The 48950-nt window shown below is 73.6% G+C and carries 44 protein-coding genes, 1 pseudogene and 1 riboswitch (1 of these 46 only partly in view); of the genes and pseudogenes, 22 read left to right on the forward strand and 23 right to left on the reverse strand.

Annotated features, from left to right (window positions below; translation table 11 throughout):
• A protein-coding gene (locus tag LMU33_RS06885; protein ID WP_228618266.1) for a response regulator transcription factor crosses the window boundary here: on the forward strand, nt 1–129 show its end. Its footprint begins 537 nt before the window's first position; the window shows 129 of its 666 coding nt (coding positions 538–666); the start codon falls outside the window, past its left edge; it ends in the stop codon at nt 127–129.
• Nucleotides 130–216: 87 nt separating this feature from the next.
• Here LMU33_RS06885 and prcB read toward each other — a convergent pair whose 3' ends face one another.
• The 3 genes from prcB to LMU33_RS06900 all read right to left on the reverse strand — a co-directional run bounded on the left by prcB (nt 217) and on the right by LMU33_RS06900 (nt 3596).
• Nucleotides 217–1071, reverse strand: coding sequence for a proteasome subunit beta (gene prcB, locus LMU33_RS06890; protein WP_228618268.1), 855 nt, complete (start codon nt 1069–1071; stop codon nt 217–219).
• A gap of 69 nt (nt 1072–1140) precedes the next feature.
• Entirely contained in the window at nt 1141–2121 is a 981-nt protein-coding gene (locus LMU33_RS06895) for a lysylphosphatidylglycerol synthase transmembrane domain-containing protein (protein ID WP_228618270.1), read from the reverse strand.
• Nucleotides 2118–3596, reverse strand: coding sequence for a hypothetical protein (locus tag LMU33_RS06900; protein WP_228618377.1), 1479 nt, complete (start codon nt 3594–3596; stop codon nt 2118–2120). Before LMU33_RS06900 ends, LMU33_RS06895 begins: the two co-directional genes overlap by 4 nt.
• Nucleotides 3597–3763: 167 nt before the next feature.
• Here LMU33_RS06900 and LMU33_RS06905 point away from each other — a divergent pair, with 167 nt between their 5' ends.
• Nucleotides 3764–4147 (forward strand): BlaI/MecI/CopY family transcriptional regulator, encoded by a 384-nt coding sequence (locus LMU33_RS06905; protein WP_228618272.1) that lies wholly within the window; start codon nt 3764–3766, stop codon nt 4145–4147.
• Nucleotides 4144–5037: a M48 family metalloprotease gene (locus tag LMU33_RS06910; protein ID WP_228618274.1), complete on the forward strand. Its 894-nt coding sequence runs from the start codon at nt 4144–4146 to the stop codon at nt 5035–5037. Before LMU33_RS06905 ends, LMU33_RS06910 begins: the two co-directional genes overlap by 4 nt.
• Before the next feature lie 122 nt (nt 5038–5159).
• Here LMU33_RS06910 and LMU33_RS06915 read toward each other — a convergent pair whose 3' ends face one another.
• Together LMU33_RS06915 and LMU33_RS06920 are read right to left on the reverse strand one after the other, a co-directional pair.
• Nucleotides 5160–7532: a glycoside hydrolase family 65 protein gene (locus LMU33_RS06915; RefSeq protein ID WP_228618276.1), complete on the reverse strand. Its 2373-nt coding sequence runs from the start codon at nt 7530–7532 to the stop codon at nt 5160–5162.
• A complete protein-coding gene (locus LMU33_RS06920; protein ID WP_228618277.1) occupies nt 7529–8269 on the reverse strand; it encodes an HAD family hydrolase in 741 nt (246 codons plus the stop codon). The genes LMU33_RS06915 and LMU33_RS06920 overlap by 4 nt, the downstream gene beginning before the upstream one ends.
• Before the next feature lie 85 nt (nt 8270–8354).
• Here LMU33_RS06920 and LMU33_RS06925 point away from each other — a divergent pair, with 85 nt between their 5' ends.
• Nucleotides 8355–9017: a nucleoside/nucleotide kinase family protein gene (locus LMU33_RS06925; RefSeq protein WP_228618279.1), complete on the forward strand. Its 663-nt coding sequence runs from the start codon at nt 8355–8357 to the stop codon at nt 9015–9017.
• A gap of 6 nt (nt 9018–9023) precedes the next feature.
• Here LMU33_RS06925 and LMU33_RS06930 read toward each other — a convergent pair whose 3' ends face one another.
• Both LMU33_RS06930 and LMU33_RS06935 read right to left on the reverse strand, forming a co-directional pair.
• The gene (locus LMU33_RS06930; protein WP_228618280.1) at nt 9024–10865 is read right to left on the reverse strand and encodes a hypothetical protein; all 1842 of its coding nucleotides are present in this window, start codon (nt 10863–10865) and stop codon (nt 9024–9026) included.
• A 5-nt stretch (nt 10866–10870) separates the two neighbouring features.
• The gene (locus LMU33_RS06935) at nt 10871–11056 is read right to left on the reverse strand and encodes a hypothetical protein (RefSeq protein WP_228618282.1); all 186 of its coding nucleotides are present in this window, start codon (nt 11054–11056) and stop codon (nt 10871–10873) included.
• A gap of 192 nt (nt 11057–11248) precedes the next feature.
• Here LMU33_RS06935 and LMU33_RS06940 point away from each other — a divergent pair, with 192 nt between their 5' ends.
• From LMU33_RS06940 to LMU33_RS06960, 5 genes are all read left to right on the forward strand, one after another.
• Complete coding sequence (locus tag LMU33_RS06940; RefSeq protein ID WP_228618284.1) at nt 11249–13156, forward strand: phosphatase PAP2 family protein; 1908 nt, start codon at nt 11249–11251, stop codon at nt 13154–13156.
• Nucleotides 13157–13248: 92 nt separating this feature from the next.
• The gene (locus LMU33_RS06945; protein ID WP_228618286.1) at nt 13249–15312 is read left to right on the forward strand and encodes a phospholipid carrier-dependent glycosyltransferase; all 2064 of its coding nucleotides are present in this window, start codon (nt 13249–13251) and stop codon (nt 15310–15312) included.
• A 78-nt stretch (nt 15313–15390) separates the two neighbouring features.
• Nucleotides 15391–16308 (forward strand): MurR/RpiR family transcriptional regulator, encoded by a 918-nt coding sequence (locus LMU33_RS06950; protein WP_228618379.1) that lies wholly within the window; start codon nt 15391–15393, stop codon nt 16306–16308.
• 445 nt (nt 16309–16753) lie between these two features.
• Nucleotides 16754–17134, forward strand: coding sequence for a hypothetical protein (locus LMU33_RS06955; RefSeq protein ID WP_228618288.1), 381 nt, complete (start codon nt 16754–16756; stop codon nt 17132–17134).
• Between the two features lie 232 nt (nt 17135–17366).
• Nucleotides 17367–19796 carry a SpoIIE family protein phosphatase gene (locus tag LMU33_RS06960; RefSeq protein ID WP_228618289.1) on the forward strand — a complete coding sequence of 810 codons (2430 nt, stop codon included), beginning with the start codon at nt 17367–17369 and terminating at the stop codon, nt 19794–19796.
• A gap of 278 nt (nt 19797–20074) precedes the next feature.
• On the opposite strand, the gene LMU33_RS06965 is transcribed toward LMU33_RS06960, so the two are convergent.
• On the reverse strand, nt 20075–20548 hold the full coding sequence (locus LMU33_RS06965; RefSeq protein ID WP_228618380.1) for a flavin reductase family protein: 474 nt from the start codon (nt 20546–20548) through the stop codon (nt 20075–20077).
• A 6-nt stretch (nt 20549–20554) separates the two neighbouring features.
• Between LMU33_RS06965 and LMU33_RS06970 the strand changes: the two genes are divergently transcribed.
• Nucleotides 20555–21487 carry a hypothetical protein gene (locus tag LMU33_RS06970; RefSeq protein WP_228618292.1) on the forward strand — a complete coding sequence of 311 codons (933 nt, stop codon included), beginning with the start codon at nt 20555–20557 and terminating at the stop codon, nt 21485–21487.
• Here the strand turns inward: LMU33_RS06970 and LMU33_RS06975 are convergent.
• The gene (locus tag LMU33_RS06975) at nt 21482–22123 is read right to left on the reverse strand and encodes a peptidoglycan-binding domain-containing protein (RefSeq protein WP_228618294.1); all 642 of its coding nucleotides are present in this window, start codon (nt 22121–22123) and stop codon (nt 21482–21484) included. The genes LMU33_RS06970 and LMU33_RS06975 overlap by 6 nt on opposite strands.
• A 149-nt stretch (nt 22124–22272) precedes the next feature.
• Here LMU33_RS06975 and LMU33_RS06980 point away from each other — a divergent pair, with 149 nt between their 5' ends.
• Nucleotides 22273–24690, forward strand: coding sequence for a polysaccharide lyase 8 family protein (locus LMU33_RS06980; RefSeq protein WP_228618295.1), 2418 nt, complete (start codon nt 22273–22275; stop codon nt 24688–24690).
• Here the strand turns inward: LMU33_RS06980 and LMU33_RS06985 are convergent.
• Nucleotides 24677–25519, reverse strand: a complete 843-nt coding sequence (locus LMU33_RS06985) for an ATP-grasp domain-containing protein (protein WP_228618297.1) — start codon at nt 25517–25519, stop codon at nt 24677–24679. The two genes, LMU33_RS06980 and LMU33_RS06985, sit on opposite strands and share 14 nt — an antisense overlap.
• Before the next feature lie 256 nt (nt 25520–25775).
• Here LMU33_RS06985 and LMU33_RS06990 point away from each other — a divergent pair, with 256 nt between their 5' ends.
• Together LMU33_RS06990 and LMU33_RS06995 are read left to right on the forward strand one after the other, a co-directional pair.
• Nucleotides 25776–26522, forward strand: a complete 747-nt coding sequence (locus LMU33_RS06990; protein WP_228618299.1) for a TetR family transcriptional regulator — start codon at nt 25776–25778, stop codon at nt 26520–26522.
• 159 nt (nt 26523–26681) lie between these two features.
• Nucleotides 26682–27104 (forward strand): Zn-ribbon domain-containing OB-fold protein, encoded by a 423-nt coding sequence (locus LMU33_RS06995; RefSeq protein WP_228618301.1) that lies wholly within the window; start codon nt 26682–26684, stop codon nt 27102–27104.
• A 59-nt stretch (nt 27105–27163) separates the two neighbouring features.
• Here LMU33_RS06995 and LMU33_RS07000 read toward each other — a convergent pair whose 3' ends face one another.
• Complete coding sequence (locus LMU33_RS07000; RefSeq protein WP_228618302.1) at nt 27164–27550, reverse strand: PPOX class F420-dependent oxidoreductase; 387 nt, start codon at nt 27548–27550, stop codon at nt 27164–27166.
• Between the two features lie 43 nt (nt 27551–27593).
• Nucleotides 27594–28772, reverse strand: coding sequence for a MalY/PatB family protein (locus LMU33_RS07005; RefSeq protein ID WP_228618304.1), 1179 nt, complete (start codon nt 28770–28772; stop codon nt 27594–27596).
• Between the two features lie 145 nt (nt 28773–28917).
• On the opposite strand from LMU33_RS07005, the gene LMU33_RS07010 reads away from it, so the two are divergent.
• Both LMU33_RS07010 and LMU33_RS07015 read left to right on the forward strand, forming a co-directional pair.
• On the forward strand, nt 28918–29748 hold the full coding sequence (locus LMU33_RS07010) for an SAM-dependent methyltransferase (protein ID WP_228618382.1): 831 nt from the start codon (nt 28918–28920) through the stop codon (nt 29746–29748).
• A 901-nt stretch (nt 29749–30649) separates the two neighbouring features.
• Nucleotides 30650–32044, forward strand: a complete 1395-nt coding sequence (locus LMU33_RS07015) for a S1 family peptidase (protein ID WP_228618305.1) — start codon at nt 30650–30652, stop codon at nt 32042–32044.
• A 126-nt stretch (nt 32045–32170) separates the two neighbouring features.
• Here the strand turns inward: LMU33_RS07015 and LMU33_RS07020 are convergent, their stop codons facing one another.
• Both LMU33_RS07020 and LMU33_RS07025 read right to left on the reverse strand, forming a co-directional pair.
• Nucleotides 32171–32356, reverse strand: coding sequence for a hypothetical protein (locus LMU33_RS07020; RefSeq protein ID WP_228618307.1), 186 nt, complete (start codon nt 32354–32356; stop codon nt 32171–32173).
• 99 nt (nt 32357–32455) lie between these two features.
• The gene (locus LMU33_RS07025; protein ID WP_228618308.1) at nt 32456–33604 is read right to left on the reverse strand and encodes an ROK family transcriptional regulator; all 1149 of its coding nucleotides are present in this window, start codon (nt 33602–33604) and stop codon (nt 32456–32458) included.
• A gap of 127 nt (nt 33605–33731) precedes the next feature.
• Here LMU33_RS07025 and LMU33_RS07030 point away from each other — a divergent pair, with 127 nt between their 5' ends.
• Nucleotides 33732–34934 carry a Gfo/Idh/MocA family protein gene (locus LMU33_RS07030; RefSeq protein WP_228618310.1) on the forward strand — a complete coding sequence of 401 codons (1203 nt, stop codon included), beginning with the start codon at nt 33732–33734 and terminating at the stop codon, nt 34932–34934.
• Between the two features lie 40 nt (nt 34935–34974).
• Here the strand turns inward: LMU33_RS07030 and LMU33_RS07035 are convergent, their stop codons facing one another.
• Together LMU33_RS07035 and LMU33_RS07040 are read right to left on the reverse strand one after the other, a co-directional pair.
• On the reverse strand, nt 34975–35670 hold the full coding sequence (locus LMU33_RS07035) for a L,D-transpeptidase family protein (RefSeq protein ID WP_228618312.1): 696 nt from the start codon (nt 35668–35670) through the stop codon (nt 34975–34977).
• Between the two features lie 114 nt (nt 35671–35784).
• Nucleotides 35785–36435, reverse strand: a complete 651-nt coding sequence (locus LMU33_RS07040; protein WP_228618314.1) for a maleylpyruvate isomerase family mycothiol-dependent enzyme — start codon at nt 36433–36435, stop codon at nt 35785–35787.
• A gap of 71 nt (nt 36436–36506) precedes the next feature.
• On the opposite strand from LMU33_RS07040, the gene LMU33_RS07045 reads away from it, so the two are divergent.
• The gene (locus LMU33_RS07045) at nt 36507–37409 is read left to right on the forward strand and encodes a LysR family transcriptional regulator (RefSeq protein ID WP_228618316.1); all 903 of its coding nucleotides are present in this window, start codon (nt 36507–36509) and stop codon (nt 37407–37409) included.
• Between the two features lie 174 nt (nt 37410–37583).
• Complete coding sequence (locus LMU33_RS07050) at nt 37584–38972, forward strand: pyridoxal phosphate-dependent decarboxylase family protein (RefSeq protein ID WP_228618317.1); 1389 nt, start codon at nt 37584–37586, stop codon at nt 38970–38972.
• Nucleotides 38973–38976: 4 nt separating this feature from the next.
• On the opposite strand, the gene LMU33_RS07055 is transcribed toward LMU33_RS07050, so the two are convergent.
• From LMU33_RS07055 to LMU33_RS07070, 4 genes are all read right to left on the reverse strand, one after another.
• Nucleotides 38977–39804, reverse strand: a complete 828-nt coding sequence (locus tag LMU33_RS07055; RefSeq protein ID WP_228618319.1) for an SDR family NAD(P)-dependent oxidoreductase — start codon at nt 39802–39804, stop codon at nt 38977–38979.
• 31 nt (nt 39805–39835) lie between these two features.
• On the reverse strand, nt 39836–40750 hold the full coding sequence (locus LMU33_RS07060; protein WP_228618321.1) for an SDR family oxidoreductase: 915 nt from the start codon (nt 40748–40750) through the stop codon (nt 39836–39838).
• A gap of 100 nt (nt 40751–40850) precedes the next feature.
• A complete protein-coding gene (locus LMU33_RS07065) occupies nt 40851–41480 on the reverse strand; it encodes an MBL fold metallo-hydrolase (protein ID WP_228618322.1) in 630 nt (209 codons plus the stop codon).
• Complete coding sequence (locus LMU33_RS07070) at nt 41477–42565, reverse strand: S-(hydroxymethyl)mycothiol dehydrogenase (RefSeq protein ID WP_228618324.1); 1089 nt, start codon at nt 42563–42565, stop codon at nt 41477–41479. The genes LMU33_RS07065 and LMU33_RS07070 overlap by 4 nt, the downstream gene beginning before the upstream one ends.
• Nucleotides 42566–42864: 299 nt before the next feature.
• On the opposite strand from LMU33_RS07070, the gene LMU33_RS07075 reads away from it, so the two are divergent.
• Both LMU33_RS07075 and LMU33_RS07080 read left to right on the forward strand, forming a co-directional pair.
• Entirely contained in the window at nt 42865–43656 is a 792-nt protein-coding gene (locus LMU33_RS07075) for an acyltransferase domain-containing protein (protein ID WP_228618326.1), read from the forward strand.
• Between the two features lie 152 nt (nt 43657–43808).
• Nucleotides 43809–44174, forward strand: a complete 366-nt coding sequence (locus LMU33_RS07080; protein WP_228618327.1) for a nuclear transport factor 2 family protein — start codon at nt 43809–43811, stop codon at nt 44172–44174.
• Between the two features lie 49 nt (nt 44175–44223).
• On the opposite strand, the gene LMU33_RS07085 is transcribed toward LMU33_RS07080, so the two are convergent.
• The gene (locus LMU33_RS07085) at nt 44224–44772 is read right to left on the reverse strand and encodes a MarR family winged helix-turn-helix transcriptional regulator (RefSeq protein WP_228618329.1); all 549 of its coding nucleotides are present in this window, start codon (nt 44770–44772) and stop codon (nt 44224–44226) included.
• A 60-nt stretch (nt 44773–44832) separates the two neighbouring features.
• Here LMU33_RS07085 and LMU33_RS07090 point away from each other — a divergent pair, with 60 nt between their 5' ends.
• Together LMU33_RS07090 and LMU33_RS07095 are read left to right on the forward strand one after the other, a co-directional pair.
• A complete protein-coding gene (locus tag LMU33_RS07090; protein ID WP_228618331.1) occupies nt 44833–45672 on the forward strand; it encodes a hypothetical protein in 840 nt (279 codons plus the stop codon).
• 27 nt (nt 45673–45699) lie between these two features.
• Nucleotides 45700–45780: riboswitch (ZMP/ZTP riboswitch) on the forward strand.
• 25 nt (nt 45781–45805) lie between these two features.
• The gene (locus LMU33_RS07095; RefSeq protein WP_228618332.1) at nt 45806–46654 is read left to right on the forward strand and encodes a bifunctional 5,10-methylenetetrahydrofolate dehydrogenase/5,10-methenyltetrahydrofolate cyclohydrolase; all 849 of its coding nucleotides are present in this window, start codon (nt 45806–45808) and stop codon (nt 46652–46654) included.
• A gap of 25 nt (nt 46655–46679) precedes the next feature.
• Here the strand turns inward: LMU33_RS07095 and LMU33_RS07100 are convergent, their stop codons facing one another.
• A complete protein-coding gene (locus LMU33_RS07100) occupies nt 46680–47669 on the reverse strand; it encodes a CU044_5270 family protein (RefSeq protein WP_228618334.1) in 990 nt (329 codons plus the stop codon).
• A gap of 580 nt (nt 47670–48249) precedes the next feature.
• Nucleotides 48250–48750, reverse strand: a pseudogene (locus LMU33_RS07105) (RNA polymerase sigma factor); the annotation flags it as partial.
• Between the last annotated feature and the right edge of the window lie 200 nt (nt 48751–48950).

Consider the following 48950-nt stretch of genomic DNA (forward strand, 5'->3'; position numbering starts at 1 on the left):
CCGGAGGGGGCGCAGGTCAGCGACAACACGCTGGACCAGTACCTGACCCGGCTGCGCCGCAAGCTGCGCGCGGCGGGCAGCGAGAGGACCATCGCCACCGCGCGCGGTATCGGCCACCGCCTGACCTGAGGCCGCACCACCACACGGCCTCGTGCCGGCATTGCCCGCCCCGGCGCCCGTCGGCCCCGGTCCGGCTCGCGCCCCGCTCCACAGCCGTCAGGGCGCGGCGTGTGGGCCGTCCGGGCGGGCCGTGCGCTGGCGTACCGTCTCGCGGCTGAGCTCCTCGGTCTCCGGCTCCGGCAGCCGCTCGAAGCCGTCCGCCGTGATCACGCAGCCGACGGGGAAGATACGGCGGTGCACATCGGGACCTCCGGTCGCCGAGTCCTCGTCCGCCGCGTCGTACAGCGCCTGGAGCGCGACGAGGACGGCCTCGCGCCGGCCGAGGCCGGGCCGGTACAGCTTCTTCAGGGCGCCCCGGGCGTAGGGGGAGCCTGAACCCTCGGCGTAGAAGTCGCACTTCTCGTAGAGGCCGCCGGCCGCGTCGAAGCCGAAGATGCGGCCGCACCCGCCGTCGGGCGCGCTGAGGTCGTACCCCGCGAGCAGTGGGACGACGGCGAGGCCCTGCATGGCCTGGGCGAGGTTGTCCCGGATCCTGGCCGCGAGCCGGGTCGCCCTGCCGGCCAGGGTCATGGGGATGCCCTCGATCTTCTCGAAGTGCGTGAGCTCGACCTGGTAGAGCCGCACCATGTCGACGGCGAGGCCGACGGTGCCGGCGAAGGCGACGGCCGTGTAGTCGTCGGCGGGGTGCACCTTCTCCAGGTCGCGCTGGGCGATCAGGTTGCCCATGGTGGCCCGGCGGTCTCCGGCGATCAGAACCCCGTCGCGGTAGGTGAGGGCGAGCACGGTGGTGCCGTGCGGGAACCGGTCGGCGGGAGTCCGCGCCCCGGCGGGCAGCACAGGCGCCGTGGGCAGCAGCCCGGGACGGTGCACGGCCAGGAACTCGGTGAAGGACGAGGTCCCCGGCGTGAAGAACGCCTCGCTCGGCAGCCCCGCTGTGTCGCTCCCCGCCATGACGCTCCCCCTCGTGTGACGGCACCCCGACTCCTACCTGCGGCGGGCGCTCGGGAAACGCCCGGTCCGTCACAGGGCATTGCGCCGCACCAGCACCCCGAGCACCAGCAGCCCCGGAAGCAGGGGCAGCCACACGGTCAGCAGCCGGTACCCGAGCACGGCCGAGGCGGCGGCCGCGCCGGGGGCACCGGAGACGGTGAGGGCGAGGACGAGCGCCGCGTCCAGGGAGCCGAGCCCGCCCGGGGTGGGCAGCAGGGCGGCGGCGCTGCTGGCAGCGAGGTAGAGGAGGGCCACCTGGAGCGGTGGCAGCGGCAGTTCCACCGCCTGGGTGACGGCGATGAGGACGAGCGAGTGCAGCGCGGCGAAGGCGAGGGAGCCGCCCCACAGGGCCACCGCTCGCGCGGGACAGGCGTGCAGGGCACGGATGTCGGCCAGGACGGCCGACAGACCCCGGCGGCAGCGCGCCCACCAGGGGGTGACCGGCAGGGCCGCGAGCAGCACGAGTACGCCGAGGGCGACGGCGAGGGCCGTCGGGGTGGGGTGCGGCGGGCGCAGCAGTCCCGGGCAGGCCGGGGCGAGCAGCGCGATCAGTGTCAGGCGGACCGTCGCACCGGCGGTGGCCTTGACGGCGAGGGCGCTGGCCGAGCGGCCGGCGGGCAGTCCGCAGCGCATCAGGAACCTGAGGTTCACCGCGCCCGCGCCGAGCCCGGCGGGCAGCAGGTGGTTGGCTGCGGAGGCGGCGAACTGGGCGGCGACGAGCCGGGATCCGGGCAGCCGCCGTAGCACCGCACCCTGCTGGGCGAGCGCCGAGGCCGCCCAGGTGCCGAGAGCCGCCGTCGCGCCGACCAGCAGCCAGCCCTGGTCGGCTCCGATCAGCCGCCCGGCGCCGCTCTCGAGGGCGGGCCAGTGCCGGCGGGCCAGGTAGAGCCCACCGAGCAGGACGGCGAGCAGGACGCCGGCGTGCCAGCAGGCCTGCCGGCGGCCCAGGGACGGGGCGGGTTCCGGCGGGGACTGAAGTGGCCGTTCCCGGGTACGGGGCGGGGACGTCATCGGCCGCCCCCGGGCACGGAGTAGTACAGCCGTTGTCCGTCGAGCGGTTCGGACGGCCAGTCGCGGGCGTAGCCGGGCGGCCGGGTGCCGTCGGGAACCAGCGCGGCGACCGGGATCCGCCGGGCGGTCCCGACGATGGCCTCCCCGGTGCTGTTGGCGTTGTGCCCGGTCGTCTCGGCCGAGGAGCATCCGGTGTAGAAGGCGACGGGGATGGCACCGTCCCCGGTGAGCAGGCAGGGCGGGCGGACGCCGAGCCGGTGCAGGGAGGCGGCGGTGCGGGACCAGCCGCGACGGTCCTCGGTGGTGTTGTGGACCGTGTTCTCCAGGACGGCCAGCTGCACCGCGAGATGGGCGGCGAGTCCGAGGCAGACCAGGGTGGCGACGACCGGGCGCCAGGGCCGGCGCCGCGCCGTGACCAGGTACGTCAGTGCGTCGGCGACCGGGAGGGCGAGCAGGGCGTAGGCCGGCAGCAGGAAGCGCGGGGCGGCGTAGCCGATCATGAACAGGTACGGGAAGGCGGCGGTGGCCGCGCACGCCAACGGCAGCAGCGTGACCGTCGTACGCCGGGCGCGGACGGCGACGACGAGCCCGAGCACGGCGAGCAGCGGCAGGACGAACCACCAGACGGTGACCAGCGGGTTGGGGAGGGCGCCGGTGCACGGCCGGCACAGCGCCCGGCCGCTGAGGCTGCGCAGCTGGTCGACGACGGCGAGGTGCCAGCCGAGGCCGCCCTGGATCGCCGAGCCCTCGGACAGCCGGCGCACCGGGCCGCCGTAGTCGGCGTACGCCTCGACCACCCAGTCGGCGGCACCGGCCGCGAGCCCGGCGAGCAGCACCACGAGCGCCCGCCGGTGGCGGCGTGCGAGGCCGAGGGCGAGAAGCGGCAGCACCGCCCAGACGGCGTCCATGGGCCGCATCAGGGCCATGAGCGCGGCACTCGCCGCCAGGCCCCACAGGGCGCTGCGGTCGGCGCGGGCGCGCAGGAAACATCCGACGGCGGCCAGGGCACCGACGGCGACCCAGTAGTTGGGCATGGCCTGCGGGCCGTAGAACAGGGTGACCCACAGGGAGGCGAGGAGGGCGCCGGAGAGGGCGAGGACGCGTACCGGGAACAGGCAGCGCCAGGCGCGCAGAGCCAGGTACAGGGCGAGGCCGGACAGGACGGCGAGGTAGGTCCGCAGCAGGGCCGTGGAGGTGGACCAGGAGGCGACGGGCGCGACGAGCAGGGAGACGCCCCGGGCCCGGGGTGCGCTGAAGAAGGCGGCGGGGGCCTGGGGACTGACCTGGCTGACGTACACCGCCTCGTCCCAGCCGAGGCCCATGCCGGGCCGGACCAGGAGCAGTTGGGCCAGGGTGAAGGCAGCGGCGACGGCCGCGAGCGGGGCGGTGGCGGGGACCGGCCGGGTGCCGTCGGACGTGCGCGGTGAGCGTGAGCGCCGGAGTCCGGCGAGTGTGGCGTGCGCGCTGCCGGCCATCATCACCCCTCTGCCCCCACGGCGTGTGGAGACCCTTGTCACCCTACAACCCGTAGGGTCCAGGACGGGAGTCGGGGAAAACACCGTCAAACTACCGCGAATACCTGCCTGATGCCGGGCGGACGGGGCCATCCGGCCGACGGCACTACGCGCTGTAAGGTTGGGGTATGGCTGGCACAGGGTCCCGCGGCAGGGCGGAGCGGCGCAGCGCCGGTGAGCTGGAGAGCGAGGTGCTGGCCACCCTCTGGGCCACCGAACGGCCACTGACCCCGGCCGAGATCCAGGCCGAGATCGACGGGGCGCTCGCCTACAACACGGTGCACACCATCCTCAAACGCCTGTACGACAAGGGGCTGGTGCTGCGGGACGCCGCCGGGCGGCGCGGCGCGTACCGGCCGGCGAAGAACGCGGCCGAGCTGACCGCCGAGGCGATGCACGAGGCCCTGGACCGCGGCCCGGACCCGATCGCCGCGCTCCAGCAGTTCGTGACCGGGCTGAGCCCCGAGGAGGAGCGGGCGCTGCGCGAGCTGCTCGCCGGAGGCGGCGCATGAGGTTCGACGTGTACACCCCGCTGGTGCTGTCCCTGCTGCTGTCGGTGGTCGCCCCGCCGCTCGCCCGCCGGGGCGCTCCGGCACTCGCCGCGCGCGTGCTCACCTCGGCGGCCGTACTGACGGCCGCGGCCACCACCTGGTCACTGGTCCTGCTGGCCGCCGCGCTCCTCGGCCACGCGCCGCCGCTGATCCGCGAGGCCCGCGAGGACGGGCATCCGGTGACGAATCCGGTGCCCGAGGCGATCGGCATCGCCGCCGGCCTGGCCCTGGTGGCGGTCGCCGTTCGGGTGTACCGGGCCGTACGCGCCGAACGCCGCACCCGCCGCACCCTGCGCCGGCTGTGCGCGGGGCACCCGGCGGACACCGAGCTGATCGTCGCGGCCTCCGAGGTGCCGCAGGCGTTCGCGATCCCGGGACGACCGGGCCGGATCCTGGTCACCTCGGCGATGCTGCGCGCGCTGGAGCCGGCCGAGCGGCGGGTGCTCCTCGCCCACGAGCGCGCCCATCTCGCCCACCGGCACGGGCCGCTGGTCACGGCGGCGACACTCGCGGCGGCGGCCGACCCGCTGCTCGGGCCGGTACGCAGGGCCGTCGGCTTCCTCGTGGAACGGTGGGCCGACGAGCAGGCCGCGGCCACGGTCGGCGACCGGCGGATCGCCGCCCGGACGCTGGCCCGGGCGGCGCTCACCGCCGGCCGGGCCCGCACCGCCTGCGCCCTGCACTTCACCGACCGGGCCGTCACCCGCCGGATCGCGGCCCTGCAGACCAGCCCGCCCCCACGGCTGTGGTCCGCGGCGGCGGCCGTCCTCCTCCTGGGCACCGTGTCCGCGCTGCTCGCGGCCGACGCGACGGGCGATCTGCTGCGGCAACTGTCCGGCGTCCTGAACTGAAAGCGCCCTCAAGGGGCTCGGGGCTGTATCGACATGCGGCTGCGCCGTGTGGGCGCGACCGGCCACGGCGGTGCGGCAGACGCCCCACGACAGATCCCGGCGCGCGCAGCGGCGCGCCTGCCTCAACCGCCGTTCGGGGCGCGATGCAGCGGCTGCTCCGGGGTGGGTCGGCGGAACACAGGCGGCACCGCCCGCACCGCCGGCTCGTCGGTGCTCACGGTGAGCCGCTCGCCATGGTGCCGCAGGGTCAGCGGCGGCCCGTCCAGCAGCGCGTACGTCGCCTTGTCCGCGCCGATGTCCACGCGCAGCCGCCGGCCGCGGAACTCCACGTTGAAGGCGAGCCGGCTCAGCCGCTCGGGCAGGCGCGGCGCGAACCGCAGCCGCTCGCCGTCGCGGCGCATCCCGCCGAAGCCCGCCACCAGCGCCATCCAGGTACCGGCCAGCGAGGCGATGTGCAGCCCGTCGCGGGTGTTGTGCTCCAGGTCCTGCAGGTCCATCAGGGCCGCCTCGGTGGTGTAGGCCCAGGCGAGGTCCAGATGGCCCGCCTGGGCCGCGACCACGGCCTGGCAGCACGCCGACAGGGAGGAGTCCCGCACGGTCAGCGGCTCGTAGTAGGCGAAGTTCCGGGCGATCTGCTCCGCGCCGTCCGCGTCCTCGTCGTCGTACCCCTTTTCGAAGAAGTCGCCGCAGGTGTACATGGCCAGCACCAGGTCGGCCTGTTTGACGACCTGCTTGCGGTACAGGTCGAAGTAGGGGAAGTGCAGCAGCAGCGGGTACTGGTCGGGGCGGGTTCCGGTGAAGTCCCAGCGCTGGTAGCGGGTGAACCCGGCGTGCTGCTCGTGGACGCGGAGTTCGTGGTTGTAGGGGATGTGCATGGCCTCGGCGGCGTCCCGCCACGCCGCGCTCTCCTCCTCGTCCGCGCCGAGCCGTGCCGCCTCGCGCGGATGGCGTTCGACGGCGTCGGCCGCGCGGAGCAGGTTCTGCCGGGCCATGAGGTTGGTGTAGGTGTTGTCGTCGGCGACCGCGCTGTACTCGTCGGGGCCGGTGACGCCGTCGATGTGGAAGACGCCGTGGGCGTCGTGGTGGCCCAGCGAGCGCCACAGCCGGGCCGTCTCCACCAGCAGTTCCACGCCGACCTCGCGCTCGAACGCGGTGTCGCCGGTGGCCTCGACGTACCGGACCACCGCGTCGGCTATGCCGGCGTTCACGTGGAAGGCGGCGGTGCCGGCCGGCCAGTACGCCGAGCCCTCCGGCCCCGCGATCGTCCGCCAGGGGAACGCAGCGCCGCCGAGCCCGAGTTGGGCCGCGCGTTCGCGGGCCTCGTCCAGGGTGTTGTACCGCCAGCGCAGCGCCTCCGCGACCGCAGCGGGGGCGGTGTGGGTGAGCACGGGCAGCACGAACATCTCCGTGTCCCAGAAGGCGTGCCCGTCGTAGCCGGAGCCGGTCAGGCCCTTCGCGGGGATGGCGCGCTGCTCGGCGCGGGCCCCGGCCTGCAGGACGTGGAACAGGGCGAAGCGGACGGCCTGCTGGACCTGCTCGTCGCCGTCCGTCTCGACGTCGGCGCGGGCCCAGAAGTCGTCCAGGCAGGCCCGCTGGTCCGCCAGCAGGCCCTGCCAGCCGTCGTGCGCGGCGGCGGCGAGCGCGGCGTCGACCTGGTCGGCCATCGCGGGCAGTGAGCGGGTGCCGGACCAGCCGTGGGCGACCAGCTTCTCCACCCGCAGGGTCTGTCCGGGCTCCAGTACGGAGGTGACCGTGAGCCGGGCCACGTCGGTGCCGCTCTCGCTGCGGGTGGTGGTGCGCTCGGGGCCGCTGACGACGTGGTCGGCCGCGACGGCCACCCTGAGGCCGCTGCGCCGGGTGCGGTGCACCAGCCGCAGCCGGCCGCCGGAGGCGAAGTGGTCCTCCTGCTCCAGCGGCGACTGCAGTGCCATGGCCGCGCGCGGATCGCCGTTCGCCTCGGGCAGGGTCTCGTTGGCGACCAGCTCGGACTGGATCACCACCCGGCTGCGGCCGCCGACGGCCTCCACCTCGTACGCCACCGCGGCCACCGCCCGCTGGGTCAGCGACACCAGCCGGGTCGAGCGCACCCGGACGGTGGAGCCCGCCGGGGAGGTCCACTCGCAGGTCCGCTCCAGCACACCGCGGCGCAGGTCCAGAACCCGCTCGTGGGCGACGAGCCGCCCGTACCGCAGGTCGAACGGCTCGTCGTCGACCAGCAGCCTGAGGATCTTGCCGTTGGTGACGTTGATGACCGTCTGGCCCGATTCCGGGTAGCCGTAGCCGGCCTCCGCGTACGGCAGCGGGTGCACCTCGTGCACGCCGTTGAGGTAGCTGCCGGGCAGGCCGTGCGGTTCGCCCTCGTCGAGGTTGCCGCGCCAGCCGACGTGCCCGTTGGACAGCGCGAACACCGACTCGCTCTGGGCGAGCACGTCGAGGTCGAGGGCGGTCTCCCGTACGGCCCACGGCTCCACGCCGTACGACCGGTCGGTGATCACTGCTTGCCTCCCAGTTCGGCGAGATCCTGCACCACGACGGTCGCGCCGTGCGCGTACAGGGCGTCGGCCTGGCCCACGCGGTCCACGCCGACGACGTACCCGAAGCCGCCCGCGCGGCCCGCGTCCATGCCGGCCAGCGCGTCCTCGAACACGGCGGCCCGGGACGGTTCGACGCCCAGGTCGTGGGCGGCGGCGAGGAAGGTGTCGGGGTGCGGCTTGCCCGGCAGGTGCCGTTCGGCGGCGACCACACCGTCGATCCGTACGTCGAAGAAGTGCTCGGCGCCGACGGAGCGCAGCACGTCACGGCAGTTGGCGCTGGAGGAGACGATCGCCGTGCGCAGTCCCTCGGCGCGGACCGCCTCCAGATAGCGCAGGGTGCCCTCGTAGGCCTCCACGCCGCCGGTGCGGATCCGCTCCAGCAGCAGGACGTTCTTGCGGTTGCCGAGGCCGTGCACGGTATGGGCGTCCGGCGGATCCTCCGGGGTGCCCTCGGGCAGGTGGATGCCGCGCGAGTCGAGGAAGGCGCGGACCCCGTCGGCGCGGGGACGGCCGTCGACGTACTCGTCGTAGTCGGCGACCGCGTCGAACGGCCGCCCCTGCTCCCCCGCGTAGTCCCGCAGGAACGCGTCGAACGTCTCCTTCCAGGCGGCCGCGTGCACGACGGCCGTCCTGGTGACGACCCCGTCGAGATCGAAGAGACAGGCCTGGATGGTGTCGGGCAGACCGAGCTGAGTCATACCCAGCACTGTTCCCCATGGGGCGCCGTCCAGTGAGTGGCACGCGCCACACACGACTCGAACTCCTGGTGACACACTCTGCAGTGTGCCGCTGACCTTCGACGACCTCCTCGACCGTGCCCGTGGCCTCGTCCGGGACGGCCGGCGTGCCGTGCTCGGCATCGCGGGCAGCCCCGGGGCGGGCAAGACCACGCTCGCCGAGCACCTGGTGCGCGCCCTGAACGCCGACGGGCCGCCCTGGGCCGCGCACGTGCCCATGGACGGCTTCCACCTCGCCGACGTGGTGCTGGACCGGCTGGGCCGCCGGGACCGCAAGGGGGCGCCGGACACCTTCGACGCGGCCGGGTACGCGGCGCTGCTGCGGCGGCTGCGCGAGGACACCGAGGACGTGGTGTACGCGCCCGGGTTCGAACGGGTGCTGGAGCAGCCGATCGCGGGCGCGATCCCGGTGCCGCCGGCCGCCCGGCTGGTGGTGACCGAGGGCAACTACCTGCTGGTGGCGGAGGGTTCGTGGGCGCGGGTGCGGCCGTGCCTGGACGAGGTGTGGTTCTGCGAGGCGGACGAGGACGAGCGGATCCGCCGGCTGGTCGCCCGGCACGAGGAGTTCGGCAAGGACCACGAGGCGGCCGTGACCTGGGTGCTGGGCACCGACCAGCACAACGCCGACCTGGTGGCGACGACGCGAAAGCGGGCGGACCTGGTGGTGCCGGCCGGCGCGCTGCCCGCACCGGTGCTCCCCGAGCGCTGACGACGCTCAGCGGTGGAGGGTCAGCGACGGCTCCCCACGGCTGTCACCCGCCACCGCGCCGACGACCGCCGTGAACGCCTCCGTGCGTACGACGAACCCGTCCGCGCCCTCCTTCGACGCCGGCTCGAACACCGGTGCGAACGCCGCTCCCGGGCCGTACCGCACGGCGAACACGTGCAGGCCCTCGGGGGCGCCCGGCGCCGGCTCGGCCTCCAGGGCGCTGGAGGAGACCAGGTGGTGCCAGCCCTCGTCGGGGTTGCCGTAGCCGCGCGGGTCGGCGGCGAGCGCGAACGCGGCCTGTTCCTGGGTGAGCTCGCTCCGGGCGTCGAAGTGGTCGGGGCCGGAGCCCGTGGGGTGCGTGAGGCGCAGGCCGCCCGCCGAGGTGACCTGGCCCTCGGCCGTGCGGCGCACCCGGTCGCCGTCGTCGGCGGCGTACGGCATCCCGGACAGCAGGTACGGCGCCCCGTCGAGCCGCTCCACGGCGACCGTCACCCACAGGCTGGTGCCGTCGGTGACGTACAGTGAGCGCACATGACGCAGGACGTGGTCGCGGCCGACGACCGGCTTGGTGACCAGCTTCGCCGCGAGCCCGTCGGCGCGGACGTCCGCGACCCGGACCTCGCCCATGGGGCGGCACAGCAGGAAGCCGTCCGTGACCGGCCCGAACCCGTGCCGGCGGCGCACGGCCGCGGGCAGGTGGTAGGTGCCGCCCGCCTCGATGAGCGAGGGGGTCATCCGGCTGTCGAAGGCCACGGACACGGTGCCGGAGCGCAGTTGGTGGCGGGCGGGTGCGGTGGAGGGGGTGCGGTGCCAGCGGGTGGGGTCCTGGATCTGCCAGACCAGCATGAAGGCGAAGTGCCCGTCGATCCGGCCGTCCCGCTGGACCGCGTGCCGGCCCCAGCGGGTGTCGCCCCGGTAGCGGCCGAGGTCGGCGCCGATGCGCGCGCCGAAGTACCGCAGTCCGAGGACGGATTCGAAGCCGGAGTGCTGTTCGCTGTAGCGGGGGCCGCCGTTGTCGTAACCGCCGGACGTCAGCCGGGCGTCGATGTACCGGGCGAGGGTGTCGCCGTCCTCGGCGAAGATCCGCTCCGCGCTGACCCGGTGGGCCTGGGCCAGGAAGGACAGGGAGATCGGGCCGTAGTTGTTGTCGTAGGCGCCGCCGTGCTCGGGGGGCAGGAGGGCGCCCCGGTCGCGGACGCGGTGGGCGCGGATCTCGTCGGCGTACAGGCTCAGGGCGCGTGCCCGGACCGACGAGCCCTGCCCGTCCGGGAGATGGCGGGCGAGCATCAGGCCGCCGACCACGCAGCCGATGGCCTGGTTGCCGGCCTGCTGCGGGTTGAAGAAGGTGGCCTCGGTCAGCCGGCGCCAGTAGCCGTGCGCCACCTCGCGCAGTTCCCCGCGCTGTTCGTCGTCCAGCAGGCCGTCGCCCGCGTCGAGGACGTTGACCGCCTGGAGCAGCGCCCAGGCCGTGCTGGGCCAGTCGCCGATGGGGTGGGCGCCCGCTTCGAGCACGTAACGGGCGTACGGCAGGCCAGAGTTGGTGAACCTGAGGTTCGGGTAGCCGGGGTTGTCCTCGCGGTACACGCGCTCGCGCAGATGGAAGGCGAGGCTGCGGCGGACCGCCTCCGGCAGCCGGGGGTCCCTGCCGCGCTGCCAGGCGAGGGCGAGCAGCGAGGTGATGCCGAGGGAGGTGTCGCCGATGTCGTCGTGGGCGTCGGGGTGTTCGAGACTGCCCTCGGGGGTCATCCGGGCGAGGGCCTGCCCGGTGACGTCGGCGAGGACGGCGTCGTACGCCTCGGGGGTGTCCGGCAGGTCGTGCAACGGGCCGCGCTGGTAGGGCAGATGCACGCTGTTCAGCCCTTCATTCCGGTGGTGGCCAGGCCTTGCACCAGTCTCGCCTTGAAGCCGACGAAGCAGATGAGCGTCGAGGCGAGGGCGAGTGTCGGCATGGCGAACATCGCGCTGTGAAAGGCGCCGTCGGCGAGGCGACCGCCGCGCCGACGGCAGTAACCCCCCGACGTGCCTTCCTGTGCGGCCAAGGGCGTTTCTGTGCGTCGTGCGCCCCGCGTTCACCCGCCGACCACGCGGAGATCACCGGGGGCTCCCCGGCGGGACACACCGCACCCCTAGATATTCACCCGTTCAACTTCTTCTCCCTGCTTCTCCACGGGATCGCACAAGTCGGCACATCCGGACGGGCCCCCCGTGGACGACTCCTGAGAGGCACAGGCATGCCGTCACCTGCCGGGCACCCCTCCTCCCTGCCGAACCGGCGCGGGTTCCTCAAGACCTCGCTGGCCGCGTCGGCGGGCGTGCTCGCCGTCCCGGCCGTCGCCGCATGGCTGCCGGCGGCCGACGCCAGGGCCGCCACCGCACCGGCCGCGTTCGTGGACGACTACAAGACCAACGTCATCGCCAACCTCACGCCCGAGACCAACGCGGTCGTCCGGATCCTCGGCGGCTTCGCCCAGGTGTGGAAGACCGGCTCCGCCTGGAACACCGGCACCCCGCTGCGCCCGGAGGTGCTCCGCGCCGACCTGGACCACTGCGCCCGCGTCACGCAGACGCGCACCGACGCGCAGGCGAAGGAGGCGTTCGTCTACGACCGCCAGCACCAGAGCTACGCGATGATCGCCGGTCTCGGCCCTCTCGCCGGCCTGTACAAGGCGGGCGCGAAGGCGGTCACGTCGATCACGAGCGCGCCCGACGGCACACCCGCGACCACCGTCGGCGACTCCGTGCCCGCCGACGCCCCGGCCGGCTCGGCACTCGGCGCGGGCGCCCACGACTCGGCTCTCGGCAAGGTCGCCGAACTCGTCGACACCGTGCGCGGCCCCTACGCCTCCGGCAACCCCGCCAAGTACGCCTACCAGTACCCGCGTCCGTGGCGCCTGACCGAGGACAGCGAGGTCGTCGACACCGGGAGGACGGACACGTTCGGCTTCCCGGTGTACGACTCGCCGGTGGTCGTGGCCCCGCAGCTGCTGCGCCAGCGCGGCACCTCCCCGGCCGACGACGGCGGCTTCCCGAGCGGCCACACCAACGCCTTCCACCTGGCCGCGCTCGCCTACGCCCACGCCGTACCCGAGCGCTTCCAGGAGCTGGTGGCCCGCGCGTTCGAGCTGAGCCACACCAGGATCGTGGCCGGCATGCACCACCCCGTGGACGTCATCGGCGGCCGGATCATGGCCACCGCTCTCGCCGCGGCCACTCTCGCCGACCCGGCCAACGCGGAGCTGAAGGCCGCCGCCCGCGCCCAGGCCGTCGCCTACTTCACCGCGCAGACCGGCACCACCGCCGACACGCTGTACGCCTACGCCCACACCGGCGCCGACCCGTACGCCGACCGGGATGCCAACTCCCGCGCGGTCCGGCCCCGGCTGACGTACGTCCTGACCCGGCAGGGCCGCGATCTGCCGCTGACCGTGCCGAAGGGCGCGGAGGTGCTGCTGGAGACCCGGCTGCCGTATCTGACGGCCGATCAGCGCCGCGAGGTGCTCCGCACCACCGGCCTGCCCTCCGGGTACGTCCTCCTCGACGGCTTCGAGCAGTGGGGGCGGCTGAACCTGTTCGCCGCGGCGGACGGTTACGGCGCCTTCGACTCGGACGTCTCGGTCACGCTGGACGCGGCGGCGGGCGGTTTCTCGGCGGCCGACGCCTGGCGCAACGACATCGACGGGCGCGGCGGCCTGACCAAGCGCGGCACCGGCTCGTTGGCACTGACCGGCCGCAACCGCTACACCGGCGGGACGGTGCTGGCCGAGGGCACGCTGGCCGCCGGCTCCGAGGACGCCCTCGGCCACGGGGACGTGCGGGTCGCGGGCGGCATGCTGCGGGTGGCCGGGCGGTTGCGGGTGCGCGGCGCGTACGCGCAGGACGCGGGCACGCTGGAGGTCACCCTGCGCGCCGGCCGCAAGGCGCCCCTGACGGTCGAGCACCTCGCCGTGCTGGGCGACTCGGCGGTGCTGTCGCTGCGACTGGACACCGAGCGGCCGCCGGCCGAGGGCAGCACCCTGCCGGTCGTCGACGTTCCCCGGCTGCGCGGCCGGTTCATCCGGATCGAGGTGAACTCCGACCGGCTGCGGGCCGTACCCGTGTACACGGCAGAAGGTCTGTCGGTACGACTCGTGAAGCGGTGACGCCTCCGGCGGCGGGAGCGGTGCGACAGTAGGGCCATGATCCGGCCCACGATCGTTCCCGCCGTCCCCCGGCCGGTGCCACCGCGGGGCGGATGATGGCGCGCGAACAGCACCTGCTCCTCACCCGTGCGGCTGCCACCGAGCGGCCGCCGCGGCCGGCCCCCGGCCGCCCGTACGCCTGGCTGCGCCGCCACCGGCGGTGGCTGGTGCCGCTGCTCGCCGCGCTGTTGCTCGCCCAGATGGCCGCGGCGATGGTCACCACGGCCGTCCAGCAGACCCCGACCATCGACGAGCCGGTGTACGTCGCGACCGCCACCGACTATCTGCACGAGCACCGGATCCGCTACAACCCCGAGCATCCGCCGCTCGGCAAGCTGCTCATCGCGCTGGGTGTGGCGGTGGCCGACCCGCACTACGACCCCTCGTACACCGGCACCCAAGGGGACGTCGGCCGGCATCTGCTGTACGAGTCGGGCAACGACCCCTGGCGGGTGATGCTGTGGGCGCGGCTTCCGGTGATCGTGCTGACGCTGCTGTTCGGGCTGGTCGCCTTCGCGTTCGCCCGTGAGCTGACGGGCACGGCGGGCGGTCTGGTGGCGCTCGCGCTGTACGCCTTCTCCCCCGATCTGATCGCCCACGGCTCGCTGGCCACACTGGACGTGCTGGCGGCCGGGTTCGTGCTGACATCGGCCTGGCTGCTGTGGCGGGCGCGGCGACGGCCCGGGCTGTACCTGCCGCTCGCCGGGGCGGCCCTCGGCGCGGCCGTGGCGACCAAGATGAGCGCGTTGCCGGCGGTGCCGGTGCTGACGGTGCTGGCAGCGGTGTCCGTCCTGGCGGCGCGCCGGGGACCGGGGCTGCCGCGGCGGGCCCGGCCGGACGCGGGCCCGGGCCGGGCACGGGGGGCAGGCCCAAGGGGCGGACGGCACACGGACATCGGCCCGGAACGGGACATGCACCCGACCGGTGCGCGCCGAGACACGAGCCCCCGCCGGGAGCGGGAGGCGCCGGGATCCGGCGGGCCGAACACAGGTGACGACCCAAGACGGCGGACACCGCACACCGACGGCCCGGGCACCAGCGACGACGGGCGGGAACGGGACACCCTTCCGACCGGCGGGCCGCTCACGCGCACGGGCCGGGCCCGGCGGGTCCTGTCCGCCCTCACGGCCCCGGCCGGTCCTCGCCGGCGTACGGCCCGCTCCGCCCTCGCGGACGCCCCCGCTGACCGGCGGCGGGAGGTGCCGCCGGCGCTGGCCGGTGCGGTCGTCGTGGGGCTGGTGGCGCTCGCCGTCGTCTGGGCCGCGTATCTCGCCGTCGACCCCGCGCTGCGGTTCTCCCCCGCCGAACCGGTGCCGGCCCTGCACGGGCTGCGCGGCCGGCTGGTGGACCTGCTGCCGGTGCCCGGCGCCTACCGCGCGGGCATGCGGGTGCAGTTCGGGATGGAGGACTACCCGTGGCAGGGCTATCTGTTCGGCCACCTGTACACCGGCTCGCTCTGGTACTACCTGCCGGCCGCGCTGCTGGTGAAGACGCCGCTCGGGCTGCTGGCGCTGGGCGCGGCGGGTGCGGTGGCGGTCGTGGCGGTACGGCGGCTGCGGCCCGCGGCGCCGTACGTGCTGCTGCCGCCCGGCGTGCTGCTCGCGGCGGCCATGACGGGGTCGCGGGACTTCGGGACGCGGTACGCGCTGTTCGTGCCGATGTCCCTCGCGGTGGCAGCGGCCTGTGTGCCCCGGCCCGGCCGCCGGTGGACGGGCGCCGCGGCGGCCGCGCTCGTGCTGTTCACGGCCGTGAGCTCACTGCGGACCTTCCCCTGCTACCTGCCGTACTCCAACGAGGCCTTCGGCGGCCCCGCCCGCACCCACCGGCTGCTGCACGACTCCAACGTGGACTGGGGACAGGACCTGGGCCGGCTCGCCGACCGGCTCCGGCGGTATCCGGGCGAGCGGGTGTGGCTGGTGTACAAGGGCAGCGGCGTGCCGTCGTACTACGGCATCCACGCCGCCGATCCGCGCACGGTGGCGCCGCAGCGGGTGCACGGGCTGCTGGTGGTCTCGGACTCCGTGCTCGCCAAGGCGCGCGGACGGCTCGCCGAGCTGGTCCGCAGCAGCCGGCCGGCCGGTGACGTGGGCCATTCCATCAGCCTCTTCCAGCGCTGAAACCTGCTGCTCAACCCGCTGTTCCTGACGGTGGGTGAGCTATGTTGAGTGCTTGTGGCAGACAATGGAGGCGGACCGGTGCCCTCGCCGCAGCAGGCACGCGCACAGGCATCAGCGATCACGTCCGGCAAGACCGTGCCCGCGGCCGAGGCCGCCCCGACCTCCCGGCTCAGGGAACTCTTCGACGGCCCCCGTCTGTCGCCGGGGCAGCGGCGCATCGCCCAGTACCTGATCGAGCACATCACCGAGGCCGCGTTCCTGTCCATCACCGAGCTGGCCGACCGGGTCGGGGTCAGCCAGCCCTCGGTCACCCGTTTCGCCGCCGCCGTCGGCTTCAGCGGCTACCCCGCGCTGCGCGAGAGGCTGCAGTCGATCGCGCTGAGCACCCTGGCCGGCGGACCGGCCGAGGAGAACCGGGCCAACGAGCTGCAGGCGGCCGTCGACGCCGAGATCGAGAACCTGGAGAACCTGCGGCGCGACTTCGCCGACCCGGACCAGATCATCCGCGTCGGCCGCGAGCTGTCCCGCTCCACCCCGCTGACGGTGCTGGGCCTGCGCATCTCGGAGTCGCTCGCCGAGTACTTCGGCTACGCCGCCCGCCGCATCCACCCCGACGTGCGGCTGGTCACCCGGGGCGGCAGCGTGGCCTACGACGCGCTGCTGCAGTGCCGTGAGGCCGGTGGCACCTGGGTGCTGGCCTTCGCCATGCCCAGGCACTCCCAGGAGACGCTGCAGGCCGTCCGGGTGGCCCGCGGCGCGGGTCTGAAGGTCGCCCTGGTGACCGACCTGGCGCTCGGCCCGGTGGCCGACGAGGCCGACGTCACCTTCGCCACCGGCACCGGCTCACGGCTGGTGTTCGACTCCTACGCAGCGCCGGGCGTGATGGCCGCCGCGCTGCTGCAGGCCATGACCGACGCCGATCCGGAGCGCACCCAGGCCCGCCTGGAGAAGTACGAACAGCTCTCCGACCAGCACCAGTTCTTCATGAAGGACTGAATCCCGCACGTTCCTGCGCCCGTGGCGCCGGTTGCGGTGAAGATCTTGCGGTCTTCCATGCCCTGGACGGGGATCATCCACGACAAATCACGCATGAATGTTTTCATACGTCTTGCAAACCGGACGGCATATATAAATACTGCTCACGGATCGCGCCCGGCCCACTCCGGGCACGTTCCGCACCTGCGGACTCACCGCTCGCACCCCGCCCCGAGAAAGCCGACGGACCGCCCATGCGTATGCAAGTCACCGCGCAGCGCCGGTTCCCGACGCCCGGGGCCCCCGCACGGACACCCCAAGCCGCCGTCCCCTACCCACGTCGGCGCCCGGGGTGTACCGGGGCGCGCCGTCTGCGCGACGCGCCCGTGGCGGCCCCGGCCATCCCCTAGGCCGGGGCCGCCCCGCACCCGTCGGACCACCCTCACGACGCCGTACACCGGAAGCGATGACCATGCCCCTGACCAGCACCCGTATCAGCCCCGACTGGCCCTGCCAGGTCAAGACGCCGGGCTCGTACGACTGGGAGCGCTCGGCGGCCAAGTGGCTGCGTGAGCTGATCCCCGCGCGCTACGCCAGCTATCCGGCCCTGATCCGCCATCCCGTCCTGCTCGCCCGGCACGCCCAGCTGCAGGTCCAGCAGGAGATACGGGTGGCCCGGACGGCGCTGCAGACCGCACGGGCCGAGCTGCCGATGCTCGGCCTGCCCGAGTCGGTCATCGAACACACGATCAAGCTGTACGCCGCCGAGGTTCTGCAACTGCAGCACATCGCCCGCAGCGTCCGCGCGGTCAGCGAGGCCCTGGCCGGACGCGGCACGGGCCGCTGATCCACCGGCCTCCAGCCCCGGCCGCCACCGGCACACCGGCCGCCACCAGCCAACTTGCAGCGACCGGCACCACCGACCGGCACCGGCCCCGCCGGTCGGGTGCGCCCGCCGTTCACCCCTGCCACGCGGGGCTCGTGCGGACGACACGCGCCCGCCTCCGGGCGATCGTACGAAGCCCGTGTGAAGCTCCTATGAAACCGGATCCGGCGCAGTAGTGATCGAACGGGCCCGGATGTGCCATGCTCGTCCCGTGACGAGCGAGCCCGTGCACCCGGTGGATCCCACCGGCACCGATCTGGCGGCGCTGGCCAAGGTCGTGGCCCGTCAGCGCGCGGAGATGGAACGGCTTCGGGACCTGGCCGCCTCCTCGGCAGTTGTGGAGCGGGCCAAGGGCGTGCTCATGGCCGTCACCGGATGCGCCCCGGAAGCCGCGCACGAGCAGTTGGTGCAGCGCGCCGCGGACGGCAACCGCACTCTCCTCGAACAGTGCTGGCTGACCCTGGGCGCCCTGCCGCCCCGGGAGCAGCCCACCGGCACCCAGTCGTCCCCCGCGGTACGCCCGGCCGGCTCCTGGCAGGTCGCCCCCACCGGCACGGTGGACCTCGCGAAGATACTCGGGCACATCGGCCGGGACCTGGTCCGGGTCGGCACCCCGCACGAGCTGGCCCACTGCCTGCTGAACCACCTCGCGCCCGAGACGGACGCCGACGCCGTGATGCTGTACGAGCGGCTGCCCGAGGGCGGGCTCGAGCTGATCGGGCACGCCGGAGTGGAGGCGACCCTTGCCGCACAGTGGCGGTATGTGCCACCGATGACCGGCGTGGGCGCGCTCGAGGCCCTGCGGTCCGGCGAACCGCGGTGGCTGGAGGACCCCGTCGGGGACCGCGACCGGTATCTGCTGATCGGGGATTCGAACGAACGCTGGCCCACCCGGGCCTGGCTGCCCATGCCGGCCGGGGACACCGCATATGTCACCCTCGGCGTGCTGCGCCGGCGGGGCGGGACGTTCCGGCCGCGCGAGCGGGAGCTGCTGCGGGCCGTGGCCCGGCTGTGCGCGGGCCGGCTGCGCGCCTTCGACTCCACCCAGGAACGCACCGGCGACGGCGTCGCCCGGGCGGTACAGGCGGTGTTCGACGCCCTGCCGGGCGCGGCGATCCTGCTGACTCCGCTGCGCTCGGCCTCCGGCGCGGTGGAGGACTACCGCATCGAGGCCGCCACCTCGCAAGCGGTCGACATCTTCGGCCGGACCGGCCGGGAGATGGTGGGCAGGCAGGTCCTGGAGAGCTATCCGTCCGTCGCGGGCGAGCCGCTGTGGCACGGCTATCTGGAAGCCCTGGAGACGGGGGTGCCGTTCGAGAGCGAGCCGTTCGTCTACCCGGACGTGGTCGGCGAGGTGCACGTGACCGCCACCTACTCGGTGCGGGCCGCCCCACTGGGCGCGGGCCTGCTGGTCACCTGGCTGCGGCACGACGCCGCGGAGCTGCAGGAGCAGCGCCTGGCCGATGTGCAGCGGCTCGGCAACCTCGGCTGGGCCAACTGGAACCTGGTCACCCGGGAGGCCGCCTGGTCCGAGCAGACGTACGCCGTGCTCGGCCGGGCCCCCGCGCAGCCGCCGCTCGCCCTCGAACGGCTCCCGGACCTCGCCCTGCCGGAGGACGCGGGCCCGCTGACCCACGCGATCGCCGAACTGGTCCGCCGCGCCCGGCCGTTCGACGTGCCGTTCCGCATCGACACGACCGAGGGAGTCCGGCATCTGCGGCTGGTCGCGGAGGCCGTCACGGCGCCGGACGGCACCACCGTGGAGGTGCACGGCTTCGTCCAGGACCTCACCCGGCAGCGGAGCGCGGAACTGGCGCTGGTGGAGAGCGAGCGGGCGATACTGCTCCAGCGCGGGATCCTGCAGGCCGAACGGGCCCTGGCCGCCCGGCTGCAGCAGGCCCTGCTGCCGCTGCCGAGCAAGCCGGTCCGGCTGGCCGGGCTGCGCGTCGAGGTCGCGTATCTGCCCGCCCAGTCCGGCATCCATGTGGGCGGCGACTGGTTCAGCGCCATCGAACTGCCCGACGAGGACGCGCTGTTCGTGGTCGGTGACGTGGGGGGCCACGGCATCGACGCCGTGGCCACGATGGCCCAGCTCAGGTTCACCGCCAAGGGCATGGTCACCACCGGCTCCTCGCTGACCGGGGCGCTGGCGCGGCTCAACTACCTGCTGCTGCACTCCCGCGACACCCAGACCACCGCCACCATGGTGATCGCCCGCTACGACCCCCGCCGGCGCGTCCTGTCCTGGGCGCAGGCCGGGCATCTGCCGCCGCTGCTCGTGCGCAACGGCGAGGTGCGCTGTCTCGACCGGCCCGGCGGCATGCTGCTCGGCGCGAGCCTGGCCCCCGTCTTCGAGGCGGCGGAACTCCGTCTGGAGCCCGGGGACCGGCTGCTGCTGTACACCGACGGCCTGGTCGAACGCCCGGGCGAGAGCCTCGACGCGGGCCTGGGCCGGCTGGCCGACGCGGTGCGCGCCCATGACTGCGGCGCGTCCGGCTCCCTGGAGGCGTTGCTCGCCACGATGCTCGCGGACGAGGGGCGGGACGATGTGTGCGTGCTGGACATCAGGCTGCCGCTGGAGGACGTGACGAACGGGGAGGACGTGCCGGGCGCGGAGGACTAGGGTCCGGGGGCGCCGGGGCCCGGTGACGGTCCGCCGGGGGCGCCTCCGGGGTCAGTCGTCGTCCCGGTGCCGCCAGTACCAGAACACCCCGACGATCAGGGCCAGCAGGAAGACGGCGGGCACAAGCAGGCCCGGGATGCGGGAGCCGGTCATCGGGCTGGCCTTCGGTCGTGGTGCGGTGGGACGCGCGGCCGTCGGCCGCGGGCTGCCCATGATGAGGCCGGGCCACCGCTGTGGCAATGCCCTCGCCGGGGTGTCGCCCGGTGTTCGAAATCCGCTCATTCCACCGGGTGACCCGCCTCGATGCCGGCCGCGTGGGACAGGCGCAGCAGCGGCCCGGCGCGCCCCTCGCCCCACTGCACCGGGTCCAGGACGAAACCGACGTGGTCGCCGCCGTCGGTGCGGTGGACGATGGTGCCGACGAACCAGGCCGCCGTGTTCCGCAGCACCACCGCGCCGCCGTACGCCTCCGTCCACTCCAGGCGCGCGAACTTGTCGACCTTGTCGCCGGTCTCGCCGCCGAGCAGTTCCGCGAGGTCCCGTTGGTCGCGGGTGAGCAGGTGCACGGCGAGGTGCTGTGCGGCCCGGGCGACGCGGTAGGTGTGGTTGGCCTTGGACAGCCAGACGGTGAACCGGGGCGGCCGGATGGAGCACTGCGAGGCGAAGCCGACCAGGCACCCGGACCGCTCACCGTCGGCCGCGGCCGTGACGACGCACATGTCGGGGTCCAGCCGGCCGAAGAAGCCGCCCATGAAACCATGCGCAAGCCCGTCCACGGCCCCGCCCACACCACCCGCATCCCCCACGCGAGCCGCACCACCCGCGCCCGCCGCACCGTAAGCGTCCGCCGTCCCGGCCACGCCATCCACGCCCGCCGACCCGGCCACGCCACCCGTGCCTGCCGCACCGTCAGCGTCCGCCGTCCCGGCCGCGCCACCCACATCCGCCGTGCCCGCCGGACCGCCCACATCCGCCGTGCCCGCCGGACCGCCCACATCCGCCGTGCCCGCCGGACCGCCCACGTCCGCCGCGTCGGCTGCACCGCCCGCGCTCGCCGTCCCGGCCGCATCACCCACGTCCGCCGTGCCCACGGCACCGAGCGTGCCCGCCGCGCCACTCGCGCCTGCCGTGCCCCCCGTCCCGGCCGCACCACCCGTGCCCGCCATCCCGGCCACGCCACCGGCGCCAGCCACACCCCCCACGCCCGCCGTCCCGACCGCGCCACCCACGCCCGCCGACCCGGCCACGCCACCCACATCCGCCGCGCCCACGGCACCGAGCGTGCCCGCCGTGCCACCCGCGCCGACCGCACCCCGCACGCCCGCCATCCCGGCCACGCCACCCACGCCCGCAGCACCGCCTACGCCCGCCGCACCGTGCACGCCCGCCGTCCCGGCCGCGCTACCCACGCCCGCCGTGCCCACCGCACCACCACTGCCACCCGCGCTGGCCACGCCCCCCACGCCCGCCATCCCAGCCACGCCACCGGCGCCAGCCGTACCCCCCACGCCCGCCGTCCCGGCCGCGTCACCCACGCCCGCGGCAGCGCCCGTGTCCGTCGTGCTGTGCGTCCCTTCCGCGTCCGTCATGGCACCGCGCTCCCGTCCGCCGCTACGGCCCGGCCTCGGCGTGCAGGAGGTCCGGGCGCGGCCCGCGCCGCTCTCCCGGGGTTCCCCGCGGGCCTCTCATGAATCGTCGCCCAGGCTGGTCCGCGACTCCAGCGCGCGCCGCGTGTCGTCGCCGTAGACACCCGTCTCGTCGCCGCTGATGCCGTACCACAGCTGGAACCGGGCCACGGCCGCGGTGAGGACGGAGTCGTAGGTGCCGCTGGTGGAGCCGTCGCGGTAGACGTCCGGGATGCGCAGCAGCCGTTTCTGCAGGTCGGTGACCTCGGGGCCGGAGTCGCCCTGACGGAGGGTGCCGGGGCCGTCGGGGTCGGTGGCGGCGGTGGGCGCGGCGGATGCGGTGGGGGCCGGCGGGGGTGCGGCGGCGGGCGGTGCGGTCGTCGCCGGCCGGTGGGTGGGCGGGGTCGCCGCGGCCTGCTGGCGGCCGGTGAGGAGCAGGGCACAGCCGAAACCGAGGAGCGCGGCGGCGGCCACGGCCCCGGCGACGGCGGCCCGGCGCAGCACCTGAGTGGTGCGGGGCGGAACTGGTACGCGCGGCAGTTCCTGTGTCTCCGCCTCGTCGGTCTCCGCTGCCTGCGCCGCCGCGCCGTCCATCTCGCGCATCAGCTCCGCGAGGCCGTCGAGACGGCGGGGCCGCAGGACCCGGACGGGTTCCAGGACCGGTCGGGGTTGCGGCCGTTCGGAATCGGGCGGTGTCGGCACCTGGCTCTCCTTCCGTCGTCCCCGTGCTGAGATACGGCGACGGGCGTGCCGCCGTTCAGCCGTGCCCGGCCTCCCCTCAAACGCTCGAGACACTCAACTCGGCAAGAAGTGTTGAGCGATTCAGAAAGCGCATGCTAGAAAGCGCCGTCATGACGACTCCTTGGTCACGCCGTGGTTTTCTGGCCGTCTGTTCGGGAACCGCTGCCACCCTGGGTCTCGGGCCCCGGGCGTTCGCGGCGTCGGACGAGTTCGCGACGCTCCGGGCGAGGTGGCGCACCCTGATCCTCGGCGAGGGGTTCGACCCCACCGCCGAACCGTTCAAGAGCCGGCTCGCCGATCTCGGCACGACGGCGGGCCAGTACCGGGCGACGATGGCCCCCACCGCCGGCTCCCTGTGGCCCGACCTGGTCTACGCCGACCCGGATCCGGACACCGACCAGGAGTCGTACGGCTACTCGGGCAACATGAACACCAGCTACACCCGGCTGAGCACGCTCGCGCAGGCCTACTGCCAGCCCGGCACCGGCCTGACCGGCGACGCGGACCTGCGGGACGCGGTCATCACGGGCCTGGACCACCTCCACGACGACGTCTACAACGCGAATCAGACCCGCTACGGCAACTGGTACAGCTGGCAGATCGGCGCTCCGCAGGCGCTGTTGGACGTGTGCGTGCTGATGTACGGCGCCCTGTCGGCCGACCAGTTGTCCGGCTACCTCGCCGCCGTCGACCACTTCGTGCCCGACTCGGCGGTGGCGACCTACAGCGGGACGAGCACGGGCGCCAACCGGGTCGACCTGTGCCGGGTGCTGGCGCTGCGCGGCATCGCCGGGGCGAGCGCGGCCAAGGTGGCGCTGGCCCGCGACGCCCTCTCCCCCGTGTTCCCGTACGTCACCTCCGGCGACGGCCTGTACGCCGACGGCTCGTTCGTCCAGCACACCACCGTGCCGTACACCGGCTCGTACGGCTCGGTCCTGCTCGGCGGTCTCGGGCTGCTGTTCGCACTGCTGGCGGGCTCCAGCTGGGAGGTGACGGATCCGAACCGGCAGATCGTGTTCGACGCCGTGGAGCACGCCTGGGCGCCGTTCCTCCACAACGGCCTGGTGATGGACGGCGTCGCGGGCCGGGCGATCAGCCGGGGGCTCTCGGCGGCGGACCCCAAGCGGATCCAGCAGGACGACCATCTGCGCGGCCATCCGGTCCTGGCGTCGATCGTGCTGCTCGGTCAGGGTGCGAGCGCGGCGGAGAACGCCCGCTGGCGTGCTCTGGTGAAGGGCTGGATGCAGCGCGACTACTACAGCCCGCCGCTCGCCGACCCGGTGCTGAGCCTGCCGCATCTGGCCCGGCTCAAGGGGGTCCAGGACGACGGCTCGGTGACGGCGGCCGCCGAGCCGGCCGGGCACCGGCTGTTCCCGTCCATGGCGCGGGCCACACACCGCAGCGCCGGCTGGGCGGCCTCGCTGAGCATGGCGAACAAGAGGATCACGTACTACGAGACCGGCAACGGCGAGAACCTGCGCGGCTGGCACACCGGGTCCGGGATGCTCTACTGGTGGGGCGACACCTTCGCAGGCGGCCAGTACAGCGACGCCTTCTGGCCCACCGTCGACCCCTACCGGCTGCCCGGTACGACCGTCTCGCGCAAGGCCCTGGCGGACGGGGCCGGCGGGGACTGGGGCGCCTCGATGCCGGACGTGAACTGGGTGGGCGGCGCGACCGACGGACGGCGGGCGGCCGTCGGACAGTACCTCAAGGGGCTGCAGTCGACGCTCGTGGCGAAGAAGTCGTGGTTCTTCCTGGACGACACGGTCGTCTGTCTCGGCGCGGGCATCACCTGCACCGACGGCACGGCCGTGGAGACCACGGTGGAGAACCGCAACCTGGGCCCCACCGGCGGCGCCCCCCTCACCGTCGACGGCACGGTCCGGCCCGCCTCCTACCCCTGGTCGGCGACGCTCACCGGGGCGAAGTGGGCGCACATCGGCGGGCACGGCGGCTATGTGTTCCCCGCCGGGGCGACCGTGCGGGCCCTGCGCGACGCCCGCGACGGCACCTGGAGCGCGATCAACAAGGGCGGCTCGACCACGGTCCTGAACCGCAAGTACCTGACGATGTACGTCGACCACGGCACCGACCCGGCGAACGCGCAGTACGCCTACCTCCTGCTGCCGGGCGCCACCGCCGCCCGCACGCAGGCGCGGGCCGCGGACGCGGGCTGGCTGACCGTGCTCGCCAACACCGACAGCCGGCAGGGCGTTTCGGTGCGCTCGCTCGGCTTCACCGGGGTGAACTTCTGGTTCGGCGGAACGGTCGGACCGCTCACCGCGAGCGATCCGTGCTCCGTGATGATCAGCGAGAACGACGACGGCACCGCCGTGATCGCGGTGAGCGATCCGATGCTCGTGCGCACGAGCCTCACCCTGACCTGGCGGCGGGCGGTCGCCGCGGTGACGTCCGCGCCGGGCACGCTCGCCTCGGCGGCCACCGGCTCCGCGCTGAAGCTGACCTTCGGCGACCTCACGGGCACGGCCGGGGCCAGTCAGCGGGTCACCGTCAGGCTGGGCTGAGCGCCCCCTGCACGTACCGGCCCAGGGACGCCGTGAACGCGGTGACGAAGGCGTCCCTGGCCTCCTCCGGCAGGGCGTGGAGGGAGAGGTAGGGGTTCAGGTCCTCCAGTTCGACCAGCAGCAGGCCGCCGTCGCGGGTGCGGCAGGCATCCACGCGCTGGATGCCGTGGCCGAGGTCGTTCCAGTCGATGAAACGCCGGGCGAACTCGAGGTCGGCGGCGGTGGCCGCATAGGGCTTCAACTCCCAGCGGCGCTCCGGGTCGGGGGCGTGGAGGGCGTACTGGAAGTCGTCGTCGACGAAGTAGAAGGACACCTCGTGGACGAAGTCGACACAGGGCTGTATCAGGACCTGGCCGGTGGCGAGCGCGGCGACCTGCCCTGCGGGCACGATCCTGAGGCCGAGGGAGTCGGCGCCGAGCACGGGTTTGACGACGTACCGCTCGGCGGCCGGCAACAGGTGCAGTTCCTCGGCACGGCCGACCGTCGGTATGACGGGGAAACCCGCGGCGCTCAGATCGAGCAGGTACTGCTTGCCGGCCATGTCCGCCTTGCCGGTGAGCGGGTTGTACACGCGAGCGCCGGTGGCGAGGGCATGTGCGCGGAAGGCCTCGTACGCGCGCTGGTAGCCGAGGACGGGCCCGCTGTTGCGGACGACCACGGCGTCGAAGCCGTCCATCAGTGCGGCGGCGTCCAGCGGATGGCACAGGGCGAGGTCGAAGCGGGCGCGCAGCCGGGAGGTGAGGAAGACGTCCTCGTCGCAGTAGCGTCGCCCGCGGGCCTCGTACGCCAGGTCGGTGACGTAGAGCAGGCGGGGGCGGGCGGCGGGCATACGGGGTCTCCTCGGGCGGGTCCGGCCGTGCCGACTGCGGGCGCGGAAACGTGCCGTGTCGACAGTGGATGCAGAAAGGTTACGTCGGGGTGCGGCCGCTGCCGTCCCCCGGCCCGGTGACGACGCTCGCCGGGCAGGTCCGGACAGGGGAGGCGGCGTCGTCCACCTCGTGTTCTCACAGCACTCAGTTCCCCCACTCGACCACTCGCCCTGCACTGAGTGTCACGAGACTCGTCCGGGTGCTACGTTCCCCTCCATGAGCTCCAGCAGCGCGGCGCCGGCCGCGAAGCCGCCGATGCGCGACGCCCTGGTCGCGGCGGCCTTCCAGCTCTTCCTGGAACGCGGGTACGAGCAGACCACGGTGGACGACATCGTGGCCCTGGCCGGGGTCGGCCGGCGTTCGTTCTTCCGCTACTTCCCCTCCAAGGAGGACGTGGTCTTCCCCGACCACGAGCGCTGCCTGGCCGACATGACAGCCTTCCTCGCCGCGAGCGACGCGGAACACGATCCGGTGCGCAGGGTGTGCGACGCGGCCCGGCTGGTGCTGGGGATGTACGCGGAGAACCCGACGTTCTCCGTGCAGCGCTACCGCCTCACGAAGCAGGTGCCGGGCCTTCGGGCGTACGAGCTGTCGGTGGTGTGGCGCTACGAGCGTGCGCTCGCCGAGTACCTGCGCGGGCGGTTCGCGGGCCGGCCCGACGGGACGCTGCAGGCGGATGTCATCGCGGCCGCGGTGGTCGCCGCGCACAACAACGCCCTGCGCTCCTGGCTGCGTTCGGACGGCCTCGGCGACGCGGGAGCGGCCGTGGACCATGCGCTGGGGTACGTACAGCGGGCGTTCGGGCACGCGACCGAGCGCGCCGCGGCACCGGCTCCGATCGGTCCGCTGCCGGCCGGCGAGGCGGCGGGCCGTTCCGACGACGTGGTGGTGCTGGTCTCCCGTAGGGACGCCCCGATGTGGCGGGTGGTGCAGGAGCTGGAGGCCGCGCTCGGACGCGCCTGACAGACCACCCTCCGCCAATTGGGGGTACGCAGTGCCTTTACGGGTGACACTGAGTGCCATACTCTGTCGGCGTGCACGGTGGCACGGCCGCCGCGCACGCGTGTGCCCGGTGCGCGCCGGACACGCGGGATTCCGGCCGAGCGCAGGGAGTTGACCAGCGTGTACCACCACCACTCAGCAAACGCCTCGCATCCGGCGGCCGGTTCCGCGGCGGGTGTTCTCGACCCCGTCTCCGCGGACTCCAGGGACGCCATCCTCTTCCAGCGCTGCACCTGGTGCGGCACCGCGATGTACCACCGGCTGCTGTGTCCGGTGTGCCAGGGCAGCGAGCTGCGCACCGAGCGCAGCGAGGGTGTCGGGACGGTCCGGCACTCCACCGTCGTGCACCGCAACACGCCGGCCGCGCGCAATGTCTCGCTGATCGAGATGGCTGAGGGGTTCGTCGTGCGGGGCCGGGTCATGGGCCCGCCGGTCGGCATTCACAGCGGCGACCGGGTCCGGCTGTCCACCGCCAAGGACCCGGTGCGGGGCGAGCCGGTCTTCCAGCTGCTGGACGAGCCGTACCGGGGCGCCTGGACCTGACGGCACCGCAGACCCGTACGCCGCCGGCGCGCCGGGACAGGGCTCGTTCCGGCCGGCCCTCACTCCGTGAGGGTCACCCGGATGCCGACGGTTCCGTCCAGCCCGCGCCGCAGCCGGCTGCCCAGCAGGGTGAGGCGGCCGACGATGCCGTACTTGCGGGCGATGAGGTCGCGGTAGCGGGCGGTGGTGGCCGCGTCGGTGATCTCCGCGGTGGCCGGCAACTGGTCGCCGGTGGGGTTGCCGCGCAGGTCACAGGGGCCGACGAGGACATCGGCGCGACGGCGGATCCGCTTGACCTTGAAGCTGTCGGCGGCCGTCCAGACACCGAGGGCGTCGCCGTCCCGTACCACCCACACCGGCGTGGCGACCGGCGTTCCGTTCCTGCGATGGCTGGTCACCAGCAGGTACTTGCCGGAGCCGAGCCGGTCCAGCCGCGTTTCGTCCATGCAGGGCAGTGTAGGAGGCCGCCGGTTCCCGCGACCCGCGCGGTCATGCCAGGGCGGCGGCCATGCGCCGTACCCCCTCGATGAGGATGCCGGGCGAGGTCGCCAGGTTCAGCCGTACGTGTCCCGCGCCGCCGGTGCCGAAGGGCAGACCCGAGCTGAGGGCGACCCGGCCGCGGTCGAGGAAGACCTGGGCGGGGTCGTCGCCGAGGCCGAGGGCGCGGCAGTCGAGCCAGGCGAGATAGGTGGCCTCGGCGGGGTGCAGGCGGATCGCGGGCAGGTGCTCGGCGAGCAGGCCGGCGAGCAGGCTCCGGTTGGCCTCCAGCCCGGCCAGCAGGGCGTCCAGCCAGCCGGTGGCCTCGCGCAGGGCGGCCGTGTGGGCGATGACGCCGAGGTGGCTCGGGCCGTGGCTGACCTCCTCGGGCAGCCGGTCGAGGTCGGTGCCGGCCTTGGGTCCGGCGAGGGCGAGGGCGGCTTTGAGGCCGGCCAGGTTCCAGCCCTTGGAGGCCGACATCAGCGACAGGCCGCGTTCGGCGCCGGGCACGCTCAGGTACGGCACGAAGGTGGCGCCGGGGGCGACGAGCGGGGCGTGGATCTCGTCCGCGACGACCCGGACGCCGTACCGCTCGGCGAGGGCGGCGACGGTGGCCAGTTCGCCGGCGGTGTGCACGGTGCCGGTGGGGTTGTGCGGGCTGCACAGCAGGAAGGCGGCGCGGCCGGTCCCGGCGGTCGCCGCCCGGAACGCCTCCTCCAGGCCGGCCGGGTCGATGCGCAGGTCGGCGCCGAGCGGGGCCTCGACCACCCGGCGGTCCATGTGCGTGACGAACTGGAAGAACGGCGGATACACCGGCGGGTTGACGATCACCGGGTCGCCCGGCCCGGTGACCAGTTTGATCATCTCGACCACGCCGAGCATCACGTCCGGAACGATCGCGGTGCGCTCGACGGCGATCCCGTCCCAGTTCCAGCGTTCGGCGGCGAACGCGGCCAGCGCCTCGGCGTAGGCGGTGCCGGCGGGGTAGCCGGTGTCGCCGAGGGCGAGCGCGTCGGTCACGGCGCGGACGACGGGTCCGGCGAGGGGTACGTCCATCTCGGCCACCCACAGCGGCAGCACGTCCTCGGGGTAGGTACGCCACTTCATGCTCGTACGGCGGCGCAGCTGCTCCAGGCCGAGGGCTTGCAGCGGGTCGGGTTCGCCCGGAGTGGCGTGCGGGATGCTCGTCATGGCGCTCACGATAGGAGCCCGTGCGGGGCGCGGGAACGACCGGAACACCCGGGACGCGAGCGGAGATCAACTCGTGCGTCTAGATTGCGTCTTGAACGGTGTACCCCTCGTCCGGCAACTCATCCGTACCCAGGAGCTGACCCACGTGACCGACAACCCGGCAGCCACCGACGACGTGGCCGTGTCGCTGCGTGCCCGCATCAACACCAGCCAGCCGCACACCGCCCGGATCTGGAACTACTGGCTCGGCGGCAAGGACAACTACGAGGTCGACCGCGCGGCCGGCGACCAGATACGCCAGCTGCATCCCGGCATCGGGGAGTACGCGCGCGCCGACCGGCTGTTCCTCGGCCGTGCGGTGCGGCACCTGGTCGGCGAGGTGGGCATCCGGCAGTTCCTGGACATCGGCACCGGGCTGCCCACCGCGGACAACACGCACGAGGTCGCCCAGCGGATCGCGCCTGAGGCGCGGATCGTGTACGTCGACAACGACCCGCTGGTCCTCGCGCACGCGCGTGCCCTGCTCACGAGCACCCCCGAGGGTCGTACCGACTATCTGGACGAGGACCTGCGCAATGTCGACGCGATCCTCGAACACGCGGCCAAGACACTGGACTTCAGCGAGCCGGTGGCACTGATGCTGCTCGGCGTGGTCATCTTCATCGGCGAGGACGAGGACCCGTACGGCCTGGTGCGGCGGTTGACGGACCGGTTGCCGGCCGGCAGCCACCTGGTGCTCTCGCACACCGTCACCCACCCGGCGATGCCGGACGTGGACGAGGCGGTGAAGTTCTGGAACGAACACGGCACCCCGAAGCTGACCCAGCGCACTCCCGAGGACGTGACCCGGTTCTTCGACGGCCTGGAGCTGCTGGAGCCCGGGGTGGTGTCCTGCTCGCGCTGGCGCCCGGAGGACGATCACGGCGGCGAGCCGGAGGAGGTCGCGATGTTCGGCGGGGTGGCCCGCAAGGGCTGAGCCCGGGTGGGGGCTCTGCAGGATCCCTGCGGCCTGTGCGTGGCTTCGGTGGGATCGCTCTGACCGGTGTGGGGCTTTCGGGGGTCGTTCCTGCCCTTGCTCGGCTCTCGCGGGCCCCCTCCCACGGCGCTCGGCTCTCGCAGGACCCCACCCACCACACTCCGCCCTCGCCGGGCCCCTCCCACCACGCTCGGCCCTCGCGGGACCCCTGCCGCGACGCTCGGCTCTCGCCGGGACCTTTCGCCACGCTCGGCTCTCGCGGACCCCCTCCCACCGCGCTCCGCTCCCGCCGGGTCCCTCCCACCACGCTCCACCCTCGCCGGGACCTTCCGCCACACTCCGCCCTCGCGGGACCCCACCACCACGCTCCGCTCCCGCAGGACCCCACCCACCACACTCCGCCCTCGCCGGGCCCCCACCACCACGCTCCGCTCCCGCAGGACCCCACCCACCACACTCCGCCCTCGCCGGGCCCCTCCCACCACGCTCGGCCCTCGCGGGACCCCTCCCACCACGCTCGGCTCTCGCCGGGACCTTTCGCCACGCTCGGCTCTCGCGGACCCCCTCCCACCGCGCTCCGCTCCCGCCGGGTCCCTCCCACCACGCTCCACCCTCGCCGGGGCCTTCCGCCACACTCGGCCCTCGCGGGACCCCACCACCACGCTCCGCTCCCGCAGGACCCCACCCACCACACTCCGCCCTCGCCGGGCCCCTCCGCCACACTCCACCCTCGCCGGGCCCTCCCACCCCGCTCGGCTTTCGCGGGGCCGGTGGCGGGGATCCCGTCGCCGCTGAACGCCGGGGCCGTGGGCCGCGTATGGAGGTGCGGGCCCTCGACGACCCGAGGGCTCCGCGCCGCCGGCACGGCGGCGCGTGTCCGGTTCGGTTTCGGGAGCCCTGCATGCGGCACGCACGACGACGGATCGTCAGGCGGGTGACGCGCCTGGCGGCGGTCGGCGGACTCCTCCTGGGCGGCGCGATGGTCGCCCAGGCGGCCATGGCGAGCGAGACACCCCCCGCCGCCGCCAGACCGCTCGCCTCCCCATCCGGCGCGGCCGGCGCCGGGGACGCCGGGGCGGCACTGGTGGCGCGGCTCGGCACGGCACGGACGGCGGGCGAGTGGATCGGCGCCGACGGGCGGCCCGTCGTGGCGGTGACCGACGAGGCGGCGGCGCAGGAGGTGCAGCGCGCGGGCGCCGAGGCGAAGGTCGTGTCGCACAGCATGAACGAGCTCAAGTCGGCCACGGCCACGCTGCGTTCGGCACCGCGTGTGGCGGGCACCGCGTGGGCGGTGGACTACCGGACCAACCGGGTCGTGGTCAGCGCGGACAGCACGGTGTCCGCGGGCGACTGGTCCAGGATGAGCCAAGTGGCCGCGAAGGCGGGGAGCTTCGTGCGGATGGAGCGCGCGAAGGGCACGTTCACCACGCGGCTGAACGGCGCCCAGCCGATCCTGTCGACCGGTGGCCGCTGCTCGGCCGGGTTCAACGTGACCAACGGGCAGAGCGACTTCATTCTCACCGCCGGTCACTGCGGTCCTGCGGGATCCACCTGGTTCGCCGACAACCAGGGGAATCAGCAGCTCGGCCGGACGGTGGCCAGCACCTTCCCCGGCAACGACTTCTCGCTCGTGCAGTACGCCTCCGGCAGGGCCGGTGACGGCGCCGACGTCGTCGCGATCGGCGGTGGCAACGGGGTGCGGATCACGGGGCTCGCGGATGCGGCGGTGGGTCAGCGGGTGTTCCGCAGCGGCAGCACCAGCGGACTGCACGACGGGACCGTCACCGCGCTCGACGCGACCGTCAACTACCCCGAGGGGACGGTCACCGGGCTGATTCAGACCAATGTGTGTGCCGAACCGGGGGACAGTGGCGGGCCGCTGTTCTCCGACGGGATCGCGCTCGGGGTGACCTCGGGCGGCAGCGGTGACTGCACGACGGGCGGGACGACGTTCTTCCAGCCGTTGACGCGTGCGCTTTCGGCGCTGAACGTGAAGCTGATCGTGTCGGCGCAGAACGCCGGTGGCACGGCCCGGAGCGCGGCCCCCTCCCCCGCGCCGTCCGCCTCGGCGGCGCAGGGCGCGGTGGCGCCGAGCGCGGCCTCGCCGGGTTCCGCGGCGCCGGTCACAGGTACGCAGGGCCAGACGCTGCTGGCACGGCTGACGGACACCCGGAACATCGGTCCCGGGCTGCTGGTCATCGCGGGCAGCCTGATCGCGCTGGTCGCGACCCGCTACATCCGGGCCGAACAGGACCGCAAGGCCTATCAGCGGCACTACTCGGCGACCTGGGGCTGAGGCGGTCGACCGGCTGACGGTGGTCGACGAGCCGGCGCGGGCGACGAGCCGGCGCCGGCGACATGCGAAGGGCACCCGTGCGCTCACGGGTGCCCTGGAGGTTCGGCGCGGTCCGCGCGAGGTGGGTCAGGCCGCTCGCCGCGAGCGCGGGGTCACGGCGGCCCACTCCATCACGAGGCGCTGGTACTCCGCGCGCTGCTCGGTGGTCAGTGTCCCGCCCGACCGGCGCCACAGGGCCCTGATCTCCTCGTTGACCTCCGCGGCCGAGCGCTCGGGGGCGGCTTCAACAGTGGTGGACATGCTGTGAAGCATATGCCGATCGAAGTGAAGGCGCTGTGAGTAAGTACACTCGATACGGACATTATGGACGTGGTACTCATCACGTCGATGTGTCAAGCGTGGGGCGGGAGTTCACACCGGGCCCTCACCCAGTACCAGCACCTGGATCGCCAGTACCGCAGCACCTCGCGCCCAGTCGTGGAAGTCGGACACCTTCGTCTCCACACCGACCGGGTCGGCCAGCGGATGCCGGTGGGTCTCGATCGTCTCGCGGACCGTGTTCCCGGCCACATCCATCAGGCCGACGCCCTCTCCGGCGAGCAGGATCTTCTGCGGCATCGCGAAGTTGGAGATCTGTGCGAGCAGGGTGCCGAGGGCCCGGGCGGCCTCGTCGATCACCCGGGAGGCCATGGGCTCGCCCGCTGCGGCGCCGGCGAGGATCTCCTCGTAGGTGGTGTCACGGCCCGTGGCGGCGCGGATCTGGTACTCGATGCTGGGGATGGTGAGCAGCGATACGGCGCTGCCGCGTGCGCCGTCCGGGGTGAGCGGGCCGTTCGGGTCGATGATCCAGTGGCGCCCGAAGCCGCGGCCGTCCTCCGCGAACGGCACGCGCCTGCCGCCGAGCACCAGCCCGTAGCCGATGCCGGCGCCGATGGTGAGGACGGCGAAGCGGTCGAGTCCGCGGCCCGCACCGAACCAGGTCTCGGCCTCGACCAGGGCGGCCACGTCGTTCTCCACGACCACCGGCAGCCCGGTGCGCTCCCGGACCAGCGCGGCGAGCGGCACGTCCCGCCAGCCGAGGAACGGCGACTCGGCGACCACCGCGCGCTCGCGCACCAGGCCGCCCGCGCCGATGCCGATGCCCGCGGGGGCGGGACTGCCCTCGGCCAGGGCGGTTGCCATCTCCGAGACCAGTGCGGCGACGGCTTCGGGGTCGTGCGTGGTGAGCGGCCGGTCGAGTCTTGCGGTCACCTCACTGCGCAGGGTGGTGACGACGCCGTAGACCATGTCTCCGGTGATCTTGAAGCCGAGGAAGGAGCGGGCGTCGGCCACGACGTCGAGCGGCTGTGACGGACGGCCCTGACGCGCCTGGGCCGGGCCGGCCGCCTCGGGGGCCTCGGTCAGCAGCCCGGACTCCAGCAGCGGCTTGGTCAGCCGGGTGAGACTGCCCTGGGAGAGGCCTAGGCGCCGGGCCAGCTCGGTGCGGGACAGCGGCCCGTGCACGAGCACCTCGATCGCCACGGAGCGCTCCGCGGGGCTCAGCGGCAGCCAGCCGGTCATGGGGCCCGACCCTTCCTTTTCTTCCGGCACAGAAGCAAGCAGGCTCACCATACTGGGCGAATAGCACCGGGAGAAGCTTCAGACCACCCCTTGACGGTCACATTCTTCCGCGTCAAAAGTAATCGGCATGACTTTCTCCCTCGGTATCGTCGGCGCAGGACAGTTCTCCGGTCAGTTCGCCACCCTGTTCCAGGCCCACCCGGGCGTCCGTGACGTCTACGTCACCGACCTGCTGCCCGACCGGGCGGAGCGGCTCGTGGCCGCCCAGGGTCTCGTCGGCACCTTCCCTTCGTACGCGGCCATGCTGGAGTCGCGGGAGGTCGACGCGGTCGCGATCTTCACCCAGCGCTGGACGCACGGCCCGCTGGTCCTGGAGGGCCTCGGCGCGGGCAAGCACGTCTACTCCGCGGTCCCCATGGCGGTCACCACGGACGAGATATCCGCGATCATCGACGCGGTACGGGCGACCGGGCTGACGTACATGATGGGTGAGACCAGCCAGTACAACCCGGCGACCGTGCACGCCCGCAACCAGATCGCCCAGGGCGCCTTCGGCCGGCTGTTCTACGCCGAGGGCGACTACGTCCACGACATGGACCTCGGCTTCTACGAGGCCTACCAGTACAGCGGCGGCGAGGACTGGAAGGCGACGGCCAGCTATCCGCCGCTGCTGTACCCGACCCACTCGGTGGGCGGGGTGCTCGGGGCCTGGCAGACGCATGCGGTGAGCGTGTCGGCGATCGGGGTGCGGGACGATCGCGGCGACGGCGTTTTCGAGCGTTCGGTCAGCCAGTTCGACAACGACGTGTCCAACGCGACCGCGTTGTTCGAGGTGGCGGGCGGCGGATCGTTCCGTACGAACGAGTTCCGGCGGGTCGGCTACCCCTCGCACATCCGCGAGTCGCGGTTCCGGTTCTTCGGTACGGAGGCCAGCATGGAGCAGCTGGCGACAGTGGCGCTGTGGCAGGACAAGAACGGGGTGAAGGACATCAGCGAGCTGCTGGAGCCCAAGCCGACCCTGGCCCCCGACGATCCGTCCCTGGCGCACATCGCGCCGGAGCTGCGGGCCGCCTTCACCTCGGGATCGGCGCCGGTGCACGACCGGTCCAGGCTGCCGCGGGAGTTCGACGAGCTCCACAACGGCCACGAGGGCAGCCACCACTTCCTCGTGGACGACTTCGTCACCGCGGTCAACACCCGTTCGCTGCCCACGGTGAACGCGTGGGTGGCCGCCCGCTACACCCTGCCGGGCATCATCGCGCACGAGTCCGCGCGGCAGGGCGGCGTCCGGCTGGCCATCCCCGACTTCGGGGACGCGCCGGAGGTGTGACGGTACGGCGGCGACGGCTCAGGTGCCGGTCACGTACCGGTCAGGTGCCCGGCTTGCGGCCGTAGACGAAGACGTCGTCGCCCGTCTTCAGCAGCGACCAGTACGCCTTGGCGTCCTTGGTCGTCATGTTGACGCAGCCGTGCGAGCCCGGCGGGTTCCACATGCTCAGGTTGACCGAGTGGAAGGCCTGGCCGCCGTCGAAGAACTGGCTGTAGGGCATCGGCACGTTGTAGACGGTCGAGACGTGGTGGAGGTCCCGCCAGTAGATCCTCTTCAGGCCGGTGCGGGTGGCGTAGCCCCTGCGCCCGGTGCGCACGGGGACCGGTCCGTGGACGAGCTTCCTGCCGTCCTGGATCCAGCTCAGCTGGAGTGTGAGGTTCACACAGGCGATCCGGCCCCTGTTCACCGGGCACGCGCCGTCCTTGTTCGGGTTGTTCCCGACGGCCCTCTGCTTGTTCATCAGGTCCATCACGCCCCAGGTGACGGGTCCGGCGTAGCCGATGGCGGGCGTGATGCCGTGCTTGTTCTGGAAGGCCTGGATGGCGCTGCAGTCGGCGGCGGACTGCCTGCCGTCGACCGGCCGGCCGAGGAACTTCTCGACCTGCTTCTGGTACGGCCCGGTCTGCGTGGTGCAGCTCGCGGCCTGGGCCGGTGCCGCGGTGAAGGCGAGCGTGAGCGGCGCCACGAGTCCCGTGACGCCCAGCGCGACGATGCCCCGTCTGCGTGTGTCCCCCATGTGCAGCCCTCTTCTCCCCTGTTCACCCGGGGTCTGCCCCGGGTTCTCCCCTGCGCGATTCCCGCGATCTCGGACTGCTAGACCTGTGCGGGGGTCAAAGGGTTGTGGTTCCGGTCAGGCTGTGACGAAACGGTGAACCTCCTCGCCGCGCAGCCGGCCGGCGGGAACCCTGCGGCCGTACGCGACCAGCAGGAGGTCCTGGCCGCGGCCGTACAGGGCGGCGCCGGAGCCGAAGGACCAGTCGAGGTCGTCCGCGCACAGCCGCACACCGGTCAGGTCGGTGCCGAAGAGCCGGAAGGCGCGCGGGTCGACGGCGTCCAGCAGGATCCGCACCCGGTCCTCGGGCACCTTCCGGTCCAGTCCGAGGGCGACGGTGACGTCCAGACCGTGCACGACGTCGTGACCGAGGGCCGCGGCGAGCCCGCCGACGGGCGGCTTCCAGGGGTGGTGGGCATGGGTGCGCAGGAAACCGGCGAGTACGGCGTCCGGGTGGGCGGCCGCGTCGCGGCGGGCGAGCCGGTCGGTCATGCGGTGCAGGCTGCCGCGCGCCTTGACAAGTTCCGCCAGCACCTGCGCGGTCGGGTGGCGGAACCCCATCGACATGTGTGCCACGACCTCCCGTACCCGCCACCCCGCGCACAGGCTGGGCGCGCTCCACTGCTCGGGTGTCAACGCCTCGAAGAGATCGGCCAGTTCTCGACGTTCGGCGGCGATGGCGGCGGCCGTGGCGGCCCTGTCTGCTGCGGTGTGTGCTGTTTTCCCCATGCCTCCAGGGTTGTCGACGTCGTTGCCGGAAGTCCAAGACATGATCCGTCTGGCATCTAGCATGATCCGTTATGGAGTTGAGGCAGCTGCGGTACTTCGTGACGGTGGTGGAGGAGGCCGGATTCACCCGGGCCGCCGAACGGCTGCATCTGGCCCAGCCCGGGCTGAGCGCGCAAGTGCGGCAGTTGGAGCGGGAGTTGGGGCAGCCGCTGCTGGACCGCTCGGGCCGCTCGGTGCGGCCGACGGAGGTGGGTGAGGCCGTACTGCCGTATGCGCGGGCCGCGCTTGCGGCCGTCGAGGGGGTGCGGCAGACGGTGGAGGAGTACACCGGACTGCTGCGCGGGCGAGTCGCCGTCGGTCTGGTCCCCGGCACCCTCGCGCACCCCTTCGACATGGCCGGGCAGCTGGCGGACTTCCACGCGGCACATCCGCAGGTGGAGGTCACGCTCACCGAGGACACCTCGGAGCGGATGCTGACCGCGCTGCGCCGGGGCGAGCTGGACCTCGCGGTGGCCGGGGTCGCGGAGGAGGCACCGCCGCCGGGCATCGCCCACCATGTGGTGATCGACGAGCCGCTGGTCGTGGCGGCGGTGCCCGGGCACCCCCTTTTCGCCGAGTACGACGGCTGCGCTGCCGTTCCACCGGCGGCGCTGCGCGGGCACCGGCTGATCGGCCTGCCGCGCGGAACCGGGATGCGCGGTGTGGTGGAACGGCTGTGCGCCGAGGCGGGTTTCCGGCCGCTGATCGCGTTCGAGGCGGCGACGCCGGACGCGTTGGGCCGGCTGGCGGCTCGCGGGCTCGGGGTCGCCGTCCTGCCCGGTCTCGGCCCCCGGCCGGGCCTCACCGTCCTGCCTCTGCAAGACCCGCGGGCACGCGGCAGGGTGGCCCTGGCCTGGCGGGCGGAGGGACCGATGCTGCCGGCGGCGCGAGTGCTCCTGGGGCGACTGCGGGAGGGGATGGGCGGGGGCGGGTGAGCGCCGCAGCAGGTGCGGCCGTTGTCGTGTGCGGGTGCGTCGTGTGCGGGTGCGTCGTGACCGGTCGCGCAGTTCCCCGCGCCCCTTCGGGGCGCTCATCGCCACCACCGTCCGGTCCAGTTCCCCGGAATTGGACCGGGCCGACGGCTTGCCCGCCCCTCTACGCTGCGGCACATGCACCCCACCCTCGCCGACGACCTCTCCCGGCTCCCCGAACTGCTCCAGGCCGCCCGTGACTTCGCCGCCCATGAGGCGGTGGGAGTCACCGAGCGACCGGTTGCCGCTCCTGGCAAGGCCCCCACGCGTACAACGCTTCCGGAGGAGGGCGCGGGCGCAGAAGCGGCTCTGGCGCAGTTCGCCGAGCGGTGGGCGCCCGGCTTCTCCGGCTCCGCCGGTCCCCGCTACCTGGGCTTCGTCACCGGTGGTGCGACCCCGGCGTCGGTCGCCGGGGACTGGCTGACGTCCGCGTTCGACCAGAACCTGTCCGGGGCGGGCGGTTCGTGGGCCCAGGAGCTGGAGCGGGAGACCCTGGCCTGGCTGCGCGGGTTGTTCGGGCTGGGCGAGGCGCACAGTGGCGCGTTCGTGACGGGGGCGACCGCGTCCAACACGGTCGGGCTGGCGATCGGCCGGGAGTGGCTCGGCGAGCGGCTCGGCGTGGACGTCTCGCGGGAGGGTGCGGCGGCGCTCGGCCCGGTCGAGGTGCTCTCCGGCAGCCCGCACTCCAGCGTGGCCAAGGCGATGTCGGTGCTGGGGCTCGGCCGGGACCGGCTGCGCCGGGTGCCGTTGCTGCCCGGCAACCGGGAGGCGGTGGACGTGGCAGCGCTGGAGGCGGAGCTGGCCCGGCTGGAGGGCCGGCCGGCGATCGTCGTGGCGAACGCGGGCACCGTGAACACCGTCGACTTCGACGATCTGCGGGCGATCGCCGCGCTGAAGGAGGGTTACGACTTCTGGCTGCACGTCGACGCCGCGTTCGGCGCTTTCGCGGCGCTCTCCCCCGAGTACGCCGCACTGGTCGACGGTCTCGACGCGGCCGACTCGGTCTGTGTGGACCTGCACAAGTGGCTCAACGTCCCCTACGACGCGGCCGTACAGTTCACCCGCCGGCGTGACCTTCAGGTGAGGGTGTTCCACAACGCCTCCCCCTACCTGGGTCAGCCCGTCGGCGAGCCCGACTTCGTGCATCTGACCCCGGAGAACTCCCGGCGGCTGCGCGCGCTGCCCGCGTGGTTCTCGCTGGTGGCCTACGGACGCGCCGGGCACCGGGAGATCGTCGAGCGGAACGTGGCCCTGGCGCGCCGGCTCGGCGCGGGCATCGACGCGCTGCCGGGCCTGCGCCTGCTGGCACCGGTCCGGCTGAACGTCGTCTGCTTCACCCTCGCCGAGGACCCCACGCAGGAGCGGGTGGACGCACTGGCCCGGGCGGTCGCCGCGTCCGGGGAGGCGTATGTGACGCCGACCGTGTACGGCGGGGTGCCCGGGCTGCGGGCCGCGTTCAGCAACTGGCGCACCACCGAGGCCGACACCGAGCGGGTGCTTCAGGCGCTGGCTGCGGCCTCGGGCTGACGGCTCAGGGGGCCGGCTCCCCGGACGGCTCGGCCCGGCCGGCCCCGGGGTGCCGTACCACCGTGTGGAAGCCGGTGTTCACCGCGGTGAGCCCGCCGTCGACCACCAGCGTGGTGCCGGTGATCCACGCGGCGTCGCGGGAGGCGAGGAAGGCGACCGCGGCGGCGATGTCCTCCGGCTCGCCGACCCGGCCGAGCGGATAGAACGGGCGGAGCGCGTCGAGTTCGTCCTCGCGCCCCTCCCACGCCGAGGTGCGGACGGTGCCCGGCACCACGAGGTTCGCCCGTACGCCCCGGGTCCCCGCATGTCCGGCGAGGGTGCGGGTGAGCGAGCCGAGGCCCGCCTTGGCGGCGCTGTAGGCGTGGTTGCCGAAGTCCTGCATCCCGTTGACGGAGCCGATGCTGACGATCGCCCCGCGTCCGGAGGCGGCGAGATGCGGCAGGGCTGCGCGGCAGCAGCGGTAGGTGCCGGTGAGGGTGACGTCGAGGTCGAGCGCCCACGTCTCGTCGGCCCCGTCCTCGAAGAGCGGGGCGTCCGGGGTGCAGTGGGCCGCGCAGTTGACCAGCACGTCGAGCGATCCGAACGCGGCGACGGCGTGGCCGACGGCCGCCTCCACCGAGTCGCGGTCGCCGATGTCGCAGGCCAGCGCCTCGACCGCAAGACCCTGTCGGCGCATGGAGGCGGCGGTACGCTCGGCCTCGGGCAGGTCCCGGTCGGTGACCAGGATCCGTCCGCCCTCCTCGGCGAGCCTCCTGACGACGGCGGCGCCGATACCGCGGGCCGCGCCCGTGACGAGAACTCCGTGTCCTGCGAAGCGGGTGTGATCGGTCATGCGGTGACCGTACGGCCCCGCGGGCGCGCGGTCACCGGTATCCGGTGACGTCGGCCGGCTTGCCCGCGTCCTGCACCTCGACCAGGTACCGCCAGGCGTCGGGGCGGCTGCCGTCGAGGTCGGTGAAGCCGTACTCCCGGGCGAGGTGGCCGCTGGAGAGCGACTGCCCGTTGAAGCGGGCCACGTCGGGGTCGGCGGCCAGGGCGGCGACGGCGCGGCCGACATAGCGCGGGGTCTCGGAGATGGCGAAGTGCGGTTCGCGGTCGAGCGCTTCGCGCCAGTTGTCCTCGCGGACGCCGTACGCGTCGAGCATCATCTCCGAGCGCAGCCAGCCCGGGGTCAGGGCGAGCGCCGTGGCGCCGCGCGGGCCGAGTTCGTGGCCCAGGGCGAAGGCCATGCGCAGCACGGAGGCCTTGGCGAGGTCGTAGAAGAAGTTCACGCGGTAGGTGCCGCGGTTGTAGTCGGCGGTGCCGTCGGTCATCTCCACGACGAGGCCGCCGGGGTGCCGCAGCAGGAGCGGCAGCGCGAAGTGGCTGGTGATCGCGTGTGTCTCCACCGCGAGCCGGAGCAGTCCGAGCCCGCCCGCAAGGTCGTGCTCCCAGACCGGGGTGTCCCACTCGAAGAGTTTCTCGCCGCCCCAGATGTCGTTGACGAGGATGTCGAGGCGGCCCTGTTCGCGGTCGATGCGCTCCACGAGGGCGCGTACTGCGGACTGCTCCAGATGGTCGGCGGCGACCGCGATGCCGTGTCCGCCGGCCGCGGTGACGAGGTCGGCGGTGTCCTCGATGGTCTCGGGGCGGTCGTACTCCGAGCGGCGCTCGCGGGTGCTGCGGCCGGTGACGTAGACGGTGGCGCCGGCCGCGCAGAGTTCCACGGCGATGCCGCGCCCGGCGCCCCGGGTCGCCCCCGCGACGAGCGCCACCTTGTCCTGCAGCGGTCCTGACATGTCCGGCCTCCCGTGCGTTTGCGACTGTCGGTACGACTGCTGTCGCCGTCCACTGTCACGGGAAAGCCGGACGTCTTCTGTCGGGATTGCCGACGCGGACTCAGTGTCCGCGCCTGATCCACTCCTCCAGGTGCGGTGCCTCGGCGCCGATGGTGGTGGGGTCGCCGTGGCCGGTGAGGACCTTGGTCTCCGGCGGGAGGGTGAGGAGCTTGTCGCGGATGGAGTCGATGATCGTCGGGAAGTGCGAGTACGTGCGTCCGGTGGCGCCCGGGCCGCCCCGGAACAGGGTGTCCCCGGTGAAGACGGTGCCGAGCGCGGGGTCGTACAGGCAGACGGCGCCGGGGGCGTGCCCCGGGGTGTGGATCACGGTCAGGTCGGCGCCGGCCGCCTCGATGACCTGGCCGTCCAGGAGGTGCCGGTCGGGGTCGCGGTGCGGGTGGGTCGTCTTCCACAGCGGCAGGTCGTCGGGGTGCAGCCAGATGGTGGCGCCGGTGCGGTCGGCGAGTGCCGGTGCGGCGTTGACGTGGTCGTTGTGGGCGTGCGTGCACACGATGGCGATCAGGCGCCGGTCGTCGACGGCGCGGGCGATGGCCTCGGCGTCGTGGGCCGCGTCGATGACGATCACCTCCCGCTCGTCGCCGACGATCCACACGTTGTTCTCGACGTCCCAGGTGCCGCCGTCGAGCGTGAACTGCCCGGTGGTGACGAGGCGTTCGATGCGTACGGTCATCGGAACACCACCACGGACCGCAGCACGTCGCCGTGGTGCATCCGCTCGAACGCCTTCTCCACCTCGTCGAGCTGGATGGTCTCCGAGACGAACGCGTCGAGCGGCAGCCGCCCCTGCAGGTGCAGGTCGATGAGCATCGGGAAGTCGCGGGAGGGCAGGCAGTCGCCGTACCAGCTGGACTTCAGGGCGCCGCCGCGGCCGAAGACGTCCAGCAGGGGCAGTTCGAGCTTCATCTCGGGGGTGGGGACGCCGACGAGGACGACGGTGCCGGCGAGGTCGCGGGCGTAGAAGGCCTGCTGGTACGTCTCCGGGCGGCCGACGGCCTCGATGACGACGTCGGCGCCGAAGCCGCCGGTCAGCTCGCGGATCGCCGCGACCGGGTCGGTCTCCTTGGAGTTGACGGTGTGGGTGGCGCCCAGGGTGCGGGCCTTGTCCAGCTTGCGGCCGTCGATGTCCACAGCGATGATCTTCGCCGCGCCGGCCAGGTTCGCCCCGGCGACGGCCGCGTCGCCGACCCCGCCGCACCCGATGACGGCGACCGAGTCGCCCCGCCCGACGCCGCCCGTGTTGATGGCGGCGCCGATACCGGCCATGACCCCGCAGCCCAGCAGGCCGGCGACCGCCGGGGAGACGGCCGGGTCGACCTTGGTGCACTGGCCGGCGGCGACGAGCGTCTTCTCGGCGAAGGCGCCGATGCCCAGTGCCGGCGAGAGCTCCGTGCCGTCGGTCAGGGTCATCTTCTGCTGCGCGTTGTGCGTGTCGAAGCAGTACCAGGGCCGCCCGCGCAGACAGGCCCGGCACTGACCGCACACGGCACGCCAGTTGAGGACGACGAAGTCGCCGGGCGCGACATCGCTCACGCCCTCGCCGACCGACTCCACGACACCGGCGGCCTCATGGCCGAGGAGGAAGGGGAAGTCGTCCGAGATGCCGCCCTGCTTGTAGTGCAGGTCGGTATGGCAGACGCCGCAGGCCTGGACGCGCACCACGGCCTCGCCGGGCCCCGGGTCCGGCACCACGATCGTCTCGATCCGTACGGGCTCGTCCTTCCCCGGTGCGATCACGCCGCGCACTTCCTGCGCCATGGTCTGGCCCCTTCCTCGAATGCCTTCGCCGCCGACCCTATGCGCGACCGGCCGGTAGCGGGCGGACCACGGCCGTGATCGTGGATCTTTCCGGCCGCCGGGCGAACCGGTCCGCGCCGGACCCGCCCATTCGGCGGCGCCGGGCGCTCCCGCCGGGAACAGCGTGCTCATTCGTGGGAAATGATCCGCTCTCCGGTAAGAATTTGACCGAATAACGTCATTCCATGATGACAATCTTTTTGCAGGGTGCATGAGTTCGCCTGGTGTGTGCATCGATCCGGGCGTGCCTCAATGGGGGCATGCCCGTCGAAGCCCGCAATGGACGCATCGCATTCCTTTTCTCGGCCGGTGCCGCGCCGCGGCCCGGAACAGGACGCGAACTCCAGGACGCCTTCCCGGAGTTCGCCGGCGCGCTGGACGACATCTGCGGACGCCTCGATCCGTATCTCGAACTCCCGCTGAAATCCGTGATGTTCGCGCACGCCGGCACGCGTACGGCCGCGCTGCTGGAGCGGGAGTCGTTCGCCGGGCCCGCGGTGTTCGCGCTCCAGACGGCGCAGTACCGGTTGCTGCGCGGCTGGGGTGTCCTGCCGGACGTGGTGTTCGGGCAGGCGGCCGGGCGGATGGCCGCCGCGTATGCCGCGGGCGTCTTCTCGCTGGCGGACGCCTGCCACGCGGTCGGCACCCTGGCCCGGCTCCTGGACGGCCGGACGGACGGCGAGCCGCACTCCGCGCGCCTGGACGACGTCCTCGACGCCTACGGCCGTACCCTCGCCACGCTCCACCCGTGCGCGCCGCGCCTGCCCCTGGTGTCCGATATCACCGCCCGTCCGGTGGGCGCGGAGACCGCCGAGCCGGGGTTCTGGCTGCAGCGTGCACCGCTGCGGTTCGCCGAGGCGGTCGGCCTGCTGCACCGTGACGGAGTGCGCACCTGGCTGGAACTGGGCCCGGGCGACCGGCTCACCAGCCTGCTCCCGGAATGTCTCCCGGACTGCCTCCCGGGCGGTACGGCCTCGGCTTTCGCGCTGTCCCGCGACTGGGCGGTGCTGCGGTCGGGACCGGGCGCCGGCTCCGGGGCCGTACGGCGGTGAGGGCCGGGACACGGACGGCTGCCCGCGCTCACCCGTGCGGCGGAGCCCGCCGTCTGCGCTTGCCGTGGCCGCCCGGCCGGGGGAGCCTCGAAGGGTGGGCGTCCGGGCGGTCCGCGCCCCGCCGGGCCGCGGGCGCCCGAAGGAGGTCACCCATGGGCACCGCGACAGGTTCCGCCTTCGACATCGAGACACTGCGCCGGGGAATAGAAGGGAACACGGGGAACACCCTTCTGTCGCTCTACGCCGACGACGCGGAGATCCGTATCGTCGACCGCAACAACCAGCCCAGCCACCCCACCGTCCTGCGCGGCCGGGGTCAGATCGCCGAGCTGCTGGACGACATCTACAGCCGCGACATGACACACAAGCTGGACCGGTGCGTCGTGCAGGGCGATCATGCCGCGTTCAGTGAGTCCTGCCAGTACGGGGACGGCACCCGCGTCCTCGCCGAGTCGATGGTCACGTTGCGCGACGGCAAGATAGCCGACCAACTGATCATCCAGGCCTGGGACGAGTAGGCACACCCCGGCACGGCGGGCGCCGGAAGGAGCTACGCGAGGGTCCAGGTCACCTCCCGGCTGACCTGGACCTTCTCGGCGCAGGCAAGCCTGGGGCGGATGCCCCGGGCTCGCCCTCGGCGGCCAGGACCAGCTTGCGCAGCAGGTCCGCCAGTGTGCGTCGCTCTGCTTCGGTCAGCGCTGAGAGCAGCTCGCCCTCGCCCGCGTCCTCCGCTGCCGCGTGTGCTTCGAACGCGGCATGGCCGGCCTCGGTGAGCCGGACCCGCACGCGCCGGCGGTCACCCTTCTCCTGCGTACGCGTGATCAGCCCGGCGTCCTCGATCGGGCCCAGCCGGGCCGAGAGCGCGCCCCGGGTCAGGCCCAGCCGCTCGGCCAGCCCCGAGGGACTGCACTCGTACGGCGGTCCGGACCTGCGCAGCATCAACAGCACCTTGTACTGCCAGTACTTCAGGCCGTCGGCGTCCAGCACCGCCCGGCGGGCCTGGGAGGTGTGCCGGGCCAGGATCGTCAGCCGGGCGGCGACGGCCTCCCGCACCGGGTCCAGCCACTCCAGCTCGCGTGCCCAGACGGCCACGTGGCGGTCCACCGAGTCCTGCACCGTCTGCCTCCCGCAGTAGTTTTCTTGTGGATCATTTTTCACCTGCCTAATTTGCCGCGCATGACACATGCCGCACACGCTTTCGTCGAAATCGAGCAACTCCTCCATGCAGCAAGGGAATTGAGCACCGCCGGCCGCTGGGAGCGAGCCGCTTCGCTGCTCGACGCGGTGACCGCAGAGGATCCCGCCGACCGCGCGCGGATCGCCCGGGCGCATGCCGAAGTCGCCCTGGAACGGGACTGGTTCGCCGGGACGGACACCGCGGCCGCGCGGATCGAGGGGGCCGAACGGGAGTTCCCGGACGGCGACTGGGACACCGGCTTCCTCCGCCTCAGACACACCTACGCCCGGCTGCTCCACGTGGCCGGCACCCCGCGCCAGGGCCCGGAGGGCAAGGACCCCGAGGCGCTCGCCACCCTGCGCGACCGGGCCCGGAACCTTTACGAGGACGCGCCGGACGAGGTGCGCCGGGGCTGGGCGGCGATGTACCGCGGGCTGATCGAGGACAACCACTTCGCCGACGCCGCGGCCGCCGCCGGGCACTACGCCCAGGCACTGCGGGCCGGGGAGGGCGGCGCGGACGATCTGCTGGCCCGCGAGGCGCTGCGGCACCTCGGGGGTCACGACCACGACCACGGCGAGCACGAGCGGGCCCGGGAGCGCTGGCGCCGGGCCACCGCGCTGGGGGCCCGGGCCGGCGCGGTGCCCGGCACCCTCTCCCAGCACCTGCTGCTGGCGACGCTGGCCCGGGACACGGGCGACGAGGCGGGCGCCACGGCGCTGGCGACGGAGCTGGCCCGCTGGGCACGGTCCATCGGCGCCGAGCGGCTGCATGCGGGGGCGACCGCGTTTCTCGCCGGGGCCGGCCCCATGCCGGCCGCCTCCGCGGACGGTGACTGAGGGTCGTACGCGTACTCGGTTACCCTGTACCCGGGCCGTGACTGGCGCTGAGGTGGAGTACCACCGGGGAGCGGTCCGTGGTGGATGCCGCGCGCCTGGGCGAGAGAGTCGACCGAGCCCAGGAGTGTGCAGCATGACCCAGGCCCGTCTCATGGACGGCACCGCCCTAGCCCGCCGCATCGCCGAGGACACCGCGAAGAAGGCCGCGGACCTCACCGGGCGGACCGGCACCGCACCGTGTCTCGCGACCGTCCTGGTCGGCGAGGACCCGGCGTCCGTGACCTACGTCCGCATGAAGCAGAACCGCTGCCGCAAGGCCGGCATCGTCTCCCGGCACGTGGCCCTGCCCGCCACGACGACCACCGCTGAACTGGTGGGCGTGCTGCGGGAGTTGTCGGCCGACCCGGCGGTGCACGGCATCCTGCTCCAGCACCCGGTCGGCGACCACATCGACGAGCGCGCCGCGTTCGAGGCGATCGCGCCGGAGAAGGACGTCGACGGCGTCACCTTCGCCTCCTTCGCCACGATGAGCTTCGGCCTGCCGGGCTTCGTGTCCTGCACGCCCGGCGGCATCCTGCGGCTGCTGGACGAGTACGGCGTGGACCCGGCAGGCAGGCGGGCCGTGGTCGTGGGCCGCAGCGCGATCCTCGGCAAGCCGGTGGGCATGCTGCTGCTGGCCCGGGACGCGACCGTGACGTACTGCCACTCGCGCACGGCGGACCTGTCGGCGGCGGTCCGGGAGGCAGACATCGTGGTCGCCGCCGTGGGCCGGCCGCGGCTGATCCGCGGGCAGGACATCAAGCCCGGCGCGGTCGTGATCGACGCCGGCTACAACCCGGGGAATGTCGGCGACGTCGACTTCGACTCCGCCGTGGAGCGGGCCTCGCTGATCACGCCGGTGCCGGGCGGTGTCGGCCCCATGACGATCGCCACGCTGCTGGAGCAGACCGTCGAGGCAGCCGCCCGGCAGCTCGGCGCGTAAGGCGCACCGGGGCGGTCCACAGGGGTCAGCGCATCCAGGCGCTGTACTCCATCACGTCCCCGGTCTTCACCCCGTACCGGGGGTCGTCCCGGGTGAAGGTGGTCTCGAGGCCGAGGACGGCGGCGGTGCGCGGTTCGAGGATCAGCATGCGCCGGGCGCCGGGGGTGTCGTACGTGTACGCCTCCCCCGGTCGCCCGAGCCGGTCCGTCACCTGCCCGGCCGGACGCAGGCCCTTGGCGTCCGCGAGGATCCGGACCAGCGCGGCGGACTCCCGGGCACCGAGTGTCCAGTGGTCCAGCAACTCCTGTACGGCGTCGAGGAGTTCGGGCGTGGTCAAGGAGCCGGTGCCGGTGCGGGCCGTCTCGGCGAGGTAGGCCCGCAGGGCGGCCGGCGCGTGCGGGGGGCGCGCCTCGGGCGGGGCGTCGCTCCAGCTCGGCGGGTAGGTGGTCCGGCTGAGCACCTGTCCGTCCGCCACCGTGCGCGGCGCGCCGCCCTCGTCGCTGAGGACCGGGCGGCCCGGGTGGCGCGGGTCGGTCGCCACGACGAGCTCGGTGTGGCTGTCGTCGGGGTTCCACCGCACCACGCGCTCCTCGGGGAGGGTCACCGGCGGCCCTTCGTCGCTCATGCCGAGGCTCCAGGACTGCACATGGGTCCCCTTGCGCAGGCCGGGCGAACCGCCCGCGGCGGCCGCGGCGGCAAGTTCGGCCATCCGGTCCAGCGGTACGGCCGTGGAGTGGGCGCGGACGGTCAGCGGGCGGGGTGCGGCCACGGCGGGCGGGGTGCCCGGGCCGCCGAGCAGCAAGGTGAGCGTGGTGGCCAGCACGACGGCGGTGGCGGCCAGGCCCCACCACAGCCGGGGGCGCGGAGCGCGGAGCCGGGCGGGGCGGCGTTCGTCCTCGCCGAGCAGCAGCTCCAGCCGCCGCTCGGCTCCGTGGTCGAGCGGACCGTCGCCGAAGTACGGGCCGTGGGCCGGCACCGGGTTGGCACGGCGCAGGAGGTCGAGTTCGTCAGTCATGGCGGGGGTCCTTGCGCGGGGGTACGCCGACGGGGGTGACGGAGGCGGAACAGGACGAGCGCCGACCGGGTGCGCGCTGCCCGGCGGGTGCGTCATCGCCGGCACGGGACGTAAAGGCCGACGGCGCGCCTTCCTCGCCCACCTCCGCCGACGCTGAGGCGGTCGTCGGCGTCACCGGGGGCGTGCGGTGCCCGGACGGCGAAGCGTCCGCCGACGCGCCGGGGCCCGGCCGACGCCCGGCGAGCGGCCCACCGTCCGACACCTCGGAAGGAACGGCGTGATCGGGGACCGGCACGTCCTCCGGCGCCGCGGGACACACACACTGCTCGGCATGCGACTCACCGTCCAGGGTCCCAGGACACCCACCCTGCTCGGCACGCCGCACGTCCTCCGGCGCCGCGGGGCACCCGTACCGCTCAGGATCCGACCCACCCTGCGGGGCACCGGGACGCGCGCACCGCTGGAGATGCGACTCGCCGTCCGACACCCCGGAACGCATGGGGTGATCAGGGAACGGCACGCCCTGCGACGCCGCGCGACACGTGCGCTGTTCGGGCAGTGCCTGCCTCGGCGGCGGTGCCGGGCGCAGGCGGTCGATCTCGGCTCGCAGTCGGCCGCGGGCGCGGTGCAGGCGCATCGTCGCCGCGCGTCTGCCGCAGCCCAGGGCGACCGCGATCTGCGCGGCGTCGAGTTCCTCCCAGGCCGCGAGGCGCAGTACCTCCTGGTCGGCCGGGGAGAGCCGGTCCAGGGCCTCGTGCACCCAGGCACCGGGCGTCTCCGCGTCCGGGCTGTCCACGATGTGCCTGCCGTGCGCGGCCTCGTCGTTGCCCAGCCGGTCCACCAGCCGGCGCCGGCGCCCGTAGCCGCGTACCGCGTTGGCCAGGCAGTTGCGGGCCACCCCGTACAGCCAGGGCAACGGCGCGTCCGGCAGGTCGCGCCGGCGCCGCCAGGCGACCGTGAACACCTCCGCCACCACTTCCTCCACCTCGTCGGCCCGCCCGGGCAGTCGCCGCGCGACATAGCGGCTGACCGCCCAGTAGTGCTCGCGATAGGCAGCGGCGAAGATCTCGTCGTTGCTCATGTTCCGTTCGTGTCCGGCACCGCCCGGATCGTCACACCCTTCTTCCGTGATGCTTCTCGCGTCGTCCGAGTGTGACCGGTGGGGCGGCCGCGGACACAGGCGGGGCGTGAAGAGGATCAGAGATTTCAGGGGCGGCCGCGCCGTACGCTGGCTGACGACGACCGACCACAAGACGATCGGAACGCTCTATTTGGTCACAG

It is taken from the genome of Streptomyces barringtoniae, assembly GCF_020819595.1.
Lineage (GTDB): Bacteria > Actinomycetota > Actinomycetes > Streptomycetales > Streptomycetaceae > Streptomyces > Streptomyces barringtoniae.

What these genes read in the sequence shown, in the direction of transcription:
- prcB (WP_228618268.1), bottom strand. Translation starts at nt 1,071, where the DNA reads ATGGCGGGGAGCGACACAGCGGGGCTGCCGAGCGAGGCGTTCTTCACG.
- LMU33_RS06895 (WP_228618270.1), bottom strand. Translation starts at nt 2,121, where the DNA reads ATGACGTCCCCGCCCCGTACCCGGGAACGGCCACTTCAGTCCCCGCCG.
- LMU33_RS06900 (WP_228618377.1), bottom strand. Translation starts at nt 3,596, where the DNA reads ATGGCCGGCAGCGCGCACGCCACACTCGCCGGACTCCGGCGCTCACGC.
- LMU33_RS06905 (WP_228618272.1), top strand. Translation starts at nt 3,764, where the DNA reads ATGGCTGGCACAGGGTCCCGCGGCAGGGCGGAGCGGCGCAGCGCCGGT.
- LMU33_RS06910 (WP_228618274.1), top strand. Translation starts at nt 4,144, where the DNA reads ATGAGGTTCGACGTGTACACCCCGCTGGTGCTGTCCCTGCTGCTGTCG.
- LMU33_RS06920 (WP_228618277.1), bottom strand. Translation starts at nt 8,269, where the DNA reads ATGACTCAGCTCGGTCTGCCCGACACCATCCAGGCCTGTCTCTTCGAT.
- LMU33_RS06940 (WP_228618284.1), top strand. Translation starts at nt 11,249, where the DNA reads ATGCCGTCACCTGCCGGGCACCCCTCCTCCCTGCCGAACCGGCGCGGG.
- LMU33_RS06945 (WP_228618286.1), top strand. Translation starts at nt 13,249, where the DNA reads ATGATGGCGCGCGAACAGCACCTGCTCCTCACCCGTGCGGCTGCCACC.
- LMU33_RS06955 (WP_228618288.1), top strand. Translation starts at nt 16,754, where the DNA reads ATGACCATGCCCCTGACCAGCACCCGTATCAGCCCCGACTGGCCCTGC.
- LMU33_RS06960 (WP_228618289.1), top strand. Translation starts at nt 17,367, where the DNA reads ATGTGCCATGCTCGTCCCGTGACGAGCGAGCCCGTGCACCCGGTGGAT.
- LMU33_RS06965 (WP_228618380.1), bottom strand. Translation starts at nt 20,548, where the DNA reads ATGGGCGGCTTCTTCGGCCGGCTGGACCCCGACATGTGCGTCGTCACG.
- LMU33_RS06970 (WP_228618292.1), top strand. Translation starts at nt 20,555, where the DNA reads ATGCGCAAGCCCGTCCACGGCCCCGCCCACACCACCCGCATCCCCCAC.
- LMU33_RS06980 (WP_228618295.1), top strand. Translation starts at nt 22,273, where the DNA reads ATGACGACTCCTTGGTCACGCCGTGGTTTTCTGGCCGTCTGTTCGGGA.
- LMU33_RS06985 (WP_228618297.1), bottom strand. Translation starts at nt 25,519, where the DNA reads ATGCCCGCCGCCCGCCCCCGCCTGCTCTACGTCACCGACCTGGCGTAC.
- LMU33_RS06990 (WP_228618299.1), top strand. Translation starts at nt 25,776, where the DNA reads ATGAGCTCCAGCAGCGCGGCGCCGGCCGCGAAGCCGCCGATGCGCGAC.
- LMU33_RS07000 (WP_228618302.1), bottom strand. Translation starts at nt 27,550, where the DNA reads ATGGACGAAACGCGGCTGGACCGGCTCGGCTCCGGCAAGTACCTGCTG.
- LMU33_RS07005 (WP_228618304.1), bottom strand. Translation starts at nt 28,772, where the DNA reads ATGACGAGCATCCCGCACGCCACTCCGGGCGAACCCGACCCGCTGCAA.
- LMU33_RS07015 (WP_228618305.1), top strand. Translation starts at nt 30,650, where the DNA reads ATGCGGCACGCACGACGACGGATCGTCAGGCGGGTGACGCGCCTGGCG.
- LMU33_RS07020 (WP_228618307.1), bottom strand. Translation starts at nt 32,356, where the DNA reads ATGCTTCACAGCATGTCCACCACTGTTGAAGCCGCCCCCGAGCGCTCG.
- LMU33_RS07025 (WP_228618308.1), bottom strand. Translation starts at nt 33,604, where the DNA reads ATGACCGGCTGGCTGCCGCTGAGCCCCGCGGAGCGCTCCGTGGCGATC.
- LMU33_RS07030 (WP_228618310.1), top strand. Translation starts at nt 33,732, where the DNA reads ATGACTTTCTCCCTCGGTATCGTCGGCGCAGGACAGTTCTCCGGTCAG.
- LMU33_RS07035 (WP_228618312.1), bottom strand. Translation starts at nt 35,670, where the DNA reads ATGGGGGACACACGCAGACGGGGCATCGTCGCGCTGGGCGTCACGGGA.
- LMU33_RS07040 (WP_228618314.1), bottom strand. Translation starts at nt 36,435, where the DNA reads ATGGGGAAAACAGCACACACCGCAGCAGACAGGGCCGCCACGGCCGCC.
- LMU33_RS07045 (WP_228618316.1), top strand. Translation starts at nt 36,507, where the DNA reads ATGGAGTTGAGGCAGCTGCGGTACTTCGTGACGGTGGTGGAGGAGGCC.
- LMU33_RS07050 (WP_228618317.1), top strand. Translation starts at nt 37,584, where the DNA reads ATGCACCCCACCCTCGCCGACGACCTCTCCCGGCTCCCCGAACTGCTC.
- LMU33_RS07055 (WP_228618319.1), bottom strand. Translation starts at nt 39,804, where the DNA reads ATGACCGATCACACCCGCTTCGCAGGACACGGAGTTCTCGTCACGGGC.
- LMU33_RS07060 (WP_228618321.1), bottom strand. Translation starts at nt 40,750, where the DNA reads ATGTCAGGACCGCTGCAGGACAAGGTGGCGCTCGTCGCGGGGGCGACC.
- LMU33_RS07065 (WP_228618322.1), bottom strand. Translation starts at nt 41,480, where the DNA reads ATGACCGTACGCATCGAACGCCTCGTCACCACCGGGCAGTTCACGCTC.
- LMU33_RS07070 (WP_228618324.1), bottom strand. Translation starts at nt 42,565, where the DNA reads ATGGCGCAGGAAGTGCGCGGCGTGATCGCACCGGGGAAGGACGAGCCC.
- LMU33_RS07075 (WP_228618326.1), top strand. Translation starts at nt 42,865, where the DNA reads ATGCCCGTCGAAGCCCGCAATGGACGCATCGCATTCCTTTTCTCGGCC.
- LMU33_RS07080 (WP_228618327.1), top strand. Translation starts at nt 43,809, where the DNA reads ATGGGCACCGCGACAGGTTCCGCCTTCGACATCGAGACACTGCGCCGG.
- LMU33_RS07090 (WP_228618331.1), top strand. Translation starts at nt 44,833, where the DNA reads ATGACACATGCCGCACACGCTTTCGTCGAAATCGAGCAACTCCTCCAT.
- LMU33_RS07095 (WP_228618332.1), top strand. Translation starts at nt 45,806, where the DNA reads ATGACCCAGGCCCGTCTCATGGACGGCACCGCCCTAGCCCGCCGCATC.
- LMU33_RS07100 (WP_228618334.1), bottom strand. Translation starts at nt 47,669, where the DNA reads ATGACTGACGAACTCGACCTCCTGCGCCGTGCCAACCCGGTGCCGGCC.